The organism is Vibrio sp. 1S139, from assembly GCF_041439475.1.
In the GTDB taxonomy this organism is placed as follows: domain Bacteria; phylum Pseudomonadota; class Gammaproteobacteria; order Enterobacterales; family Vibrionaceae; genus Vibrio; species Vibrio crassostreae_C.
The window spans coordinates 37991-79832 of record NZ_JBGOOD010000014.1 but is presented as its reverse complement, the minus strand read 5'-3'; the positions used below and the strand labels follow the sequence as shown (position 1 = coordinate 79832).

Genomic DNA, 41842 nt, shown 5'->3' with positions numbered 1-41842 from the left:
CATGGACTGTCACTTCAATCTGTTCCAAATAGCTAAAGTGCCCATCGAGCGACACGTAAAAATCAGGAATGCAGCGACCCCTTTTGACCCTCAATACCAAGAATATTTGGTGAAGAGAAAATCTAAAAGGCTAGCTCGTAACTCTTGGAAAGAGCCTGTCCCGACTGCGTTATAAGTTGCTGGGTATCAATGATGCCTTAGTGGAGGCTTGAGCCGTATGCAGTGAAAGTTGCACGTACGGTTCTTAGAGGGGCGGCACTTGGTAACAAGTGTCGTCTACTCGACAAAGCATTCCTCTCATTTTTAGTACACGGCATATTTTTTAAACTGTCGATAGCGTCCAACTTCGTTGAGGATTGGTCTGTTAAGGTTACCTTTGTGCATAAGGAAGTTGCACATCACGCTATTAAGCCAACTAGCGCGCCTGAATGACATCGGACAAAAGGATTTGTTATGCCCACTCTATTTTCTAACTCACCACTTTTTCAGAAATTGAAGCAGCCGTGGCTGGTTTCTCTGACTCTAGTCGTGTTGTTGTCGATCTGGCTTGGTTTAGGCGTAGGGCAAGCAGAAGAGTCGCCTGAGAAAAAAGCAACAGAAATTCCGCTGGCTAAGGTTTCCTTTCAAACCTTCACCTCATCACCGACCTTTAAAACGATTGATCTCTATGGAAGAACGGCGCCCGATAGGCATGCTCGTCTAGGTGCAGAAGTCGCGGGTAAGATTGTCAGATTGAATGTTGTTAAGGGGGGGATGGTTAAAGCAGGACAAGCCATTGCCCAGATAGATAAGGGTGATTTAGAGATTCAACTAGAGCGAGCATCTGCGTTATATCGCTTGAAGCAGAAAGAGTTCAAAGCGGCGCAGTCACTGAAGAAAAGAGGACTGCAAGGTGAAATCGCCTACACCACAGCTGAGGCTTCATTAACAGAAGCAAAAGCCATGATGCGCAATGCGGAATTGGCTTTAAAGAATACTGTCATTACTTCGCCTTTTTCGGGTGTGGTTCAAGATTTGATGGTGGAGCTCGGTGATTTCGTTAGTGTTGGCGATCCTGTTGCTGGCGTGATTGACCTCGATCCTTTGGTTATTGAGGCGGATGTCAGTGAGCGTCATATCCAACATTTGCTAGTCAATCAATCTGCTTTGGTTCGTTTGTTAGGGCGAGAAGAAGCGGAAGGCCGTTTACGCTATGTTTCTCGTATCTCTTCTGTTGCTACTAATACCTTCCCAATCGAGATAGAAATCGATAACTCTAAAGGCCTATTACCAGCAGGTGTCAGTGCCGAAGTTAAACTCAACCTAGAAACAAGAGATGCAATAAAGATAACACCGGCGATGCTAGCATTGGATGAGGCGGGTAACCTAGGGGTCAAAACCTTGGTTTCAGTCGATGACTCACCAACGGTGAAGTTTGTAGGCATTCAGCTAGTAAAGGCCGAACAAGATGGAGTTTGGCTCACAGGACTTGGACAACGCGTCGATATCATCACAGTAGGCCAAGGGTTTGTGCGTGATGGTGATTCGGTGATTGCTGTTGAGCAAGTCGCTGAACTCTCTAACGTAACCGCAGAGTAGGAGATAACCGATGTATTCAATTATTGATGCAGCCTTGTCTCGTGCTCGAACAATGCTCTCCCTTTTAGCGTTAATCCTTGTAGCCGGTGTCGTCACCTATATCACGATACCTAAGGAATCGAGCCCAGACATTACCATCCCAATTATCTATGTTTCGGTCGGGCACCAAGGGATCTCGCCAACGGATGCAGAACGTTTATTGGTTCGACCTATTGAGCAAGAGCTGAGGTCGATTGAAGGCGTAAAAGAGATGACAGCAACCGCAGCAGAAGGGCATGCCTCTGTTGTGTTGGAGTTTAATGTTGGCGTCGATCTCACCAAAGCAATGGCCGATGTGCGTGACGCGGTTGATCTGGCTAAACCAAAACTACCAGAAGACAGTGACGAACCGACCGTAAATGAGGTGACGCTGGCTTCTGAGCAACCTGTTTTGTCTGTTGTGCTATTCGGTACCGTTCCTGAGCGCACCATAGTGCAAATTGCCCGAGAGCTTGGAGACAAATTAGAAAGCTATCGCCAAATCCTTGAAGTCGATATTGCGGGCGATCGCGCTGACATCGTCGAGATCATTGTCGATCCGTTATTGATGGAGAGCTACAGCTTAGATCAAGCGGATATCTATAATCTGATCGCTCTGAACAATCGAGTGGTGGCCGCAGGTTTTGTTGATACTGGCTACGGACGTTTTTCTGTCAAAGTCCCTTCGGTATTTAACTCCTTAAAAGACGTGCTTGAGTTGCCTATTAAAGTGGATGGCAAGCAGGTGGTCACTTTTGGCGATGTCGCTACGGTTCGTCGAGCGTTTCGAGATCCTGAAAGTTTTGCTCGTTTAGATGGCAAATCTGCGGTGGTGTTGGATATCAAGAAGCGTGCAGGTGAGAACATCATCGAAACCGTTGAGCTAGTCAAAGCGGTAATGGCTGGTGCTCAGCAGCAAGCGGAATGGCCAAATAACCTGTTGGTCAAATACACCTGGGATGAATCTAAAGATGTGAAGATCATGCTTAATGATCTGCAAAACAATATCTTATCCGCCATTATTCTGGTGGTGATCGTTATCATCGCGATTCTTGGTGTGCGTACCGCTTTGTTAGTGGGTATTTCCATTCCAGGCTCATTCCTAACCGGGTTATTGGTTCTTTCGGTGTTTGGCTTAACCGTCAACATCGTAGTGCTGTTCTCTCTGATTATGGCGGTGGGGATGCTAGTAGACGGTGCGATTGTGGTGACCGAATTTGCAGACAGGCGAATGCAAGAGGGTGAAGGGCGCAAAGCCGCTTACCGAGATGCAGCGAAACGGATGGCGTGGCCGATAACCGCATCGACTGCCACAACCTTAGCCGCATTTGCTCCGTTACTGTTTTGGCCTGATGTGACGGGCGAATTTATGAAGTTCTTACCACTAACTCTGATCGCGACTTTAACTGCATCATTGATCATGGCGTTGTTGTTTGTGCCCGTGCTGGGCGGTTTGATTGGCAAACCTCAATACGTATCGTCTAAAAGCCAAGCTCGAATGGTCGCACTGCATAATGGTGACTTTTCACAGGCTACTGGTTTAACCAAGGCTTACTACCACACGCTTTCTTTAGCGATTAAACACCCCTTTAAGATTTTGTTCAGTGCGGCACTGCTCGCGGTTGCAGTTGGTTTTACTTATTCAAAAGCGGGTCTAGGTGCAGAGTTCTTCCCAGAAGTTGATCCGCCATTCTTTAATGTCAAAGTTCGCTCGCATGGGGATCTGTCTATCCAAGAAAAGGATGACATCATGCGTGATATTGAACTGATGATGCTCAATCATGATGAGTTCGATACCGTTTACACGCGTACTGGTGGTGACGACCAGATTGGTTTGATCTCAATTACGCCTGTTGACTGGCAATATCGACGCAGCGTTAAGGCGATTATTGATGAGTTGAAGGTACAAACCGATCAATACGCTGGTGTTGAGATTGAATATAAGTTCCCTGATGCTGGGCCTCCGGTTGAAAATGACTTAGTGATTGAGCTGTCGGCAAGAACTCCAGAGCAGCTCAATCAGGCTGCAAAAATTGTGAGAGGTTGGGCTGATGGAAATAAAGCACTGACCAATATCAGCGATACTGCGAGTAACGATGGCATCGATTGGAAGGTGGATATTCGCCGCGACGATGCTGCGCGCTTTGCAGCTGATGCGACCTTAGTGGGTAATACCGTTCAATTCGTGACTAATGGTCTCAAGATTGGTGATTATCTGCCCGATGACTCTTCAGAAGAGGTCGATATCTTGGTGCGCTACCCTAATGATAAGCGTGATATCGGGCGCTTCGACCTGCTTAGGGTGAAAACGCCAGCAGGTTTAGTACCTATTACTAATTTCGCTCAGATCGTTCCCGACCATAAGCAAGACACCATTAAACGCCTTGATGGCAAGCGTGTGGTGAACATCATGGCGGATATGGAAGAAGGGTATAACCTTGCTCTCGAACTACCAAAGATTGAACAAGCATTGAGTGAGCTAGGGCTGCCGAGTAGCGTGGAATTTCGCATCCGTGGTCAAAACGAAGAACAAGAAAACTCGTCAGCCTTTTTACAAAGTGCTTTCTTGGTTGCTTTGGCGGTAATGGCTTTGATTCTGATTACTCAGTTCAATAGCTTCTATCAAGCGTTTTTGATTCTGAGTGCTGTATTGTTTTCGACCGTTGGCGTGTTCGTTGGCTTACTGATCTTCCAACGTCCGTTTGGCATTGTGATGTCGGGAATTGGGGTAATAGCGCTCGCCGGCATAGTCGTGAACAACAACATCGTGTTGATTGATACTTATAATCAGCTCATCAAAAGAGGCTTGGACAAGCGAGATGCGATTCTAAGAACCGGTGTTCAGCGTTTAAGGCCAGTAATGCTCACGACGGTTACGACTATCTTAGGTTTAATGCCGATGGTGTTAGAGATGAACATCGACCTGATTAATCAAAAGATAGAGTTTGGCGCGCCAAGTACACAATGGTGGTCACAGCTTGCGACCGCTATTGCTGGTGGTTTGGCGTTTGCCACGGTGCTGACTTTAGTATTAACCCCTTGTTTGTTAATGCTTGGACGGAACAACAAACCTGAAAAACAGTAGCTAGTTGTGGTATGTGAGCATAAAAAAGAGCGCCTTGATGGGCGCTCTTTGCATTTTTCTATTTTGCAGTGAAGCTACAAACGCCTAGTTAGTCGCTAGTAACTGACCGTATCGCTCAAGGTTTCTTAATCGAATCTCTGAGTTGGCAATAAAGGTTGCTTTTGCTTTACCAGTTAACGACTTGGATTGAGGCAATTTCACGGTACGCGCATTTTTATGTACGCCATTAACCAAGAATTCATAATGTAAGTGCGGGCCAGTCACACGGCCTGTACCGCCCAAAGTACCAATGGTTTGGCCTTGTTTTACGCGCTGACCGGTTTTCACCATACGTCGCTTCATGTGCAGGTACTTGGTGATGTAGGTGTTGCTGTGGCGGATGAACACGTAGTTACCATTGAATTGGTTGTAACCTGACTTCTGAACAATACCGTCACCGGCTGCCCAGATAGGCGTGCCAACAGGGGCTGCGTAGTCAGTACCGCGGTGAGCTCGAATCTTACCGGTTACTGGGTGTCTCCTGGTAGGGTTAAAGTTCGATGTTACGCGACGAAAATCAATTGGTGAGCGCAAGAACGCCTTCTTCATCGCACGACCATTTTCATCGAAGTAGTTGCCGCTTTTATCATCCAATACCGCGGTAAATGAATCGCCTTGGTTTTTGAATACGGCTGCCATGATCTTACCGCGACCAACTACTTCACCTTCAACCACTTTCTCTTGGTATAAGATTTTGAAGCTGTCGTTCTTACGAATATCTAACGCAAAGTCGATATCCCAACCGAAGATGCCGGCCAGTTCCATAATTTGGTTTGCGGTTAAACCTGCGCTGACGCCAGCGTTCCAGAAGTTAGAGGTGATGTTGGCTTCGGCATAATTGTATTGGTATACCACTTCTTTTTTGTCGAAACTTGATGAGAAAGAATCGCCAGATTTAGTGATCTTGAAGCTTTCAAACGCACTAAGTTGTCGTTTTAACTGAATAAGGTCGTTGTTTTCATCAAAGCCGAACTGCAAGACATCACCAGGTCTTAGGTTAGACAGCTGCTTCTTAATATCATTATTGGTATTGAGTAGCGTGATCAGCAGACGGTATGAGAGGCCAATACGTTCAAATAAAACAGAGGTGCTTTCGCCAGAGCGAACGGTGTATTTCTCCCAATTGAGCACTGCCGTCGGTGGAGCGTCACTTGAGCTAATAAGTGCAGAGGCATTGATAGTCAGTGGGTAATGTTTTCCCACAACTAAAGCGCCCGAATCGTCACGCAAACTGTTGACGTCGGGGAGTAAGAAAATCGCGACGAAAATTATGGCACTAAAAAATGCGATAAAAGCCCGGTGCAAAATAGGAAGGCGTGCAAAAATAGACAACATGTTCCGGTTCGTTCTGTAAATATTATGAAAATCGACGACGGAATAGTGTAACTGGTTTCAAAATACATCGCTATTCAAGTAAGATGTCTAATTAATGTATTTTTGCCAAATCTGTGGGAGTGAACAAGAATGGCGAGTATTGAAGCTGCACTAGCCGAGATCAAACGTGGCGTAGAAGAACTGATTCCAGAAGACGAACTGATTGCAAAACTAAAAGAAGGTCGTCCTTTACGCATTAAGCTGGGTGCCGATCCAACAGCTCCAGATATCCACCTAGGCCATACGGTTATCTTTAACAAGCTTCGTGCTTTCCAAGAGCTTGGTCATGAAGTGACATTCCTTATCGGTGATTTCACTGCAATGGTTGGTGACCCATCAGGTAAAAACTCAACACGTCCACCGCTAAGCCGCGAAGACGTATTGAAGAATGCTGAAACTTACAAAGAACAAGTATTCAAAATTCTAGATCCTGCGAAAACGCAAATTCGCTTCAACTCTGAATGGCTATCTGAGCTTGGCGCTGAAGGCATGATTCGTCTTGCTTCTAACCAAACTGTTGCTCGTATGCTTGAGCGTGATGACTTCAAAAAGCGTTACGCTGGTGGTCAACCGATCGCAATCCACGAATTCATGTACCCACTTCTACAAGGTCACGACTCTGTTGCACTAGAGAGCGACGTTGAGCTTGGCGGTACTGACCAGAAGTTTAACCTTCTAATGGGTCGTGAACTGCAAAAAGCAGCAGGTCAAAAACCACAAGCGGTACTAATGATGCCACTACTTGTTGGTCTAGACGGTGTTAAGAAGATGTCTAAGTCTGCGCATAACTACATCGGTATTAGCGAAGCACCAAGCGAGATGTTTGGTAAGATCATGTCTATCTCTGACGATCTAATGTGGAGCTACTACGAGCTGCTGTCTTTCCGTCCTCTTGAAGAAGTTGCGGAACTGAAAGCTGGCGTTGATGCAGGTAAGAACCCGCGTGACGTTAAAGTGCTTCTTGCTAAAGAGATCATCGCTCGTTTCCACAGTGAAGCAGATGCTGAAGCCGCTGAGCAAGAGTTCGTTAACCGTTTTGCTAAGAACCAAGTTCCTGATGAAATGCCGGAGTTTGAATTCGAAGCAGGCCTGCCAATTGCGAACGTTCTAAAAGAAGCGGGTCTTGTAAACTCGACTTCTGATGCGATGCGTATGATCAAGCAAGGCGCTGCTAAGCTTGAAGGCGAGAAGATTGAAGACAGCAAATTCGTGCCTGAAGCAGGTACTGCCGTTTACCAAGTAGGTAAGCGTAAGTTTGCTCGTATTACTATTAAGTAATAATGCACATCAATAATTGAACCAAAGGCATCCACGGATGCCTTTTTTATTGACTTAAAGTTGACGAAACTTTGAAACGCCTATTGCTACACTATGCGCGCTGTCAAATTGACAGTAATTCTGGAGATTTTTATGAACAATACCGACCATCCTCCTAGTTTGAATGGAGAAGAATAACCTGTCTCGGTATTGATCTATTGTCCTGCCGTTCAGGTAGGGTATCTTTGTTTTCCCCCGCATTCTTTTCCACACACTAGATTCTAACAAGTAGACACATCAGTAGCTTTCAGCTCTTGGTGCGCTTAGCTGTACGCTCTTGGTGTATTAGCTATAGGCTATTTGTTTTGATGGTCGTTACCTTTGCCAATCGGGAGATTCGCCATGACGGTAATGAACAACACTTTTTTATCTATTGAAGCTCTGTACTCAGAGCAAGACATCCAAGCTGTATCGAATGCATTTCAACAGTACGGACGTGAACAACAAATTAATCTTTTGAATCGAATGCCGCTCGAAGATGCGGTGCTAGTGCTGGGGCAATGCTCTTTGAGTACGATTCAGACTTTACTTAGTGAGCTAGAAGAGCAGGGCTTTGAGAAGCGCTCTCGACATCTAGCTCACCAACTAGGGCTGATCTACTCTGAGGTAGAACCTCAACAGGGTTACCTTTCGACTGGCGTCATGAGCCACGTCAGGCAGCGTATCGGTTGGATTATTGCGTTAGCACTATTGGGAATCGTCTCAGGGCTTATCATTGCTCAGTATGAAGACATTCTCAGTCAGTTGGTACTTTTGGCAATCTACATGCCGGTAATTGCTGCTGCTGGTGGTAACACCGGAACACAAGCAGCGACTTTGGTGATCCGAGCCTTAGCCACAGGTGAGTTGAAAAAACGCCAATGGGCTAACGTTCTATGGAAAGAGTTTAGAGTTGCTATTTGTTTAGCTTTAGCGATTGCTGTAGTGATGATTGGACGTATTTTGCTCTTTAGTGAAAACCAAGCGACAGGTGGTTATGATATCAACATGATTGCGTTAGCTATTGCGGTAGCGCTGTTTATTCAGGTGACCATATCAACCGTGCTGGGTGGCGGATTGCCGATAGTTGCTAGGCTATTTAAGCTTGATCCAGCGGTGTTAGTGAGCCCAGTGCTTGCTTCCATAGTTGATATCTCAGGAATGTGGATCTACTTCACTGTGGTTAACTCATTCCTCGGTATCGCTTAGCTCCTATAAAAATAGGCACCTATAAAAATAGCTAAATACATCTGAGAAATAAAAATGGCGCTGCAGATTGAAGGTCTTCAGCGCCATTTTTATTATTAAACTAGAAGCTTACACAAAGCTAAGCATTACTTAGATTTGCTTTGTGGTTGACTGAACTCGACCACATCTTTGTAGAAAGCACGTTCAAACTGGGTGATTGGTGCTTCCACTGGTTTGTCTGGATCTTGTTCTTCAGGGAAGTAATCACGGACAAATTGCACAAACAGAGAGTTTGGTTTTCCCGCTTTATCCAATCCGTATCCCGCCATGTTGTAACTGCCGTATAGAGAACCACTTTTGGCGATAATGTTGCCTTGAATCGGTGCTTTTCTCATGCTTTGACGGTATTTGAGCGTTCCATCAGTGCCAGATCTAGGCATAGCCTCAATCAGGTTGAGCTGTTGATCGTTTTCCCAGATATAACGAAGCACTTGAGCCATGGTCTGTGACCTCATTCGGTTGTTTCTGGATAACCCTGAACCATCGACGAGCTGCGCTTTACTGAGGTCAATATTAGCCTTGGTCAGCAGTATCTGCTTTATCGCTTCAGTACCGTTATTGAAGCTACCCGGTTGAACATAAAATGTCGCTCCTAGCGTTTTAGTTAGATTATCTGCGATAAGGTTATCTGACTTCTTGAGCATGATATCGAGCAGTTCAGGAAGCTTTTCTGAGTTGTGACTAGCGACTAACGTGGTTTTGTCTGCTTTCGCTTTTTTACCAATAATCACATCACCTTTTACTTCTATTTTCAGTTCTTTGAGAAGCGATGTCACGACTTGATAGGTGTAAAGTTCTGGATTTTGAATCGCGAACTTGAGTGGCAGTGGCTTTTTACGCTCAACCAAGCAACCAGAGAGCTTGTAAGCGTTATCTGGTGTGGTGATGAGTTCCAAGTCGCATTGTGTCGCCTTCTGCCCAGAGCGAGTTACCGTGGCAGCGGTGGTCGTCACGTCTATCGGATAGTGAGCGGGAATATAAACGCGAGTGCTGCCATTACCTTTTGTATAAATAGAGGCTTGTGCGCAGTTGCTGTCCAAGGTCATTGCACTAGAAGGCGCGCTGTAACAAACGCCTAAAATGTCCCAAGGCCAACCCACCGCGCGTTGATAGCCCGTATAAGTCGAGTTATCGAGATACAGGTTACCGTTAATGGTTTTAGATTGTGATTTAGTATATTGAGCTAAAAGCCTTTTTAACTGCTCTCTTTGTAGCGTCGGGTCGCCGCTGAATGAGAGCACAACATCTTTATTAGAACGAGCAATGCTAGTCGTATAGTGAAAGTCATCCCCTAATTCCAACTTCGCTGCTAAAGCTGTGACCAGCTTTAAAGTACTGGCGGGAGGGTAGAAGCCATCACTGTTGGAATTCATTTTGTATGAATCGCCTCTCAGGGATTCCAAAATTACACTGGTGCTACTGCCATCAGGCAGTTTATCTAGAGGGGGGTAAGCGAAAGCGTTAACTGAGAAAGCGCTAATGGAAAAACTACATACAAGTAGTGTGGATAGAAGGCGCATAGAAGATTTCTTGGATGGCTGATGTTTTCAGTATACAGATATAAAAAACGCCCGCTAGATAGCGGGCGTTTTGATTCTCAATTAACTAATTAATCAATTAGATAATCAGAATTAGAAGTCGTAACGTAGACCTAGAGCGATTTCGTCTTCAGCGTCAGCTTTAGATGCATTACCGTTTACTAGAGATGTACCGCCGATCTTGTCACCTTCAGAAATTAGGTTGAAGTTGTACGAGATGTACGTGCGGAAGTTAGGCTTGAAGTAGTAAGTTGCATCGATTGCAACGTTATCTGCAGAAGTCTCATCGTTAGTTTCTGCGTTGTTGTACGTTAGAGTAAACGCAGTTTTATCTAGCGTGTACGCAGTTGCAAATTCGTAACCTGTGTAATCTACAGTACGGCGTAGAGTGTCAGCTTCTTTCTCACCGTCAGTGAATACACCTGCAAAGTATAGAGCTTCAGTGCGGAAAGATGCCGCTAGCATGTATTCGTTGTCTAGGTCTTGATCAGCGTAACCCGCACCTAGCTTGAAGCCAGAATCGCCGATTGCGTAGATACCAGATAGAGAGTAACCATCTTCACCGTTGTCGTCGTAACCACTGTCAGTTGCTGAATCTGTACGATCTGCAAAGCGGTAGCTTGCTTTTAGGCCTAGGTCTTGGAATTGGCCTTTGTAAGAAAGCATGTTGTCAGAACGGTCAGCTACTGCGATTTTGTCTGCAGCAGAGTTACCGTGGTAAGACATGATATCCGTGAAGTCTGTGATTACGCCTAGCGCACCGTCGTTTTTACCGTAAGTAACTTCACCGAAGTCACCGCCGATACCAGCGTATGTGTAACGGTTAGTGATGTCGCCGTCGTTGTTATCAGTAGAGCCGCCGTTTTCAGCAGTTGTGAATTCGCCTTCGTAGAAACCAACACCGTATAGGCCGTCTTGGATTTCAACTTTACCTAGGAAGTTTAGACGCACACGAGAGTTGTCTTGAGCTGCACCATCTTTTAGAGATAGACGAGCTTCAGCACGGCCACCGATTTCTAGAGAAGTGCCGTTTGAGCTGTATACAGATGTACCTTCGATACCACCAGCTTGTTTACCGTCCGCTGCCACTGCGTTAGTAGCAAGAGCTGCAGCAGATACAGCAAGCGCGATCATAGTCTTGTTCATGTTATTATTTCCTAATTACTGTCCATAGAAGTTTTATCAAGGATTTGAACCCTTTTGTGTATTGCCTGTATTAATCAGGCTTCATAATCATGATTAGAACAGAAGTCTGAAAAATGCCAGTGCAATCCATGGGTTACTTTTTACCTCTAAAGTTCCATGGTCAGTTAGTAAAATGATATAAAACTAAAAAATGAACACTGTTTTATTATATCTCTTATTGATTAAGTGTTTGTTTTAAAGTGATTTTTATAAAAGTGTGATCTGTGTTTATTTTGTTTGTTTTTTGTTTTTTTAGGTATTTAATTCTCCATTTATTGATGGGGAGGTTATTATTCATTTTTGTGATGTCTGTAATTTAGACCTAGATAAAGCTTTTATAACGCAAAGTGGAATAAAGGTGATTTAGCCATAAAGTTTGTTTACACTAAGCCAAATCGTTTTGTTTCTATCACCCAATAAATACGTTGGGTGTATTTATGTTGGCCAAAGAAAGCTTTGGCATAGAGGTAAAAAATGGAAAAGGTTCCAATGACAGTACGTGGCGCTCAGCAGCTACGTGACGAATTAGATCGCCTACTTAAGCTACGCCCTGTTATCTCAGCAGCTATTGGTGAAGCACGTGAACTAGGTGACCTGAAAGAGAATGCTGAATACCACGCCGCTCGTGAAGAGCAGGGTATTTGTGAAGCTCAGATCCGTGATATTGAATATAAGCTATCACTGGCTCAGATCATCGATGTAACGCAAATGGATAATACGGGCAAGATTATCTTTGGTACGACAGTGACACTGATTGATGTGGATACCGATGATGAGTTCCGCTACCAAATCGTTTCAGAAGACGAAGCTGACATCAAGACTGGCCGTATTTCTGTGAAATCACCAATTGCTCGCGGTCTTATCGGTAAGATGGAAGGCGATGAAGTAATGATCTCTACCCCAGGTGGTGACAAAGACTTCGAAATCGACAAAGTAGAATATATCTAATTGAATTTTCTTTGTTTCTGATAAGTAAAAAGGTCGCTAAATGCGACCTTTTTCGTTTCTCACGCTACACTAAAAGATAAGCGCTGTGGCTTCCTATTAGTGAAGTTAGCTTATATCAAACTCGCTTATTTACGTGGAATCTCGATTTTACGTGCTTCTGACTGGCGGAACAGTACTAGAACTTTACCGATAGTCTGTACTTTCTCAGCTTTAGTTTCACGTACAATTGCATCGATAATCAGTTGCTTAGTCTCACGGTCTTCTGATGCAACTTTAATCTTGATCAGTTCGTGGTGGTCTAGAGCTAATTCGATTTCCGCTAGAACAGCTTCAGTAAGTCCATTTGCGCCCATTAGCACAACAGGTTTTAAACTGTGAGCTAGGCCCTTTAGATGCTGCTTTTGTTTGGTACTTAGGTTCATTACGCGGCCAATTTTCTTTACTATTAGGGTTGAAAAAACCTATTTTAACGCCATCTAAAGCTGAAGACTATAATTTATTCAGCAATTAGTACTTTCCTCCAATTTAGGTATCCAATGAGCAAACAGAAACACTCGGCCAGTTCAGGCCGTTGGTTGAAGGAACACTTCGACGACAAGTACGCAAATGAAGCAAGAAAGAAAGGCTATCGTTCACGTGCTTATTTCAAAATGGAAGAGATTCAAACGAAAGATAAATTGCTGTCTCCTGGGATGACCATTGTGGATTTGGGTGCAGCACCTGGCGGTTGGTCTCAATATGCTGCTAAGATTGTTGGAGACAACGGACAAATCATTGCGTGTGACTTGTTACCAATGGATCCGATTGCTGGTGTTAGCTTTTTACAAGGCGATTTCCGCGAAGAAGCTGTGCTAGATGCCTTGTTGGAACGTATACAACCAAACATGGTTGATGTCGTGATGTCAGATATGGCACCTAATATAGCAGGCAACAATTCTGTGGATCAGCCAAGAGCTATGTATTTAGTTGAATTAGCTTTGGATATGTGTCGACAAGTTCTAGCTACCAATGGTAGTTTTGTTGTAAAAGTATTCCAAGGCGAAGGGTTTGACCAATACGTTAAGGACGTCCGCGAGATGTTTAAAACAGTAAAAGTTAGAAAACCCGACTCTTCTCGAGCTCGATCTCGTGAAGTGTTTATCGTAGCCACTGGTTACAAAGGTTAACGATTCTCTTCCAAGAGTGAGAGTTAACAACATGGCTACAGGTTACAAACTGTAGTACCCTACCTTTAATTACAATTAGTTATCGAGAGGCTTACACCTTGAGTGACATGGCAAAAAATTTAATTCTGTGGCTTGTTATCGCGGTAGTGTTGATGTCGGTATTCCAGAGCTTCGGCCCTGGGGAAAGTAACGGCAGAGCAGTAGATTACACCACGTTTGTACAGGAAGTTGGCCAAGGCCAGATTCAAGACGCACAGTTCAATAACAGCGAAATCACTTTCACACGTCGTGGTGGTGGTTCTAAGTATGTAACTTACATGCCTGTTTATGATCAAAAGCTACTTGATGACTTAATTAATCAAAACGTAAAAGTTCAGGGTACACCACCTGAAGAGCAGAGCCTGCTTGGCACTATCTTCATCTCATGGTTCCCAATGATCTTACTGATTGGTGTATGGATTTTCTTCATGCGTCAAATGCAAGGCGGCGGCGGCGGTAAAGGCGCGATGTCTTTCGGTAAGAGTAAAGCTCGAATGATGAGCGAAGAACAAATCAAAACCATGTTTGCTGATGTTGCTGGTTGTGACGAAGCAAAAGAAGACGTGAAAGAGCTTGTGGACTACCTTCGTGACCCAAGCCGCTTCCAAAAGCTAGGTGGTAAGATCCCGACAGGTATCCTGTTGGTTGGTCCTCCTGGTACGGGTAAAACATTGCTTGCAAAAGCGATTGCCGGTGAAGCGAAAGTACCGTTCTTTACTATCTCTGGTTCTGACTTCGTTGAAATGTTTGTTGGTGTTGGTGCATCTCGTGTGCGTGACATGTTTGAACAAGCGAAGAAAGCGGCACCTTGTATCATCTTTATCGATGAAATCGATGCTGTAGGTCGTCAACGTGGCGCTGGTGTTGGTGGTGGTCACGATGAACGTGAACAAACACTGAACCAAATGCTGGTTGAGATGGATGGTTTCGAAGGTAACGAAGGTATTATCGTTATCGCTGCGACTAACCGTCCAGACGTACTAGACCCTGCATTACTTCGTCCTGGTCGTTTTGACCGTCAAGTTGTGGTTGGTCTACCGGATGTACGTGGTCGTGAACAGATTCTTAAAGTACACATGCGTAAAGTGCCATTATCAGGTGATGTTGAACCGTCGCTGATCGCTCGTGGTACTCCAGGCTTCTCTGGTGCAGATCTTGCGAACCTTGTGAATGAAGCGGCGTTATTTGCTGCTCGTGGTAACAAGCGCAATGTATCTATGGTTGAGTTTGAACTTGCAAAAGACAAAATCATGATGGGTGCAGAGCGCCGTTCAATGGTTATGTCTGAAGAAGTGAAAGAGTCAACGGCTTACCACGAAGCGGGTCACGCAATTGTTGGTCGTTTGGTGCCTGAACACGATCCTGTGTACAAGGTGTCAATTATTCCACGTGGTCGTGCGCTTGGTGTAACTATGTATCTACCTGAGCAAGATCGCGTAAGCATGTCTCGCCAACATCTAGAATCAATGATCTCTAGTTTGTACGGTGGTCGTCTTGCTGAAGAACTTATCTACGGTAAAGACAAAGTTTCGACTGGTGCGTCTAACGATATCGAACGTGCAACTGATATTGCTCGCAAGATGGTTACGCAGTGGGGCTTCTCTGAAAAACTGGGTCCTCTTCTATATGCTGAAGAAGAAGGTGAAGTTTTCTTAGGTCGTGGTATGAGCCAAGCGAAACATGTTTCTGACGATACGACTAAGCTGATCGATGAAGAAATTCGTATTCTAATCGACCGAAACTATGCTCGTGCGAAGCAAATTCTTGAAGAGAACATGGATATCATGCACTCGATGAAAGACGCGCTAATGAAGTTTGAAACGATTGATGCAGGTCAGATTGATGACTTGATGGAACGTAAAGACGACATTCGTGAGCCAGCTGGCTGGGGTGATCAGGCGAAAGCAGAACCTGTGAAGGAAGAAGCTAAACCTGAAGCGAAATCAGAAGAAGCAACAGCTGAACCAAAAGCTGAAGAGTCGAAAGTTGAAGAAGTTAAATCTGAAACAGATGATGCTCAAAACAAAGATTCTTAATCGCTAAGTTATAAATTAAAACCCTGAGTACGCTCAGGGTTTTTCTGTTTCTAGCCCTAGATGTTTTTACCTTTAAGACCCACCTTCCATGATATTAAAAGCACATAATAAAACGCTCGTTTTAGACCGCCCACATGTGATGGGTATCCTCAATGTTACGCCTGACTCTTTCTCTGATGGCGGAAAATTCAATTCATTAGATAATGCTTTACTGCAAGCAGAGCGAATGATTCAAGCTGGTGTTAGCATTATTGACATTGGTGGTGAATCAACTCGCCCGGGAGCGCCTGACGTTCCTTTAGAAGAAGAGCTCGCTCGCGTTATTCCTGCCATTAAAGCAATTCGCGCTAAGTTTGATGTGTGGATCTCCATTGATACCAGTAAAGCTGAAGTGATGCGCCAAGCCGTTGAAGCGGGGGCTGATTTGATCAATGATGTGCGCGCACTGCAAGAGCCCGGAGCTTTAGAAGCGGCCGCCGATGCTAATGTGCCCGTTTGCCTGATGCACATGAAAGGTCAGCCAAGAACCATGCAAGCTAACCCTAATTACGATGATGTCCTAATGGATGTTGAAGCGTTCTTAAAAGAAAGGGTGGAGGCTTGTGAGGCTGTTGGTATATCAAAAGATCAGCTGATTCTGGATCCTGGTTTTGGTTTTGGTAAAACCATTGAGCATAATTACCACCTATTAGCGCACCTTGAAAAGTTTCATTCGTTAGGCTTACCTGTTTTAGCGGGGATGTCGAGAAAATCGATGATCTTTAAATTGCTAGACAAGGTTCCGGCCGACTGCATGGTCGCAAGCGTCACTTGCGCGGCGATTGCCGCGATGAAAGGCGCACAAATTATTCGCGTTCATGATGTCGAGGAGACACTGGAAGCGATGAAAATAATCGAAGTGATGAACAACAATCACTAAATATAATTAAGGAAAATCACTATGTCTGATAAAAGACGTTATTTCGGCACAGATGGTGTGCGTGGCAAAGTAGGCCAGTACCCGATTACACCTGATTTTGTTCTGAAGCTTGGCTGGGCTGCTGGTCGTGTACTTGCGAAGCAAGGTACAAAGAAAGTTATTATCGGCAAAGATACTCGTATCTCTGGTTACATGTTGGAGTCTGCGTTAGAAGCTGGTCTTGCGGCTGCAGGCCTTCAAGCGACGTTCACAGGCCCAATGCCAACACCTGCTGTTGCTTATCTAACACAAACATTCCGTGCTGAAGCGGGCATCGTAATCTCGGCTTCACACAACCCATACTACGATAACGGTATTAAATTCTTCTCTTCTGAAGGCACAAAGCTTCCGGACGATATCGAATTGGCGATTGAAGCTGAGCTTGATAAAGACATTGAGTGTGTTGATTCTTCTGAGCTTGGTAAAGCGGTTCGTCTAAATGATGCTGCAGGTCGTTACATCGAGTTCTGTAAAAGTACGTTCCCACATAAAATGACATTAGCTGGCATGAAGATCGTTATCGATTGTGCACATGGTGCGACTTACCACATTGCGCCTGCTGTATTTAAAGAACTGGGTGCTGAGGTCGTTGCGATTGGTGTTGAGCCAAACGGTACTAACATCAACCACGAAGTCGGTGCGACGGATGTACGTGCTCTGCAAGCAAAAGTGCTTGAAGAAAAAGCGGCATTAGGTCTTGGCTTTGATGGTGATGGTGACCGTATCATCATGGTTGACGAGCTAGGCAACAAAGTTGATGGCGACCAAATCGCTTACATTATTGCTCGTGATGCACTGCGTCGCGGTGAGTTGAAAGGCGGCGTTGTTGGTACACTAATGACCAACCTGGGTATGGAAAACGGCCTTAAGCAGTTAGGTATTCCGTTTGTACGTGCTGCTGTTGGTGACCGTTACGTAATGGAACAGCTTCTTGCTAAAGGCTGGAAGATCGGCGCTGAAAACTCGGGGCACGTTATCCTACTAGATAAAGTGACGACGGGTGATGCTATCGTTGCTGCTCTGCAAGTTTTGGCTTCAGTTGTTGATAGCGAAATGACACTGAATGAGTTGTCTCAGGGCATGACGTTGTACCCTCAAGTTCTAGAAAACGTTCGTTTCAGCGGAGATTCAAACCCACTAGAAGCCGAAGCGGTAAAAGCAGCGGTTGTTGAAGTAGAAGCAGAGCTTGGCGAGAAAGGCCGTGTACTATTACGCAAGTCTGGTACCGAGCCACTACTGCGTGTCATGGTTGAAGGCGAAGATGCAGAGCTTGTTCAAGCATCAGCGCTTAAGATTGCAGATGCAGTAAAAGCAAACTGCTAATTTAACCTTTTACTTAGCTGGCGCAGCGAATAGCGCTTGTGATTAGAAGTGGTTGACTTATCTCACGGTCAAAAGATATAACGGTCAAAAGAGACATAAATGAGTTTTGTGTCGCTTTTGACCTTTTTTTGACCATTCACTTGGTAAAGGCTTATTTTTTAGCAAATTCTCCTTGTCAGCCATCGTCGCATTCGCTAGTATTGCTCGGCCTTCAGTTAGGAGGTCGCTAGCCTTGTTCTTAAAAATAGTTTTTTGAACGGCGCTGGCTCAACAATTAGGAACATAGGTGGAAAAATGTTTACAGTTCTACTTGTGATTTACCTGTTGGCAGCGCTTGGTGTAATTGGCCTAGTGTTGATTCAACAAGGTAAAGGCGCAGATATGGGAGCCTCTTTCGGTGCTGGCGCTTCAAACACTGTGTTTGGTGCTGGTGGCTCAGGAAATTTCCTTACCCGAATGACTGCAATTTTTGCAACTACATTTTTTATCCTTAGCTTAGTGCTTGGTAATATGTCTACACATAAAACTGAGTCACAATGGATTGACCCGACCCAAGGTCAGGTGATTCAACAAGCTGATGATGCAGTGAGTGAAGTTCCGGCGCAAGGCGACGAAATTCCACAATAATCTGTAAAGATTTGATGCCGAGATGGTGAAATTGGTAGACACGCTAGCATGAGGTGCTAGTGCCTTAGGGTGTGAGGGTTCGAGTCCCTCTCTCGGCACCATGTTTACAAACTTGTAAAACATCTTGTTGGGCGTATAATGCTCGCAAGTCGGACGCGGGATGGAGCAGTTTGGTAGCTCGTCGGGCTCATAACCCGAAGGTCGTCGGTTCAAATCCGGCTCCCGCAACCAATTTCAATGCTATTATATAGCTTGTATTGGTAGCAAGTTTGCACAGTGTGAACCTCACTGTGAGTTAGGTGCTATATCGAATGTGATGGCACTTAACATATAAGGGTCCAGCAACAAAAACCCCGGCTTATACGGGGTTTTTTGTTATCTAAGCATTTGTAAATGTATTTAGATAATGTTTGCTTGGAATTTAAATTGGGCTTTGAGCCCTTTTTTTGTTTCTGGAGTGGTTAAATGACTGGTTTAGAAAGACAACTTACTGAAATGCTTGACGCTCCAGTAGCAGCATCAGGTTATGAGTTAGTTGGATTAGAATTTATTCGTGCTGGTGAGCACTCAACGCTACGTATTTACATCGATTCACCAAACGGTATCAATGTAGATGATTGCGCTGAAGTTAGCCACCAAGTAAGTGCCGTAATGGACGTTGAAGATCCAATTTCAGTGGCTTATAACCTTGAAGTGTCTTCACCAGGTTTAGAGAGACCACTGTTCAAAGCAGAGCATTACCAACAATTTATTGGTCACGAGGTAAGCATCGTTTTGAAAATGGCTGTCGGCAACCGTCGTAAATGGAAAGGTGATATCCAATCTATCGAAGGCGAGACAGTGAAAGTATTGGTTGAAGGACAAGAAGAAGAATTCGTCCTGAGCAATATTGCGAAAGCTAACCTGATCCCTAAATTTTAGTTCTCCTAGAGAGAAGAGCTTAAGAGGCTAGATTAATGAACAAAGAAATTTTGGCGGTAGTAGAAGCTGTTTCAAATGAGAAAGCAGTTCCTCGTGAGCGTATTTTTGAAGCGCTTGAAATGGCGCTTGCAACGGCAACAAAAAAGAAAAGCGAACTAGAAATTGAAGTTCGTGTTGAAATTGACCGTAAAACGGGTGATTTCGAAACTTTCCGTCGTTGGGAAGCTGTTGAGGAAGTTGAATTCCCAACAAAAGAAATCTCTATTGAAGCTGCAAAGTACGATGACCCAGAGATCGAACTTGGCGGTTTCATTGAAGATGATATCGAATCAGTAACGTTTGACCGTATTACGACTCAAACGGCTAAGCAAGTTATCGTACAGAAAGTACGTGAAGCTGAACGCGCTCAAATCGTTGAGCAGTTCATCGATAACGAAGGCGAGCTAGTAACTGGCGCAGTTAAGAAAGTTAACCGTGACACTATTATCCTAGACCTAGGTAACAACGCTGAAGCGGTAATCCTTCGTGATGACCAACTTCCTCGTGAAAACTTCCGTCCAGGTGACCGTGTTCGTGGTCTTCTTTACGCAGTTAAACCAGAAGCTCGTGGTTTCCAGCTTTTCGTTACTCGTTCGAAGCCAGAAATGCTAGCTGAACTATTCCGTGTTGAAGTGCCTGAGATTGGTGAAGAGCTAATTGAACTTAAAGGTGCTGCACGTGATGCCGGTTCTCGTGCTAAAATCGCTGTGAAAACAAACGACAAACGTATTGACCCAGTTGGTGCGTGTGTTGGTATGCGTGGCGCACGTGTACAAGCTGTTTCTAACGATCTTGGTGGTGAGCGTATTGATATCGTTCTTTGGGATGATAACCCGGCTCAATTCGTAATCAACGCAATGGCTCCTGCTGATGTTGCTTCAATCATCGTTGATGAAGACGCACACTCTATGGATATCGCTGTTGAAGCGGATAACCTAGCACAAGCGATTGGCCGTAGCGGTCAAAACGTACGTCTAGCGTCTCAACTTACTGGTTGGGAACTGAACGTAATGACTGTTGCTGATCTTGAGAAGAAGCACCAAGAAGAAGCAGTTGCTTCTATTGAAAACTTCATGAAGCACCTAGACATTGAAGAAGACTTTGCTCAAATGCTTGTTGAAGAAGGCTTCTCTACGCTTGAAGAAGTAGCATACGTTCCTGTGAACGAGCTTCTTGAAGTAGACGGTCTAGACGAAGGTATCGTTGAAGAACTACGTAACCGCGCAAAAGACGCACTGACTACTCTAGCGCTAGCGAAAGAAGAAACTTTCGACGGTGTTGAGCCTGCTGAAGACTTACTTGCACTTGAAGGTCTTGAGCGTGAAATGGCTTACAAGCTAGCAGCAAAAGGCGTTGCGACACTGGAAGACCTAGCTGACCAAGGCGTTGATGAACTAGAAGGCATCGAAGACCTAACTGCAGAGCGTGCAGGCGAGCTAATTATGGCTGCGCGTAACATCTGTTGGTTCGGCGACGAAGAATAATTCAGCAAGGAGAGAAAGCGGTATGACACAATTAACAGTTAAAGCACTGAGTGAAGAGATTGGTACGCCAGTTGACCGCTTAATTGAACAACTTGCTGATGCAGGCATGAAGAAAGCAGGGTCGGATCAAGTGACTGATTCAGAGAAGCAAACATTGCTAACGCACCTTAAAAAGGAGCACGGCGATACTTCAGGCGAAACAGAACCGACTCGTTTAACTCTTCAACGCAAGACCCGCAGCACGCTAAGTGTTGCCGCTGGAGGCGGTAAGAGTAAGGATGTTCAAGTAGAGGTACGTAAAAAGCGTACTTACGTGAAGCGCAGCACTATTGAAGATGAAGCGAAACGTGAAGCTGAGGAAGTAGCTAATCGTGAAGCGGAAGAGAAAGCACAACGCGATGCTGAAGAGCAAGCGAAACGTGATGCTGCAGAGAAAGCACAGCGCGAAGCTGAAGAAAAAGTAACACGTGAAGCGGATGCAAAACGTGAAGCTGAAGAGAAGGCTCAACGCGCACAAGCTGAAAAGGCTAAAAAAGACATGAATTCAAAAAATGCAGACGCTAACGCACAAGCGAAAAAAGAAGCGGATGAACTTAAAGCTCGTCAAGAGCTAGAAGCAACTCGTAAAGCAGAAGCTGAAGCAGCTAAGCTTGTTGAAGAAGCTCGTAAGTTAGCAGAAGAGAACCAAGAACGTTGGTCTGAAGAAGAGAAGAAGAAGAAAGAGCAAGAGAAATCTGCGGATTACCATGTGACTACTTCTACTTACGCTCGTGAAGCTGAAGATGCGGCAGATAAGAAAGATGAGAAAGCACCTCGTCGTCGCAAGAAGAAAGCAGCTCCTGCTAACCAACCTGCAAACAACCGTGGTGGTCGTAACCAGCGTGGTCGTGGCGGTAAAGGTAAGCTTGCTAAACCAACTTCAATGCAGCAAGGCTTCGATAAGTCAGCAACTGTTGCTAAATCTGACGTTGCTATCGGCGAAACTATCGTTGTTTCTGAACTGGCTAGCAAAATGTCAGTTAAAGCAACTGAAGTTATCAAAGTAATGATGAAGATGGGCGCTATGGCGACTATCAACCAAGTGATCGACCAAGAAACAGCACAACTTGTTGCTGAAGAAATGGGTCACAAGGTAATCCTACGTAAAGAAAACGAACTTGAAGAAGCAGTACTAGCTGACCGTGATAGCGATGCTATCGCTGAAGGTCGTGCTCCTGTTGTTACTATCATGGGTCACGTTGACCACGGTAAAACTTCAACACTTGATTACATTCGTAAAGCACACGTTGCTTCTGGCGAAGCTGGCGGTATCACGCAGCACATTGGTGCTTACCACGTAGATACTGACAACGGTATGATCACTTTCCTTGATACTCCTGGACACGCGGCGTTTACAGCTATGCGTGCTCGTGGTGCTCAAGCGACAGATATCGTTGTACTTGTAGTTGCAGCAGACGATGGCGTAATGCCACAAACAATCGAAGCAATCCAGCACGCGAAAGCGGCAGGCGTTCCTCTGATTGTTGCTGTGAACAAGATCGATAAAGAGGGTGCAAACCCAGACAACGTTAAGAATGAGCTAGCTCAATACGACGTTATCCCTGAAGAATGGGGTGGTGAGAACATCTTCGTTCACATCTCTGCTAAACAGGGTACAAACATCGATGGTCTTCTAGAAGCTATCCTTCTTCAGTCTGAAGTTCTTGAACTTACAGCGGTTAAAGAAGGCATGGCGTCTGGTGTTGTTGTTGAATCTCGTCTTGATAAAGGTCGTGGTCCAGTTGCAACAGTACTAGTACAGTCTGGTACTCTAAACAAAGGCGATATCGTTCTTTGTGGTCAAGAGTACGGCCGTGTTCGTGCAATGCGTGATGAAAACGGTAAAGACATCGAAACTGCAGGTCCATCTATTCCTGTAGAAATTCTAGGTCTTTCTGGTGTTCCTTCGTCAGGCGATGAAGCGACTGTTGTACGTGATGAGCGTAAAGCACGTGAAGTTGCGAACTACCGTCAAGGTAAATTCCGTGATGTTAAACTAGCTCGCCAACAAAAAGCGAAACTAGAGAACATGTTCGCGAACATGACGGCTGGCGAAGTTGCTGAGCTTAACGTGGTACTTAAAGCTGACGTTCAAGGTTCTGTAGAAGCGATTGCTGACTCTCTACTGAAACTGTCAACTGACGAAGTGAAAGTGAACATCGTAGGTTCTGGTGTTGGTGGTATTACTGAAACTGATGCAACGCTTGCTGCAGCTTCTAACGCTATCATCCTTGGTTTCAACGTTCGTGCTGACGCAACTGCGCGTAACACGGTTCAGAACGAAAACCTAGATCTACGTTACTACTCAATCATTTACCAACTAATTGACGAAGTTAAACAGGCGATGGGCGGTATGCTTGCTCCTGAATTCCGTCAAGAGATCATTGGTCTTGCACAAGTTCGTGACGTATTTAAGTCGCCTAAACTTGGTGCAATCGCTGGTTGTATCGTGACTGAAGGTACGATTAAGCGTAGCAACCCAATCCGTGTACTTCGTGAAAACGTTGTTATCTACGAAGGTGAACTAGAGTCACTTCGTCGCTTTAAAGATGACGTTCAAGAAGTTAAGAACGGTTACGAGTGTGGTGTCGGCGTTAAGAACTACAACGACGTTCGCGTTGGTGACCAGATCGAAGTATTCGAAATCGTTGAGGTTAAACGTACTCTAGACTAATCAGTCTGTACGACTCGACATATTGACTAAGGTTACTAACATTACTAGTAAAGGTAATAAGTAATCGGTTGTTGAATACACCATGGGGGGCTGGTAATTACCAAGCCCCCCATCTTTCTAAGTGAGAAAAGAAAATGTCAAAAGAATTTAGCCGCACACAACGTGTGTCTCAGCAGCTTCAAAAAGAGCTTGCTCTTATCCTACAACGTGAAGTTCGTGACTCACGTATTGGTATGGTAACTATCTCAGACGTAGAAGTGTCTCGTGACCTTGCTTACGCAAAAGTGTTCGTGACTTTCCTGTGTGTTGGTGAGCAAACTCCTGAATCATGCCTTAAAGCTCTTAAAGAGCATGAAGTGCCAGTTCGTATGGCTCTTGGTAAGCGTATTCGCCACCGTCTAACGCCTGAAGTTCGTTTTACTTACGACAACACACTAGTAGAAGGCATGCGTATGTCTAACCTAGTAAGTGAAGTTCTGAACGACGACAAGCGTAAGCAAGAAGAAGCTGGCCGCACTGACGAAACTCAGTCTAAGGGCGAAGAGTAATGGCTCGCCGTCGTAAAGGTCGCCCTATCAACGGGGTAATTCTATTAGATAAGCCGACTGGTATTTCGTCTAATGATGCACTGCAAAAAGTAAAGCGTATTTACTTTGCAGAGAAGGCAGGGCACACCGGTGCTCTGGATCCTCTTGCGACTGGCATGCTGCCAATTTGTCTTGGTGAAGCGACGAAGTTCTCTCAGTTTCTTCTAGATTCTGATAAGCGCTACGTTGTTATCGCTAAGCTTGGTGAGCGTACCAATACCTCTGACTCTGATGGTGAAGTGGTAGAGACACGTGATGTTAACGTGACTCAAGAACAGCTTGAACGTTGCATTGCGAGCTTCAAGGGTGAAACCGATCAGATACCATCAATGTTTTCGGCATTGAAGTATCAAGGTAAGCCTTTGTACGAATACGCACGTGCAGGTATCGAGGTTCCTCGTGAGTCTCGTAAGATCACTGTGTACTCTATTGAACTGCTTCGCTTTGAAGGTGATGAAGTTGAAATGGAAGTGCATTGTTCGAAAGGCACATACATCCGCACAATTACCGACGACCTTGGTGAAATGCTAGGTTGTGGTGCTCACGTGACCATGCTTCGTCGTACAGGTGTCGCAAAGTACCCATACGAGCGTATGGTGACTTTGGAGCAGTTAAACGAGATCCTAGAGCAAGCACAGGCGCAAGAAATTGCACCGAAAGAGCTGCTTGATCCACTGCTGATGCCAATGGACACTGCCGTTGAAGACTTACCAGAAGTAAACCTGAACGCGGAACTGACTGACCTAGTTCAGCACGGTATGCCAGTTCAGGTTGCTGGTGCGCCAACTGAAGGCACGGTTCGTATGACAAGTGGCGAAGAGAAGCTGTTTGTCGGCGTAGCTCAGATTGCTGAAGATGGCCGAGTTGCACCGAAGCGTTTGGTTGTTTTCAGAGATGAAGAGCCACAAGCGTAGCGCTTACATCGGATCTTAGCGCTGAGTCGTGAAAAGCGAGCAAATAAGATAGAAAGCGAACGCCTAATTTAGGTGGTTCGCTTTTTTCGTTTTTAATGGGTTCGATTGTTATTGCGCCAACTGACAAACTTCCCTATAATCCTCGGCTCGCGTAGCGGCTGAATCAGAGATTGGCTGCTACAAATATAAACTTACTCTTATCAGGAGAGAATTATGTCTCTGAATGCAGAAACTAAAGCAGCAATCGTTGCAGAATACGCACAATCTGAAGGCGACACAGGTTCACCAGAAGTACAAGTAGCACTACTTACTGCTTCTATCAACCACCTACAAGGTCACTTCAAAGCGCACAAACACGATCACCACAGCCGTCGTGGTCTACTACGTATGGTTTCTAGCCGTCGTAAGCTTCTTGATTACTTGAAAGGCAAAAACCTTGCTCGTTACCAAGACCTAATCAAGCGTCTAGGCCTACGTCGCTAATAGCGATGTCTGCAAAGACAGTTTGAAGAAAAGGAGCATTTATGCTCCTTTTTTTGTGCCTGTAAGAAAATGCTAGGCTGGATGCTCAGAATATCATCTGGCTTTTTCTGATAGGAAATATATCTCCTAATAAAAATAGTTTATACTACGCCCGCCTATAGCGTTTTCAGCGTTTGGCAATCAACCTCTCAAGAGATTACAGTCACAGATGTCGGCCAATAGGTCGCGACTATTCAAAGGCGGATTTGGTCTTAATTCGGCGTATGAACACATACAAAGAGTCACCATCCTAAGTCCCTTTTCACTAGTCGCGATTGGTAATGTCTTGAGTCATTATTCACTTAATCTAAAGTCTGACTTTAGAGCTAAGGATATACAATGTTTGAAAAACCAGTTGTAAAATCGTTCCAGTACGGTAACCACACCGTTACTCTAGAAACGGGCGTAATTGCACGTCAAGCTACTGCTGCTGTAATGGCGACTATGGACGATACATCAGTATTCGTTTCTGTTGTTGCTAAGAAGGAAGCAGTTGCAGGTCAAGACTTCTTCCCACTAACAGTAAACTACCAAGAGCGTACATACGCTGCGGGTAAAATCCCTGGTGGTTTCTTCAAGCGTGAAGGTCGTCCATCTGAAGGCGAAACACTAACAGCTCGTCTGATTGACCGTCCAATTCGTCCACTTTTCCCAAGTGCGTTTAAAAACGAAGTTCAAGTTATCGCTACGGTTGTTTCTATCAACCCTGACGTAAACCCAGACATGATCACTATGATCGCAACATCTGCTGCGCTTGCTATCTCTGGTGCTCCATTCAATGGTCCTATCGGTGCTGCACGTGTTGGTCACATCGACGGCGAACTTGTTCTTAACCCATCAAATACTGAGCTTGAAAACTCTAAACTAGACCTAGTTGTGTCTGGTACAGAAGGCGCAGTACTTATGGTTGAATCTGAAGCAGATAACCTATCTGAAGAAGAAATGCTTTCAGCTGTTGTTTACGGTCACGACCAACAACAAGTTGTAATCAAAGCAATCAACGAGTTTGCTGCTGAAGTTGCAACTCCATCTTGGAACTGGGAAGCACCAGCAGTTAACACTGAGCTTAAAGCTCAAGTTGCTGAACTTGCTGAAACTCGTCTATCTGACGCGTACCAGATCACTGAGAAAATGGCTCGTTACGAGCAAGTTGGCGTAATCAAGAACGACGTTGTTGAAGCTCTAATTGCACAAGACGAAAACCTAGATGAGCGCGAAATCCGCGGCATGCTTGGTTCTCTAGAGAAAAACGTAGTACGTAGCCGCATCATCGCTGGCAACCCACGTATCGATGGCCGTGAAAAAGACATGGTTCGTGCGCTAGACGTACGTACTGGTGTTCTTCCACGTACACACGGTTCTTCTCTATTCACTCGTGGTGAAACTCAAGCACTTGTTACTGCAACGCTTGGCACACAACGTGATGCTCAAATCATCGACAGCCTGATGGGTGAGAAGAAAGACAACTTCCTTCTACACTACAACTTCCCTCCATACTGTGTAGGTGAAACTGGTTTCGTTGGTTCTCCTAAGCGTCGTGAAATTGGTCACGGTAAGCTTGCTAAACGTGGTATCCAAGCAGTAATGCCTTCTGTTGAAGAATTCCCATACACAGTTCGTGTTGTATCGGAAATCACAGAATCTAACGGTTCTTCTTCAATGGCTTCTGTATGTGGTACATCTCTAGCTCTTATGGATGCTGGTGTTCCAATCAAAGCTTCTGTTGCGGGTATCGCAATGGGTCTTGTTAAAGAAGGCGACGATTTCGTTGTTCTTTCTGACATCCTTGGCGACGAAGATCACCTAGGTGACATGGACTTTAAAGTAGCAGGTACTAACGCTGGTATCACTGCACTTCAAATGGACATCAAGATCGAAGGTATCACTAAAGAGATCATGCAAATTGCACTTAACCAAGCGCAAGGTGCACGTAAGCACATCCTTTCTGTAATGGATGAAGCTATCTCTGGTGCTCGTGAAGATATCTCTGAATTCGCTCCACGTATCCACACAATGAAAATCAGCTCTGATAAGATCAAAGATGTTATCGGTAAAGGCGGCGCAGTTATCCGTGCTCTTTGTGAAGAAACTGGTACTACAATCGAAATCGAAGACGATGGCACAATCAAGATTGCTGCTACTGAAGGCGCAGCTGCTAAAGAAGCTATCCGTCGTATCGAAGAGATCACAGCTGAAGTTGAAGTTGGCCGCATTTACCAAGGTAAAGTTGCTCGTCTAGCTGACTTCGGTGCATTCGTTACTATCCTTCCAGGTAAAGATGGTCTAGTACACATCTCTCAAATCGCTGACAAGCGCGTTGAGAAAGTGTCTGACTACCTAACTGAAGGTCAAGAAGTTCCTGTTAAGGTTCTTGAAATTGACCGTCAAGGCCGTGTACGTCTAAGCATGAAAGAAGCAGTTGAAACGCCAGCTGAAGGCGAAGCACCTGCTGCTGAGTAATTCTCAGTGTGTCGATGGTGATATCGCTTTTTAGTGATTTCTAACCTATCGTCAACAAAGCATGTTATAAAGGGGAGCATATCGCTCCCCTTTTTTATTGCGGTCATAACAGGAGTAATTATTTGTGAAATGGTTTCAAACCGCGAGTATGTGTTTACTGCTTGTACTAACAGGTTGTGCGACAACATCAGATAACACCTCAAGTTGGGTTTATCCACCGATGGCTGTGCCACTGCAACCAAGCGTTCAGCAAGAAGTTCAAATTGCACGTCTTAGTCAGTTATTACAGCGCCCAGATTTGAACGATGAAGTTCGAGCTAAGATGCTGTTTGAACGTGGTAACTACTACGACAGTGTTGGCCTGCGTGATCTCGCGCGTCTCGACTTCAACCAATCTCTTTCATTGAACCCTGCTCAACCTGATATCTTCAATCTTTTGGGTGTTTACTTTACGCAGGTAGGGGAGTTTGATGCGGCTTATGAATCTTTTGATTCTACGTTAGAGCTTGATCCTGCAAACTCTTACGCAGAAAGGAACCGCTCTATCGCGCTTTACTATGGCGAGCGTTACGACTTAGCCAATGAAGAGATGATGAAGCACTATGCCGACGATCCTAGCGATCCGTTTCGCGCTCTGTGGTTGTACATCATTCAGCATGAGCTGACGCCAGAGCAGGCTAAGCTTGATTTGCAAAAACGTTACGAGAGCCGTGATGAGCAGTGGGGTTGGGTATTAGTCGCGATTATGCTTGATGACATTACTGAAGAGCAGGCTTTCAAGGCGATCTTAACCGGTACTCGTGACAACACGTTACTTGCGCAGCGTCTAACAGAGACGTACTTCTACCTTGCTAAGCGTTACCATATGAATGGTGATTACGCGAATGCTATCTCTTTGTACAAGTTAGCGGTTTCTTTTAACGTGTATGAATACGTAGAACACCGTTACTCTTTCTTAGAGTTAAGCCGTATCTTCACCACGCTTAAAGCTGAGCACTTAGCACAAGTTAAGTTAGCTGAGGCCGAAGAAGAAGCTAACGCTAAGTAAGCAACACATTTTGATTCCGAAAAGCCGCTGCCTGTCAGCGGTTTTTTTATGCTCCTTTTTTATGATCTTCATCTCGTTTTGATTGCTTTTTATTTAAACAACACTAAAATAGTTAGTCTTGCTAACTAAATGCCATTCTTTGATTAGGTGAGTATGCTGAACCAGAATTTAGAAAAGATTGAGCGCTTCGCCTCTAAGATATGGCGCACTCAGGTAAATGAAGATCCTATTTGCCAATTGAGCTTCAATGAATATGACTATTTGAAGGTCATTCAAGCCTCTCCTGAACCGATCCGATTGACAGATCTGGCGATTGAAATGCAAGTAACCAAGCCTTCAGCAACTACTATGGTTCAAAGGTTAGAGAGAAAAGGTCTCGTTGAGCGTAAAGCTTCGCTCGAAGATGCGAGGTCTAAGTTGGTCGTACTGACCAGCAAAGCGGAAGTCGGCTTGGAAGAAGAAAGTAAGATCTATCAGGTTATGGCACAGATACTGGAAAGCCGTTTGTCTGAGCAAGAATCTCAGCAGTTAAACCTATTATTAAATAAAGCTTTAAAGTAAATAATTTAGATATTTAGTTAGTCTTGTTAACTAATTTTTCGAGTCATATCTTGTTGATATGCGACTCACAAATGAAAGTAGAGTAAGAAATGAGTAACTCAATTAGTCGCCAGTTTTGGCGATACACAATCCCTACCGTGGCGGCCATGTTGGTTAATGGCCTGTACCAAGTGGTGGATGGCATCTTCATTGGCCGCTATGTGGGGGCTGATGGACTTGCAGGTATCAATGTTGCGTGGCCTGTGATTGGTTCGATTCTTGGTATTGGTATGTTGGTGGGTGTGGGCACAGGTGCGCTTGTCTCGATTCGCCAAGGTGAAAAAGATACTCAAGGCGCTAAGCAGATCTTAGCAACGGGCTTAACCTTGTTGTTAGCGATAACGCCTATTGTCTCTGCATTGCTGTTCTTGTTTGCTGATAACTTCTTGCTTTGGCAGGGCGCTGAAGGGCGAGTGTATGAACTTGGTCTGCAGTACTTACACATTCTGATTGGTGCTAGTGTCTTCACGCTAGGTTCGATCGCGATGCCGTTTCTACTGCGTAACGATGACAGTCCGAACTTAGCGACGATACTGATGATCGTTGGTGCGGTGATTAATATCGTGCTCGATTACCTGTTTATCGCTCTCTATGGCTGGGAGTTGATGGGTGCAGCATTAGCAACAGCGATTGCCCAGTTTGTAGTAACGGCTCTCGGCTTGGCTTACTTCTTCTCGCGTCGAGCAAACCTACGTTTACGTTGGAATGAGTTGAGATTGAAGCTGGATGTGATTCCACAAATCTTCGCCATTGGTACATCAAGCTTCTTTATGTACGCTTATGGTTCGATGATGGTGGCGTTGCACAATGCGTTGTTCTCTCAATATGGCGACCAGTTGATGATCGGTGCTTACGCGATTTTGGGCTACATCGTGACGGTTTATTATCTCACGGCTGAAGGTATCGCCAACGGCATGCAACCATTGGTGAGCTACAACCATGGTGCGCGTAACCAAGCAAACATCCGCAAGCTACTTAAGATTGCGATGATGAGTTCGGTATTGATTGGTGTGGCGTTCGTGCTGCTTCTCAATGCGTTCCCACGTGAGTTTGTATCAGTATTTAACTCAGACGAACCTCAGTTGGTTGAGTACACCGTGTTGGGTATTCGCCTTCACATGTTTGCACTGGCGCTGGATGGCTTCTTGGTAGTCGCAGCTGCTTACTATCAAGCGGTGAACAAGGGCAGCAAGGCGATGTTTGTGACTATAGGTAATATGCTTATCCAACTACCGTTCTTGTACATTATGCCTAAGTTGTATGGTGTGCCGGGGATCTGGATTGCGTACCCACTGTCTAACATCGCGCTAAGTGTGGTGGTGATGGTGATGCTCTACAAAGATATAAAGAAGCTCGATGCCTCATCGATGGAAACCGCGGCGGCATAGGTCGCGTTTCTTAAGTCGAATAAAATAGGTCTAGCGAATGCTAGACCTTTTTTGTATTTGTTACTGGTTAGTCCAATGCGAGGAACTAGATGTTCTTAACGTCTAAACCTGCAAGCTGATGCCAATACCCATTACATTGGCGGCTTTCAATTTTCATCGGTTTTTGACCTTGCTCGTTTGCTCTGAAGTTGTTGATTTCAGAGAAGGTATCGATACCGAGAGGGCTTAAACGAACCACATCAACCAGGTCGTGCATGTTCGGTAAATCATTGACTAGGTTGTAGCAGTAGCCTGATTGCGTCTGAATACCGTTAAGGTTGAAGACTGATTGGCCTTCTTGGCTTTCTACTTGTAGCCCTGTTGGGTAATTGATACAGCAGGTTTCGCAATCGTCTTTAGCTTTGTTTTCAGCGCGAGCGGTAAAGCAGCGTGCTGAGTAAGCAAGCGGCAGGTAGCCGTGGCTAAACACTTCAACTTCGAACTTGTTACGAATATTTAGCTCTTCGCACTGGGTCATTACGTTGCTTAGCCATTCGCGAGAAAGCTCAACCGGCATACACCAACGCGTCATGCCTTGTTTCAAGAATAGGTTCAGGGTGCGTGCGTTGTAGGTGTTTACTGCCGGGCCAACCACGAAAGGTACTTTGCTTTCGCTGGCCAGTTGAATTGCAGACACATCATTGGCTTCGATCGCAAAGTCACCGTTATCGATGTACTTCTTCATGATGTTGACTTCGCTTGGTGCTTCTAGCAATGCCATGGTGGAAAGTACGACTTGCTTACCTGAAGCAGACAGCTCTTTAGCAATGTCCATCCAGTGTTTCGCTTTCATCTCACGACGTTTTGAACACACCGCTTCACCTAGATAGATGATGTCGGCAGAGCTTGATTTCGCTTGCTCATAGAAGCTTTCAACGTCTTGTTTTGGCCAAAAATAAAGTAGAGGGCCTAATGCGTATTTCATTGAGTTCTCCATTTGGCTCTATTGCCATTTACGGTGATAAGCGCCAAGCGTGGTTTGTGTACCTTCAGATACATTCGCCAGTGTCGCATTCCAAGCTTGTTCCACTTGGTATTGTTCTGGGTTCGCTAAGTAGCGATCGATAGCTGCGCGCCAAGTGCGAGTGACTTGTTCAACATAAGCCGGGCTGCGTTGTCGACCTTCAATCTTCACTGAGGCAACGTTTGCCGCGAAAAGCTCAGGCAACATGGATAGCGTGTTGAGGCTGGTGGGCTCTTCAAGTGCGTGATAGCGCTTACGTTCACCATCGATCTCGGCTTCAAAGCGGCCTTTACACAGCGTTGGGTAACCTGCGTTCTCACCTGCTTCATACTTATCGATAAGGATTTCGTTCAAGCGAGACTCGAGGCCAGTTTCTGTTTCTTGCCAGCGAACGTATTTTGCGGGAGAACAAGCACCAACGGTATTTGGTGATTCGCCTGTCATGTATGAAGAGAGGTAGCAACGGCCTTCTGCCATGATGCACAAGCTACCAAAAGCGAATACTTCAAGGTCAACGTCAGAAGTGATGTTACGAGAAAGCTGTTTGACCTGATGAATCGACAACACACGCGGTAGTACGACACGCTTAACGTTGAAGTTTTTATGGTAGAAGTCGATAGCCGCCGCATTGGTCGCAGATGCTTGCACTGATAGGTGCAGTTCGAGATCTGGATACTTATTTGCTGCGTACTCAAGCACCGCGATGTCTGCGATGATCAGCGCATCAACACCCAGAGCAGCGGCGTTGTCTACGGCATTAGTCCAACGGTCGAAGCCATTTGGGTGAGCAAACGTATTTAGGGCAACATGAATTTTCTTGTTGTGGTCATGCACATACTGCACAGCACGATCGAGCTTTTTACCCGCAAAGTTTAGGCCTGCAAAGTGTCGGGCATTGGTATCGTCTTTGAATCCGATATAGACAGCATCCGCACCACAATCAATAGCGGTTTTCAAAGCAGGTAAGTTACCCGCTGGGCATAAGAGTTCCATTTGCTCACTACCAGTAGAATTAAGTTGAAGCGAGCATTTTATGAAGAATTGTGAATGACGGAATTGATGTAAGGCAGGTTTAGATGGATAAATCTGCTTTTACTCCGTTTGAGGTACTGACGAGTGACCGTTTTACATGTTGGCTTGGTTTAAATATGAGGTACTTGATTAGTTCTTATGACGGCGGTTTTGGGCAAACAACTCTTCGACATCTTGTTTTGGTTGCGGACGGTAGAAGTGGAAGCCTTGAATCGAACTACAGTTGAGGTTCGATAGCAGAGTTGCTTGCTCACTGGTTTCGACACCTTCAGCAACCACGGTCAAATCGAGAGATTTACCTAGGTTGATGATGTTTTCAATTACGGTGATTTGCTTTGGTAGGGTATCGATATCAGAGATGAAAGCACGGTCTATCTTAAGCTCATCAATTGGGAAGCGAGCAAGGTAAGACAGTGAAGAGTAACCTGTACCAAAATCATCAATGGAGAGAGCAAAGCCAAGTTTCTTGATGGCGTTAAGCATTTGGAGTGTGTGTTCACTATCACTCATCACCGCACTTTCCGTTAGCTCGAACGTAATCGCACTTGGATCAAGCTCGGTCGAACGCAGTAGCTTTTCCATGTAATCAATCAGTTTCGGGTTACCAAACTGTTCTGGTGAAAGGTTGATAGCCACTCGACCTGGAAGGATACCTTGCATCTTCCAGCGCTTAACCGTAGCAAATACTTCACGCATTACCACTCGGCCAAGTTGTTCAATAAGCCCTGCTCGTTCCGCCACAGGAATGAACGCGGCCGGACTGATATAACCTTCGACAGGATGCTTCCAACGTACCAGAGCTTCAGCGCCGTTGATGGTGAAATCACGGGCATTCACTTTCGGTTGATACCAAACCTCAAGTCCATTTTGTTGCAGTGCTTTTTGGAGCTCTATCTCAAGCCACAGTCGCATACGCGCTTCTTTATTCATCTGTTCGTTGAACTTGATCAGACGATTACGACCACGATCTTTCGCTTCATACATTGCTGTGTCTGCATTTTGCAGCAAGATACGAGCATCAGTACCATCTTGAGGAAAGCTCACACTACCAATAGAGCAGGCTAAGCGCTTGCTAAAGTGGTGAAGATCGAAGGGTTGATTGATCAGGGAAATGATCTTTTCAGCGAGCATTTCAGGTGTTCGCTGATGTTCAGGTTCTGGAAGGATAATACCAAACTCATCCCCGCCTAAATGTCCAATCACGGCCTTACGAGGCAGTAAGCGTTTAAGACGCGAAGCGACCTCTTTAATCACCTTGTCACCGATGTGATGACCAAGTGAGTCATTGATATTCTTAAAGTTATCAATGTCTAAGTAGAGCATCACCACCGGCGTATCGTTGTGAATGAACTGCTCAAGACGCTTAGTAAACCCAACTCGATTGTAGAGTTTGGTCAGTGCATCTATGTAGGCATCTTCACTGTTTGCTGGTGTGTATTGTTTTGCGGTTTCTTGTGCGTCTTGAATAAGCACCAGCTGAGTGTTGCTTCCAAGAACGGTGGTGGAGTCGATGTTGAGCTGGACCTTACGTTCAAAGCCGCATCGCGCACCCGTTAAGCAAACCAAACCAGACTCAGAAATAATAGAGCTGAGGTTATTATTGAAGACTGTTTTGGTTTGTTCATCGATAAATAGGCGTCCCAGCTGTTCGCCAATTAACTCTGTGGTTGAGTTAAAGCCAAGCAGGCGCGCTGCCGCTGGGTTGGATGACAAGATATAGTCACTTTCAACGAGCAGTAATCCGTCAGGGAGTAGTTGAGATAGTTTGTGGAATTTGGCTTCGGATTCTTCTAAAGAACGGACAAGTACTTGGTTTTCTGATGTGTCGAAGGCGTGAAAGACGATGTAGTCGGTTTTGTTGCCATTGGTAAGCGGAGATAGGCTGAAATGAAGGCTGGTATCGAGGTCTGTTTCGTTGAGGGTGACTTCGGCCTCAATCGTTTCGCCACTGAATGCACGCTCATAGTAAGGCTTGAGATGTTGGTAGAACTGTTCGCCCAATGTTTGGCGATCATTCATGCCTGCAAGCTCTGTTTGACTCAAACCAGCAATATCGCAGTAACGCTCATTCACCATAAAATAGTTATGTTGAGCATCAAGTACTGCAAAAAAGAACGGACTATTTGCAGTTAGCTGGGTAAACCAATGTTGTAGTTGTTGGGGAGGCATCAAAGTACTACCAATTCTCCAAGAGCTTGAATATTCACTATCGATAAATATTTATTACTTTTTGTGTGGCTATCGATATTTACCTGTGAGTGCAGCGATCCGCTGTAATTCTCATTACCTGAGTTACTATAACTGTGATTTTCAGGATATTAAAGGTCGAGTATCAAACAGAAGTTAATTTGATACATAACAGTAACTGAGATCTCAACATCATCTATGATGCATTCCATATTATTGACAAAGTTACGGATAAGTCACGTGATAAACAAGATTCGCACTCAACTAGTTCAAAATGCCGCATCAATTTTGCGATCTCCAGTCCAGTTATTGCCTAAAACAGTACAAAAAAGAGCCTTATTGGAGGCGCTTAAGAATGTATTCAAGGAAGCTTTAGAGGACGGTGACTTTGAGTTTTTAGAAGACAAATGGCTGAAAGTCTCAATAAAAGACATGGGGTTAAGTTGGTGTATTAGCTACAAAAATGAGCAACTGGTTGTAGCTGATAAAGACGTGGTTGAAGATGTAAGCTTTAGCGGCAATCTTAACGATCTTGTGTTGATTGCGGGACGTAAAGAAGACCCAGATACGCTTTTCTTCCAACGTCGACTGTCTATTGAAGGTGATACAGAGCTCGGTTTAGAGGTCAAAAACTTGATGGATAGCGTAGATTTGGACTTATTGCCGACTCCTATGAAAACTTTGTTAAATCAATTAGCTGATTTTGTGCAGAAGGGAGTACAATCCCCAGATACACAAAGTGAGGTAATGAATGCTTATTCGAACTGAAGCACCGGCAGATATACTTGTCATTGATCGTCTATTGAAATCTGTTTTTGAAACGGATGCAGAAGCTAATTTGGTTATGAGCTTGCGTGAGAATAGTCATTTAACGCTATCGCTGGTGGCTTGCTCTGACGAAGGCGAGGTGGTTGGTCACCTGATGTTTAGCCCAATTACCCTTAAAGGTGACGATCACAACTGGCAGGGGCTTGCACCACTTGCTGTGAAAGAAGAGTTCCGCAACCAAGGCATTGCTAAATCACTGGTTGAAGATGCTTTCTCTACTTTGGTTGATTTTGGTTACCCAGCCTGTGTCGTGCTTGGTGATCCTGCCTATTACGGTCGCTTTGGTTTCAAGGCTGCGAGTGAATTTGGTTTGAGCTGCACTTGGGATGTACCTGAAGGAGCTTTCCAAGCTATCGAGTTAGTTGAAGGTGCGCTTGCAGGGCATTCTGGTGAGATTGCTTACAGTCCTGAGTTCAACGACTTATAAGCTGATTTATCACGCAACAAGATACAAACTGATTTAGTCTAAATAAAGGAGCTTGATGCTCCTTTATTTTTTGTTAGTATCAGCCCTGCTCTAATAAGCGCTCTTTCAATAGAGGCAGCTTTCACAAAACTAGTTCTAACAAACTTCTGGTTTCAATAAACTTTGGCTCCAATAAACTTAAGGTTACTACCGCTAGATATGTCACAAACACACGCGCAATACCTACATGAGATGGGCATTAGCCAATGGGAACTAAGTCACCCAGAGCGTTTAGCAGGTTATGAATCTGAATTGACTCCGCTCTCGAGCGATTGCAAGTTACTGTTGGTTTCGCCTGAAAAACCTCAGGAAGATCTCGCCGTGATGTTTGAGCGAGTACTCAAAAGTATCAAGCTCGACTTATCTCAGGCTTTACACCTTCAACCGCAACACTTGTCTACTGTGGATTTAGGTTCGGTTGAGTGGATATGGTTTGCTGGTTGTGAGTCGGCTCAAGAGCTGAAGGCTAAAACACTTCAATCGCCATTACTGTCTGACATTAACGGTAACAACCAACACCGCCGCGACTTATGGCAACAAATTTGTGCTTATGACTAATCAATTTTTACCGACTTCACAACAACACCTAGACGCCATTTGGAAGATAGAGCAGGCCGCGCATTCTCACCCTTGGTCTGAAAATATGATCCGAGATCTTGATAGCCGAGGCGCTTGTCATCATGTCCTTGAAGTTGATGGACAAGTGGTGGGCTATTTCTTCGCTCAAAATATTGTTGGTGAAGTGACGCTGCTTAATATTGCGGTAGACCCAAGCAAGCAAGGCAAAGGTTATGGTAAGGCACTAACTGAACATTTCCTTGATATATGTGAACAAGCTGATGCTGAAAGCGCTTGGCTGGAAGTTCGCGAAAGTAATGTGAACGCGTTTAATCTTTACGAAAAGGCAGGCTTCAACGAAGTTGATCGCCGTCGTAATTACTATCCAACTAAACAAGGCAACGAAGATGCCATCATTATGAGCTATCTTTTTATGTCTTTTAGCTAGTCATGTTACGTCTTTTCGCTAACTAGATAGCTAATCACAAAATTAGCCAAAAAATAGGGTGTAAACTGACCCTTTAGAAAGTGATACGCTTTCTGTATAATCCGCACACAGAATTCAAGGGCAAGTATTATCTACTTGCCCTTTTTACGCTTTAGATCAGCAAAGGGCGACTATGTCTTTCCAACAAGAAGTGAGCAAACGTAGAACGTTTGCGATTATCTCTCACCCGGATGCGGGTAAAACCACGATTACTGAAAAAGTTCTTTTATTCGGAAACGCGATTCAAAAAGCGGGTACCGTAAAAGGCCGTGGCTCTAACCAGCACGCTAAATCTGACTGGATGGAGATGGAAAAAGAACGTGGTATCTCGGTAACTACGTCGGTAATGCAATTCCCATACAATGATTGCCTAGTAAACCTACTCGATACTCCAGGACACGAAGATTTCTCGGAAGATACGTACCGTACGCTAACAGCGGTTGATTCTTGTTTGATGGTTATCGATGCTGCTAAAGGTGTCGAAGACCGTACTCGTAAGCTGATGGAAGTAACACGTCTGCGTGATACTCCAATCGTAACGTTTATGAACAAACTTGACCGTGATGTTCGTGACCCGATGGAAGTGCTTGATGAAGTGGAAAGCGAGCTAGGTATGGCCTGTGCTCCAATCTCATGGCCAATCGGTTGTGGTAAAGAGTTTAAAGGTGTTTACCATATTCACCGTGACGAAACGATCTTGTACGAATCTGGCCACGGTCATGAGATTCAAGAAGTTCGCATCATTAAAGGTTTGGACAACCCTGAGCTAGATGAAGCGGTAGGTGCTGATCTTGCGGAAAGCGTACGTGAAGAACTAGAGCTTGTTATTGGTGCTTGTCCGGAGTTTGATCACGAACTGTTCCTTGCTGGTGAGCTAACGCCGGTTTACTTCGGTACTGCATTGGGTAACTTTGGTGTGGACCACATGCTTGATGGTCTAACGAAATGGGCTCCTGCACCTCAAACGCGTCAAGCGAACGAACGTGATGTTGAAGCGACAGAAGAGAAGTTCTCTGGTTTCGTATTTAAGATCCAAGCAAACATGGACCCTAAACACCGTGACCGTATCGCATTCATGCGTATCGTTTCGGGTACTTACAACCAAGGTATGAAGATGAACCATGTTCGTACAGGCAAGAGTGTAAGTATCTCTGATGCGGTAACCTTTATGGCGGGTGACCGTGCACGTGCTGAAAAAGCATACGCGGGTGATATTATCGGTCTACATAACCACGGTACTATCCAGATTGGTGATACCTTCACTCAAGGTGAGAGCCTGAAGTTCGCTGGTATCCCTAACTTCGCACCTGAGCTATTCCGTCGTATTCGCCTGCGCGATCCACTTAAGCAGAAGCAACTTCTAAAAGGCTTAGTTCAGCTTTCAGAAGAGGGCGCAGTACAAGTATTCCGTCCTATGCAGAACAACGACCTGATCGTTGGTGCGGTTGGTGTACTTCAGTTCGACGTGGTTGTAGCGCGCTTGAAAGCGGAATACAACGTAGAAGCTATCTACGAAGGTGTTAACGTTGCAACAGCTCGTTGGGTTGAATGTGATGACGCTAAGAAACTTGAAGAATTCAAACGTAAGAACCAATCTAACCTAGCGCTAGATGGCGGTGATAACCTGTCTTACATCGCACCAACTATGGTGAACTTGAACCTAGCTTCTGAACGTTTCCCTGAAGTTCAATTCCGAGCGACGCGCGAGCACTAATAGCGACAGTTCTACATAACACTGTTGGATAATATTAAAGCCGAATTGCTTCTAGCATTCGGCTTTTTTGTTACACTAAGAGTACACCGTTTTGATGGAGTAAAGCGTGTTTGATCTCAATTTAGTAAAGCCATTCCTCTCTGTATATCAACAAAGATCGATAACCAAAGCGGCTGAATCGTTAGAGCTAACTCAACCTGCGGTCAGTGCTGCAATCAAGAGGTTTGAAGCGGTGGTAGGCTATGCGTTGTTCGTAAGAGTAGGGCGTTCAATAGAACCAACGTCAATGGCTCACAAATTGGCAGGTCAATTATCTGATGCTTTAGAGTTGATGGAAGGTGCAGTATCAAGAAAGCGTGATTTTACCGTTTATATGCCTGCGAATCTGCTCCACAAGATGCCCATGCTTAATGGTGTTCAGTTAGTTGAATCCCCAATTTCTGTAGAGAATGTTGTCGAGGATATCCGACTCAATCGAGTAGATTTAGTGGTCGATACTGGTTTACCTAAACAGTCAAGTTTAGCGTCTGAATTTGCAACTACTGATAGATTGCTTCTTATGAGTGATCCTGAAAACAGTCAATTTGGTGAGAAGATTTCGATGGATGAGTTTCTTGAAGCACGGCATGTAACCTTGAAGTTACTTCGCCAAGATACTCAAATAGTCGACTTTCTTTCCGAAAAGAGCTTCACTCGTGATGTTGCTATTGAAGTAAGAAACATCACTAACTTGATATTGGCGGTAAAAGGGACTGACTACATTGCTGCGGTTCCGGTTAGCATGATCCAATTAGCAAAAACCATTGGCTTACGGATTCATGAGCCTCCATTCTCAATGCGTCCTGTGGAGTTTGAGTTTTTCTATCACAAGAAGTATCAAACTAATGGGCAACACCAAGAGTTGCGAGAGAAGCTTAAACAGCTACTAAACAGCTACTAAATAGCTAGAAATCGAAGGCTAAACCGAATTCCACATAGTTTTTGTTTTCAGGGTATATGGTGTAGGTAACGGACGGTTTTACGTACTTCAAGTTAAAGAATACAGCTACTTCGTGATAATGAATGTTGGTCCTAGTTTCATTTCTGATATGTCTAGATCTCGTAGTAGTATCATCTTTAATATAAAAGTCTTGGGTATCTTTTTTGAATCCGATTTCTTGGTTGAATTTGTAAAGAAAGTCAGCATATTGAATCGGGCTCCACAGAGCGCCTGCACTATAATCGAATGTGTCAGAGGCTCTATATTCCATGCATAAGTTTGGAAGACAAGCATCGAAATCTCTGTCCATATAGTTGTAGTTGATATCGCCAAGCAGTGTCCAATTTTCATGAATCAACTTAGCAACAAAAATGCCTGTTGTGATCTCATGTTCGCTGACTTTTATGGTGTTTTCAGTGTAGTACGTGTCCCCTTGCCAGAATGAATATCCCAACCCTGCTTGCCAATAGTCTTGAGTATCAACCTCTCCAAAAACACGCAATTTATCATTGATTTGATAGTTGATATCAAGAGTGGCAACCGTTTTTTCGTTGTCTGGGTTTTGAGATAAGCTGACGGAAAAAATATCCGTAAAACGCTCAATAGATTCAACCAGAGTGTCATTTGCTGATGAATGAAAAGGGAAGGTGGAAGCAAGTATTAATAGAAGGCGTTTCATATTCAAATTCCGAATCGCTTTCCTTAGCTAGTGAGTAAAAACACCCGATAATAGCGTTCACTATTATCGGGTGAGCGGGTTCAACTCAGGTTGAATTTTAGCCGCGTAAACGTTGTTGAATAGCGGATTTAGCTTTCTGTAGTTTAGTTGGGTCGATAGATTGAAGCTTGCTACGGTCGATGTTTGAACCATCAAACACATGATCGTGATTCTTTGTTTGAATACGTACACCGTCATCTATTTTTGAAACAGTCGCAACCCATTGACCGTTGCCTTTGACTAAAGAGAATTGGTCAGAAGTAACATCGCCTTCCACACGAAGTAGTGTTTTTTCAAAGTCTCCGTTGCCAATAAATACGAGCTCGCCATCTTTGCGTTGGACAGTACCTACCCACTCGCTGGTGTTTTCGTCGATAATGTGGATTTCGCCGTTAATGATCTTAACTGTCAGGTCACGCTCTTCCATCTCGGGGCGGTCTTCACCGAAATCTGGAGACCAACGAGGTGTATCATCAAAGTCCATATCTGGGTGCTCTGGAGAGGCTGGGAGAGTAGGTCGTGGGCTATCAATTACAATAGTTCCCTTGCCACTAGTTATCTCAAAACCACTATCCACACGCTCAACAGTTGCTAACCATTCGCCATTACCTTTAACGATGGCTGCACTGCCGTTAGCTTCTAGGTCACCTTCAACTTTTACTAGAGTTTTTTCAAAGTCTCCGTTGCCACGGAAAATGATCTCACCATCCTTGCGTTGTACAGTACCTACCCACTC

The 41842-nt window shown here is 44.8% G+C and carries 34 protein-coding genes, 2 tRNA genes and 3 pseudogenes; 29 read left to right on the top strand and 10 right to left on the bottom strand.

What is annotated here, in order from left to right; translation table 11 throughout:
* The 3 genes and pseudogenes from ACED46_RS07140 to ACED46_RS07130 form a co-directional block, all read left to right on the top strand.
* Positions 1 to 175, top strand: a pseudogene (locus ACED46_RS07140) (group II intron reverse transcriptase/maturase); the annotation flags it as partial.
* A 278-nt stretch (positions 176 to 453) separates the two neighbouring features.
* Positions 454 to 1578: an efflux RND transporter periplasmic adaptor subunit gene (locus ACED46_RS07135; protein ID WP_017059405.1), complete on the top strand. Its 1125-nt coding sequence runs from the start codon at positions 454 to 456 to the stop codon at positions 1576 to 1578.
* Between the two features lie 10 nt (positions 1579 to 1588).
* Positions 1589 to 4681 carry an efflux RND transporter permease subunit gene (locus tag ACED46_RS07130; RefSeq protein ID WP_371721157.1) on the top strand — a complete coding sequence of 1031 codons (3093 nt, stop codon included), beginning with the start codon at positions 1589 to 1591 and terminating at the stop codon, positions 4679 to 4681.
* Between the two features lie 84 nt (positions 4682 to 4765).
* On the opposite strand, the gene ACED46_RS07125 is transcribed toward ACED46_RS07130, so the two are convergent.
* Positions 4766 to 6055: a peptidoglycan DD-metalloendopeptidase family protein gene (locus ACED46_RS07125; protein WP_065584911.1), complete on the bottom strand. Its 1290-nt coding sequence runs from the start codon at positions 6053 to 6055 to the stop codon at positions 4766 to 4768.
* A 129-nt stretch (positions 6056 to 6184) separates the two neighbouring features.
* On the opposite strand from ACED46_RS07125, the gene tyrS reads away from it, so the two are divergent.
* Both tyrS and ACED46_RS07115 read left to right on the top strand, forming a co-directional pair.
* Complete coding sequence (gene tyrS / locus ACED46_RS07120; RefSeq protein WP_017059402.1) at positions 6185 to 7372, top strand: tyrosine--tRNA ligase; 1188 nt, start codon at positions 6185 to 6187, stop codon at positions 7370 to 7372.
* Between the two features lie 381 nt (positions 7373 to 7753).
* Positions 7754 to 8599: a magnesium transporter gene (locus tag ACED46_RS07115; RefSeq protein WP_102428941.1), complete on the top strand. Its 846-nt coding sequence runs from the start codon at positions 7754 to 7756 to the stop codon at positions 8597 to 8599.
* A 125-nt stretch (positions 8600 to 8724) separates the two neighbouring features.
* Here ACED46_RS07115 and dacB read toward each other — a convergent pair whose 3' ends face one another.
* On the bottom strand, positions 8725 to 10158 hold the full coding sequence (gene dacB / locus ACED46_RS07110; protein ID WP_102428940.1) for a serine-type D-Ala-D-Ala carboxypeptidase: 1434 nt from the start codon (positions 10156 to 10158) through the stop codon (positions 8725 to 8727).
* Positions 10159 to 10269: 111 nt separating this feature from the next.
* Positions 10270 to 11322, bottom strand: coding sequence for a porin (locus tag ACED46_RS07105; protein ID WP_371721156.1), 1053 nt, complete (start codon positions 11320 to 11322; stop codon positions 10270 to 10272).
* 513 nt (positions 11323 to 11835) lie between these two features.
* On the opposite strand from ACED46_RS07105, the gene greA reads away from it, so the two are divergent.
* Positions 11836 to 12309, top strand: a complete 474-nt coding sequence (greA, locus tag ACED46_RS07100; RefSeq protein ID WP_017059397.1) for a transcription elongation factor GreA — start codon at positions 11836 to 11838, stop codon at positions 12307 to 12309.
* Between the two features lie 125 nt (positions 12310 to 12434).
* Here greA and yhbY read toward each other — a convergent pair whose 3' ends face one another.
* Positions 12435 to 12731, bottom strand: a complete 297-nt coding sequence (yhbY, locus tag ACED46_RS07095; protein WP_004738252.1) for a ribosome assembly RNA-binding protein YhbY — start codon at positions 12729 to 12731, stop codon at positions 12435 to 12437.
* A gap of 114 nt (positions 12732 to 12845) precedes the next feature.
* Here yhbY and rlmE point away from each other — a divergent pair, with 114 nt between their 5' ends.
* From rlmE to ACED46_RS07010, 17 genes are all read left to right on the top strand, one after another.
* A complete protein-coding gene (gene rlmE / locus ACED46_RS07090) occupies positions 12846 to 13475 on the top strand; it encodes a 23S rRNA (uridine(2552)-2'-O)-methyltransferase RlmE (protein WP_017059396.1) in 630 nt (209 codons plus the stop codon).
* Positions 13476 to 13582: 107 nt separating this feature from the next.
* Positions 13583 to 15550, top strand: a complete 1968-nt coding sequence (ftsH, locus tag ACED46_RS07085) for an ATP-dependent zinc metalloprotease FtsH (RefSeq protein WP_371721155.1) — start codon at positions 13583 to 13585, stop codon at positions 15548 to 15550.
* A gap of 88 nt (positions 15551 to 15638) precedes the next feature.
* A complete protein-coding gene (gene folP, locus ACED46_RS07080; protein ID WP_371721154.1) occupies positions 15639 to 16469 on the top strand; it encodes a dihydropteroate synthase in 831 nt (276 codons plus the stop codon).
* Positions 16470 to 16490: 21 nt separating this feature from the next.
* Positions 16491 to 17831 (top strand): phosphoglucosamine mutase, encoded by a 1341-nt coding sequence (gene glmM / locus ACED46_RS07075; RefSeq protein WP_017059393.1) that lies wholly within the window; start codon positions 16491 to 16493, stop codon positions 17829 to 17831.
* 294 nt (positions 17832 to 18125) lie between these two features.
* On the top strand, positions 18126 to 18458 hold the full coding sequence (gene secG, locus ACED46_RS07070) for a preprotein translocase subunit SecG (RefSeq protein WP_017059392.1): 333 nt from the start codon (positions 18126 to 18128) through the stop codon (positions 18456 to 18458).
* Between the two features lie 16 nt (positions 18459 to 18474).
* Positions 18475 to 18559: transfer RNA gene (locus tag ACED46_RS07065), tRNA-Leu, on the top strand.
* Positions 18560 to 18612: 53 nt separating this feature from the next.
* Positions 18613 to 18689 (top strand) — tRNA-Met (locus ACED46_RS07060).
* A gap of 234 nt (positions 18690 to 18923) precedes the next feature.
* The gene (gene rimP, locus ACED46_RS07055; protein WP_004738265.1) at positions 18924 to 19379 is read left to right on the top strand and encodes a ribosome maturation factor RimP; all 456 of its coding nucleotides are present in this window, start codon (positions 18924 to 18926) and stop codon (positions 19377 to 19379) included.
* Positions 19380 to 19414: 35 nt separating this feature from the next.
* Positions 19415 to 20902, top strand: a complete 1488-nt coding sequence (gene nusA / locus ACED46_RS07050; RefSeq protein ID WP_371721153.1) for a transcription termination factor NusA — start codon at positions 19415 to 19417, stop codon at positions 20900 to 20902.
* A 22-nt stretch (positions 20903 to 20924) separates the two neighbouring features.
* A complete protein-coding gene (gene infB / locus ACED46_RS07045) occupies positions 20925 to 23615 on the top strand; it encodes a translation initiation factor IF-2 (protein WP_017059231.1) in 2691 nt (896 codons plus the stop codon).
* Between the two features lie 134 nt (positions 23616 to 23749).
* The gene (rbfA, locus tag ACED46_RS07040) at positions 23750 to 24163 is read left to right on the top strand and encodes a 30S ribosome-binding factor RbfA (protein WP_017065964.1); all 414 of its coding nucleotides are present in this window, start codon (positions 23750 to 23752) and stop codon (positions 24161 to 24163) included.
* The gene (gene truB / locus ACED46_RS07035; RefSeq protein WP_017059233.1) at positions 24163 to 25116 is read left to right on the top strand and encodes a tRNA pseudouridine(55) synthase TruB; all 954 of its coding nucleotides are present in this window, start codon (positions 24163 to 24165) and stop codon (positions 25114 to 25116) included. Before rbfA ends, truB begins: the two co-directional genes overlap by 1 nt.
* Positions 25117 to 25329: 213 nt before the next feature.
* On the top strand, positions 25330 to 25599 hold the full coding sequence (rpsO, locus tag ACED46_RS07030; protein WP_010436144.1) for a 30S ribosomal protein S15: 270 nt from the start codon (positions 25330 to 25332) through the stop codon (positions 25597 to 25599).
* A gap of 378 nt (positions 25600 to 25977) precedes the next feature.
* Complete coding sequence (gene pnp / locus ACED46_RS07025; RefSeq protein WP_017059234.1) at positions 25978 to 28098, top strand: polyribonucleotide nucleotidyltransferase; 2121 nt, start codon at positions 25978 to 25980, stop codon at positions 28096 to 28098.
* 124 nt (positions 28099 to 28222) lie between these two features.
* Entirely contained in the window at positions 28223 to 29146 is a 924-nt protein-coding gene (gene nlpI, locus ACED46_RS07020) for a lipoprotein NlpI (RefSeq protein ID WP_017059235.1), read from the top strand.
* A gap of 153 nt (positions 29147 to 29299) precedes the next feature.
* Positions 29300 to 29707, top strand: coding sequence for a MarR family winged helix-turn-helix transcriptional regulator (locus ACED46_RS07015; RefSeq protein WP_017056675.1), 408 nt, complete (start codon positions 29300 to 29302; stop codon positions 29705 to 29707).
* 89 nt (positions 29708 to 29796) lie between these two features.
* A complete protein-coding gene (locus ACED46_RS07010) occupies positions 29797 to 31134 on the top strand; it encodes an MATE family efflux transporter (RefSeq protein ID WP_371721152.1) in 1338 nt (445 codons plus the stop codon).
* A gap of 85 nt (positions 31135 to 31219) precedes the next feature.
* Here ACED46_RS07010 and ACED46_RS07005 read toward each other — a convergent pair whose 3' ends face one another.
* The 4 genes and pseudogenes from ACED46_RS07005 to ACED46_RS06990 form a co-directional block, all read right to left on the bottom strand.
* Positions 31220 to 32098: a U32 family peptidase gene (locus tag ACED46_RS07005; RefSeq protein WP_371721151.1), complete on the bottom strand. Its 879-nt coding sequence runs from the start codon at positions 32096 to 32098 to the stop codon at positions 31220 to 31222.
* Between the two features lie 18 nt (positions 32099 to 32116).
* A pseudogene (locus ACED46_RS07000) lies at positions 32117 to 32896 on the bottom strand (peptidase U32 family protein); the annotation flags it as partial.
* Positions 32895 to 32939, bottom strand: a pseudogene (locus ACED46_RS06995) (hypothetical protein); the annotation flags it as partial. The pseudogenes ACED46_RS06995 and ACED46_RS07000, both read right to left, overlap by 2 nt.
* A 359-nt stretch (positions 32940 to 33298) precedes the next feature.
* Positions 33299 to 35338 (bottom strand): bifunctional diguanylate cyclase/phosphodiesterase, encoded by a 2040-nt coding sequence (locus tag ACED46_RS06990; RefSeq protein WP_017059239.1) that lies wholly within the window; start codon positions 35336 to 35338, stop codon positions 33299 to 33301.
* A 258-nt stretch (positions 35339 to 35596) separates the two neighbouring features.
* Between ACED46_RS06990 and ACED46_RS06985 the strand changes: the two genes are divergently transcribed.
* From ACED46_RS06985 to ACED46_RS06960, 6 genes are all read left to right on the top strand, one after another.
* A complete protein-coding gene (locus tag ACED46_RS06985; RefSeq protein WP_170963063.1) occupies positions 35597 to 36124 on the top strand; it encodes an SCP2 domain-containing protein in 528 nt (175 codons plus the stop codon).
* The gene (locus ACED46_RS06980) at positions 36108 to 36611 is read left to right on the top strand and encodes a GNAT family N-acetyltransferase (RefSeq protein WP_017059241.1); all 504 of its coding nucleotides are present in this window, start codon (positions 36108 to 36110) and stop codon (positions 36609 to 36611) included. Before ACED46_RS06985 ends, ACED46_RS06980 begins: the two co-directional genes overlap by 17 nt.
* A gap of 198 nt (positions 36612 to 36809) precedes the next feature.
* Positions 36810 to 37208 (top strand): DNA polymerase III subunit psi, encoded by a 399-nt coding sequence (locus ACED46_RS06975; protein ID WP_017063280.1) that lies wholly within the window; start codon positions 36810 to 36812, stop codon positions 37206 to 37208.
* Positions 37201 to 37656, top strand: coding sequence for a ribosomal protein S18-alanine N-acetyltransferase (gene rimI / locus ACED46_RS06970; protein ID WP_017059243.1), 456 nt, complete (start codon positions 37201 to 37203; stop codon positions 37654 to 37656). The genes ACED46_RS06975 and rimI overlap by 8 nt, the downstream gene beginning before the upstream one ends.
* A gap of 172 nt (positions 37657 to 37828) precedes the next feature.
* A complete protein-coding gene (prfC, locus tag ACED46_RS06965) occupies positions 37829 to 39409 on the top strand; it encodes a peptide chain release factor 3 (protein ID WP_017059244.1) in 1581 nt (526 codons plus the stop codon).
* Positions 39410 to 39515: 106 nt separating this feature from the next.
* The gene (locus ACED46_RS06960) at positions 39516 to 40349 is read left to right on the top strand and encodes a LysR family transcriptional regulator (protein ID WP_371721150.1); all 834 of its coding nucleotides are present in this window, start codon (positions 39516 to 39518) and stop codon (positions 40347 to 40349) included.
* Between the two features lie 4 nt (positions 40350 to 40353).
* On the opposite strand, the gene ACED46_RS06955 is transcribed toward ACED46_RS06960, so the two are convergent.
* A complete protein-coding gene (locus ACED46_RS06955; protein ID WP_371721149.1) occupies positions 40354 to 41067 on the bottom strand; it encodes a hypothetical protein in 714 nt (237 codons plus the stop codon).
* 97 nt (positions 41068 to 41164) lie between these two features.
* Positions 41165 to 41842 (bottom strand): hypothetical protein (locus tag ACED46_RS06950; RefSeq protein WP_371721148.1); only part of this gene is annotated, 678 nt, incomplete at its 5' end.

What these genes read in the sequence shown, in the direction of transcription:
- ACED46_RS07135 (WP_017059405.1), top strand. Translation starts at nt 454, where the DNA reads ATGCCCACTCTATTTTCTAACTCACCACTTTTTCAGAAATTGAAGCAG.
- ACED46_RS07130 (WP_371721157.1), top strand. Translation starts at nt 1,589, where the DNA reads ATGTATTCAATTATTGATGCAGCCTTGTCTCGTGCTCGAACAATGCTC.
- ACED46_RS07125 (WP_065584911.1), bottom strand. Translation starts at nt 6,055, where the DNA reads ATGTTGTCTATTTTTGCACGCCTTCCTATTTTGCACCGGGCTTTTATC.
- tyrS (WP_017059402.1), top strand. Translation starts at nt 6,185, where the DNA reads ATGGCGAGTATTGAAGCTGCACTAGCCGAGATCAAACGTGGCGTAGAA.
- ACED46_RS07115 (WP_102428941.1), top strand. Translation starts at nt 7,754, where the DNA reads ATGACGGTAATGAACAACACTTTTTTATCTATTGAAGCTCTGTACTCA.
- dacB (WP_102428940.1), bottom strand. Translation starts at nt 10,158, where the DNA reads ATGCGCCTTCTATCCACACTACTTGTATGTAGTTTTTCCATTAGCGCT.
- ACED46_RS07105 (WP_371721156.1), bottom strand. Translation starts at nt 11,322, where the DNA reads ATGAACAAGACTATGATCGCGCTTGCTGTATCTGCTGCAGCTCTTGCT.
- greA (WP_017059397.1), top strand. Translation starts at nt 11,836, where the DNA reads ATGGAAAAGGTTCCAATGACAGTACGTGGCGCTCAGCAGCTACGTGAC.
- yhbY (WP_004738252.1), bottom strand. Translation starts at nt 12,731, where the DNA reads ATGAACCTAAGTACCAAACAAAAGCAGCATCTAAAGGGCCTAGCTCAC.
- rlmE (WP_017059396.1), top strand. Translation starts at nt 12,846, where the DNA reads ATGAGCAAACAGAAACACTCGGCCAGTTCAGGCCGTTGGTTGAAGGAA.
- ftsH (WP_371721155.1), top strand. Translation starts at nt 13,583, where the DNA reads ATGGCAAAAAATTTAATTCTGTGGCTTGTTATCGCGGTAGTGTTGATG.
- folP (WP_371721154.1), top strand. Translation starts at nt 15,639, where the DNA reads ATGATATTAAAAGCACATAATAAAACGCTCGTTTTAGACCGCCCACAT.
- glmM (WP_017059393.1), top strand. Translation starts at nt 16,491, where the DNA reads ATGTCTGATAAAAGACGTTATTTCGGCACAGATGGTGTGCGTGGCAAA.
- secG (WP_017059392.1), top strand. Translation starts at nt 18,126, where the DNA reads ATGTTTACAGTTCTACTTGTGATTTACCTGTTGGCAGCGCTTGGTGTA.
- rimP (WP_004738265.1), top strand. Translation starts at nt 18,924, where the DNA reads ATGACTGGTTTAGAAAGACAACTTACTGAAATGCTTGACGCTCCAGTA.
- nusA (WP_371721153.1), top strand. Translation starts at nt 19,415, where the DNA reads ATGAACAAAGAAATTTTGGCGGTAGTAGAAGCTGTTTCAAATGAGAAA.
- infB (WP_017059231.1), top strand. Translation starts at nt 20,925, where the DNA reads ATGACACAATTAACAGTTAAAGCACTGAGTGAAGAGATTGGTACGCCA.
- rbfA (WP_017065964.1), top strand. Translation starts at nt 23,750, where the DNA reads ATGTCAAAAGAATTTAGCCGCACACAACGTGTGTCTCAGCAGCTTCAA.
- truB (WP_017059233.1), top strand. Translation starts at nt 24,163, where the DNA reads ATGGCTCGCCGTCGTAAAGGTCGCCCTATCAACGGGGTAATTCTATTA.
- rpsO (WP_010436144.1), top strand. Translation starts at nt 25,330, where the DNA reads ATGTCTCTGAATGCAGAAACTAAAGCAGCAATCGTTGCAGAATACGCA.
- pnp (WP_017059234.1), top strand. Translation starts at nt 25,978, where the DNA reads ATGTTTGAAAAACCAGTTGTAAAATCGTTCCAGTACGGTAACCACACC.
- ACED46_RS07015 (WP_017056675.1), top strand. Translation starts at nt 29,300, where the DNA reads ATGCTGAACCAGAATTTAGAAAAGATTGAGCGCTTCGCCTCTAAGATA.
- ACED46_RS07010 (WP_371721152.1), top strand. Translation starts at nt 29,797, where the DNA reads ATGAGTAACTCAATTAGTCGCCAGTTTTGGCGATACACAATCCCTACC.
- ACED46_RS07005 (WP_371721151.1), bottom strand. Translation starts at nt 32,098, where the DNA reads ATGAAATACGCATTAGGCCCTCTACTTTATTTTTGGCCAAAACAAGAC.
- ACED46_RS06990 (WP_017059239.1), bottom strand. Translation starts at nt 35,338, where the DNA reads ATGCCTCCCCAACAACTACAACATTGGTTTACCCAGCTAACTGCAAAT.
- ACED46_RS06980 (WP_017059241.1), top strand. Translation starts at nt 36,108, where the DNA reads ATGCTTATTCGAACTGAAGCACCGGCAGATATACTTGTCATTGATCGT.
- ACED46_RS06975 (WP_017063280.1), top strand. Translation starts at nt 36,810, where the DNA reads ATGTCACAAACACACGCGCAATACCTACATGAGATGGGCATTAGCCAA.
- rimI (WP_017059243.1), top strand. Translation starts at nt 37,201, where the DNA reads ATGACTAATCAATTTTTACCGACTTCACAACAACACCTAGACGCCATT.
- prfC (WP_017059244.1), top strand. Translation starts at nt 37,829, where the DNA reads ATGTCTTTCCAACAAGAAGTGAGCAAACGTAGAACGTTTGCGATTATC.
- ACED46_RS06955 (WP_371721149.1), bottom strand. Translation starts at nt 41,067, where the DNA reads ATGAAACGCCTTCTATTAATACTTGCTTCCACCTTCCCTTTTCATTCA.